The organism is Caulobacter sp. Root1472, assembly GCF_001426985.1.
GTDB classification, from domain to species: Bacteria; Pseudomonadota; Alphaproteobacteria; order Caulobacterales; family Caulobacteraceae; genus Caulobacter; species Caulobacter rhizosphaerae.
Genome location: NZ_LMFX01000009.1, coordinates 56,559 through 97,500, shown reverse-complemented (window position 1 = coordinate 97,500; position 40,942 = coordinate 56,559). Strand labels below are relative to the sequence as shown.

Here is a 40,942-nt window from a genome sequence, read left to right as displayed (position 1 = left end):
GTTACATTTTCCGCGCAGGTTCGCTTGACCAGTGAGCTGTTACGCTTTCTTTAAATGATGGCTGCTTCTAAGCCAACATCCTGGTTGTCAAAGCAAACCCACATCGTTTCCCACTTAGCCAGAACTTGGGGGCCTTAGATGATGGTTAGGGTTGTTTCCCTTTTCACGACGGACGTTAGCACCCGCCGTGTGTCTCCCAGATATCTCTCTCGGGTATTCGGAGTTTGATTAGAATTGGTAGAGATCGCTCCCCCCGCATCCATTCAGTGCTCTACCCCCCGAGGAGTCCGTCTGAGGCACTACCTAAATAGTTTTCGCGGAGAACCAGCTATGTCCAGGTTTGATTGGCCTTTCACCCCTATCCACAAGTCATCCGAGAATTTTTCAACATTCACCGGTTCGGTCCTCCAGTAAGTGTTACCTTACCTTCAACCTGCTCATGGATAGATCACCTGGTTTCGGGTCGTCATGCGACGTACTTATTCGCCCTATTCAGACTCGCTTTCGCTGCGCCTACACCTAACGGCTTAAGCTTGCACGGCACATGAAGTCGCTGACCCATTATACAAAAGGTACGCCGTCACCACGCGCGGTGGCTCCGACTGCTTGTAGGCTTCCGATTTCAGGATCTGTTTCACTCCCCTTGTCGGGGTGCTTTTCACCTTTCCCTCACGGTACTTGTTCGCTATCGGTCATTGAGGAGTACTTAGGCTTGGAGGGTGGTCCCCCCATGTTCAGACAGGATTTCACGTGTCCCGCCCTACTCGAGTCTGTCGCTATTTGACGCTTACGGGGCTATCACCCACTATGGCCGACCTTTCCAAGTCGTTCAGCTTTATGTCACGACAGCACTGGCCTGGTCCCGGTTCGCTCGCCACTACTACGGGAGTCTCGGTTGATGTCCTTTCCTCCGGGTACTGAGATGTTTCAGTTCCCCGGGTTTGCTTAATGGAGCCTATGTATTCAGCCCATTATACCTGTCACAACCACACCACTACCGCTCCAGCCGAAGCTGAAGCAAAGTGGAATGGTCATTAAGGTGGGTTTCCCCATTCGGAGATAGCCGGATCAAAGGGTGCTCGCGCCTCCCCGGCTCTTATCGCAGCGTGCCACGTCCTTCATCGCCTCTCAATGCCAAGGCATCCGTCAGAAGCCCTTATGCGCTTGATCGTTCTCAGCAAAACCCATGCGCTACAGCTCTAGGGAGCTGCGGCATGCGCTTTACAGTCAGACATTTGATGTCTTCTTCAAAGTCCGCCCTAAAACCTCAAGCATCCCAAGGGTGAGATGCTGTCGGCGGGTGAACCCTACCTTCACGATGTCATTATCACAGATCGCGCATGCCTCATGGAGGCAACAGTCGCGACTGCAAACTTGATCAATCCTCGATCGCGTTACCACCCTCTCCGGATGAGAAGATGGTGGAGCCAGACGGATTCGAACCGACGACATCCTGCTTGCAAAGCAGGCGCTCTACCAACTGAGCTATGGCCCCTCACACTCGGTGTGAGTTGCTTAAGCCCAGGAGAGCTGGGTCGGTGATCCTGGTGCTGTTGGAGAGAGTGGTAGGCCCGATAAGACTTGAACTTATGACCTCACGCTTATCAAGCGTGCGCTCTAACCAACTGAGCTACGGGCCCATAGGCCACACAGATCAGCCTGACCAAAGAGGTCAGAACCGCTCCTGGGCTCGCGATCGCCTCGACGGCCTTGAGCGGCTGACGAGGAGTGGAAAGAGAAACGAAGACGGCGGCGATCCGCTCACTGTATATAATCGGTGTTCCAATAGCCGAAGCTGGAGGAACATCCTTAGAAAGGAGGTGATCCAGCCGCAGGTTCCCCTACGGCTACCTTGTTACGACTTCACCCCAGTCGCTGACCCTACCGTGGTCGCCTGCCTCTCTTGCGAGTTAGCGCAGCGCCTTCGGGTAAAGCCAACTCCCATGGTGTGACGGGCGGTGTGTACAAGGCCCGGGAACGTATTCACCGCGGCATGCTGATCCGCGATTACTAGCGATTCCAACTTCATGCACTCGAGTTGCAGAGTGCAATCCGAACTGAGACGACTTTTAGGGATTGGCTCCCCCTCGCGGGATTGCAGCCCTCTGTAGTCGCCATTGTAGCACGTGTGTAGCCCACCTTGTAAGGGCCATGAGGACTTGACGTCATCCCCACCTTCCTCCGAATTAACTTCGGCAGTACTATTAGAGTGCCCAGCCAAACCTGATGGCAACTAATAGCGAGGGTTGCGCTCGTTGCGGGACTTAACCCAACATCTCACGACACGAGCTGACGACAGCCATGCAGCACCTGTGTCCCAGTCCCCGAAGGGAAAGCCGCATCTCTGCGGCGGTCCGGGCATGTCAAAAGGTGGTAAGGTTCTGCGCGTTGCTTCGAATTAAACCACATGCTCCACCGCTTGTGCGGGCCCCCGTCAATTCCTTTGAGTTTTAATCTTGCGACCGTACTCCCCAGGCGGAGTGCTTAATGCGTTAGCTGCGTCACCGACAGGCATGCCTGCCGACAACTAGCACTCATCGTTTACAGCGTGGACTACCAGGGTATCTAATCCTGTTTGCTCCCCACGCTTTCGAGCCTCAGCGTCAGTAACGGACCAGTATGTCGCCTTCGCCACTGGTGTTCTTCCGAATATCTACGAATTTCACCTCTACACTCGGAGTTCCACATACCTCTTCCGTACTCAAGATAGCCAGTATCAAAGGCAATTCCAAGGTTGAGCCCTGGGCTTTCACCTCTGACTAAACTATCCGCCTACGCTCCCTTTACGCCCAGTAATTCCGAGCAACGCTAGCCCCCTTCGTATTACCGCGGCTGCTGGCACGAAGTTAGCCGGGGCTTCTTCTCCGGGTACCGTCATTATCGTCCCCGGTGAAAGAATTTTACAATCCTAAGACCTTCATCATTCACGCGGCATGGCTGCGTCAGGCTTTCGCCCATTGCGCAAGATTCCCCACTGCTGCCTCCCGTAGGAGTTTGGGCCGTGTCTCAGTCCCAATGTGGCTGATCATCCTCTCAGACCAGCTAAGGATCGTAGCCTTGGTGGGCCTTTACCCCACCAACTAGCTAATCCTACGCGGGCCGCTCCAATGGCGATAAATCTTTCCCCCGAAGGGCACATCCGGTATTAGCTCAAGTTTCCCTGAGTTGTTCCGAACCAAAGGGCACGTTCCCACGTGTTACTCACCCGTCCGCCACTAATCCCGAAGGATCCGTTCGACTTGCATGTGTTAGGCCTGCCGCCAGCGTTCGCTCTGAGCCAGGATCAAACTCTCAGGTTGAGTTGACCGCTAACACAGACTTCAGACCATGGGGGAAAACCCACGATCCGGTTCTGGTTTGCATAGTTTCTTGACGAGTTCCCAATCACATCGATAGATCGAAAGCCGAAGCTTCCGGTCCATGATATTCATGGTGTCTTCAAGAGACCGCAATTGTCAGCGCATCGAGATGACCCGTGAGGTCATCGCCAGAGCGCCGCCGCCTGCGTTTCTCTTTCCAAATCAACAATGTCAAAGACCCGAACCCCTCTCCCGAGGAGCCCATCGTTTAGCGCCCGATGTCGGCGGAGGCGGCTATCTATCCAACCTCGAATTCCGTGTCAAACCGTTTTTTTCAAAACCGTCCGAACCAATCCACCAGAAACAACCAAAGCCATTCCCAGTAAACCGTGGCAGCTCTCTAAAGAAAACCACCAATCCAGTCAAGCAAAGATTTCCAAGAAACCTCAGATGACTNCCAATCCACCAGAAACAACCAAAGCCATTCCCAGTAAACCGTGGCAGCTCTCTAAAGAAAACCACCAATCCAGTCAAGCAAAGATTTCCAAGAAACCTCAGATGACTGGAGAAGAAACTTCCGAAGTTCTTGCGAACTTGCTTCCGTTACTTCCGGGAGGGCGGTTTCTATTGAAGCCACCCGTCCCTGTCAACCGGCTTTTTCACTTTCGTCGATGAGCTGGCCGAAGCCGCTTCGAAGGACAAAAGCGCGGCGACGAAGCCCTTGAAGACGGGGTCTTCGCAAATTCGTCACCGAGTCGATTGAAGCTGCGGAACCTAACGATCCGCCTGTCCGAATGCAAGGCCCGAAGGCCTGAATTCGTCCGGCGGGCCTTGGCCCCGAAGCGAGGGCGGTGTGTAGCCACCGCCCCGGGGAGTCGCAACCGCAAAAGCGACGCGATCAACCGCACGCCTCGCTTTGGCTGTGTGTGGATCTGTGAATGGTTTTGGACGGCGTCCGGCAACGCCGCGCAATCTGTCGCGGCGACGGTGCTTGCGCCATCCCCTCCCCTGGCTTCATAGACCTCTGCAAGAGGAGGCCCCGCGTCCATGTTGTCCCAGAAAGCGCGCTACGCCCTGCGCGCCATGATCGAACTGGCCCGAGAGAACGGACAGGTCACCGCCGGCGAGCTGGCGGTCCGCGCCGACGCGCCGCGCAAATTCCTGGAGGCCATACTTCTTACACTGTCACGCCAGGGCCTGGTCACCAGCCGGCGCGGCAAGTTCGGGGGCTATCTGCTGGGACGCGATCCCGCCGCGATCAGCTTCGCCGAGATCATCCGCCTGGTCGACGGGCCGTTGGCCCTGACCCCTTGCGTCAGCCGCACGGCCTTTCGCCGCTGCGAGGACTGCCGCGACCTGGCGACCTGCGCCCTGCGCGAGGCCCTGCTGCGGGCTCGCGACGCCACGGCGACGGTTCTGGAGGGCTACAGCCTGGCCAACGCCGTGGCCGGCTCGGGCGCCGAACTGCTGGGCGAACCGGCCGCCTGATCCGCACGCTATAGAGAGGCGCCATATATAGAGTGGGCGGGCGACCGCCAGGGCCGCCCGAAACGCCGCCTCAGCCGGCCGCGATATAGGCCTTCAGTCCTTCGGCCTCGGCCTGGGCTTCACTGATCTTGTACTTCACCAGGTCGCCGATCGAGATGATGCCGGCCAGCCGCTTGCCCTTGCAGACGGGGAGGTGGCGGATCCGGCGGTCGGTCATCCGGGCGAGCAGGGCGTCGACCGTCTCTTCCGGCTGGGCGAAGACCACGTCGCGGGTCATGCAGGTGGAGATCGGCTTGGACAGGGCGGCCGCGCCGCCCTCGGCGATCACCCGTACGATGTCGCGTTCGGACAGGATACCGGCGATCGTCTCGTCCTCCTCGAGCACGACCATGGCCCCCACGCGCCGGGTGTGCAGAAGGGCCGCGGCCGCGCCGACCGTCTCGTGGGGCGAGGCGGTGAAGACCAGGTCGCCCTTGTCCTTCAGGATCTGAGAAACCAGCAACGCTTAATCCTCCCTGACACTTATTTCTAAGCAGGGTCTCGCAAAGCGACCTGCTTATCAATGGGCTGGATCGCCCAGAGCGCGAACGGGCCGCATTTATTCTCCGCGCGTCAAAGTGGCCCTCGCGCCGGAGAACTTAACCAAATCGCGAGACCTTCGGAGTTAAACCCAGCGCTGTCCGATATTGGCACGGGGGTTGCTAGCTGTCGGACGCGTCGGCGTTCACGAGGTTTCTGATGGCTGCGAACGAGAAGAATCTGCCGGGCGCCGGGCGCCCGCTGGCGATCGGCGCGGCCGTTCTGGCCCTGGCCGCCGCCGCGACCGGCCTGGTGCTGTCCAGCCCGGCCGGGGCCCAGAGCCTGGACACCAACTCCGCCGCGTTCAACGCCGGCTATGGCCGCGTGGCGGGTTCGGAGAACCACGTCGTCGAGTATTCGACCCGCGACGCCAACGGCAACCGGGTCATCGTCGACGGGGTCATGCTGACCGGCGCCGACCAGAGCGTCTATTCGTCCAGCCGGTCGTCGGGATCGCTGGACAGCTATTCGGGCGTCGGCGCCATGGGGGGCTGGGGGAGCTCCACGGCGATCGGCAACAATCTGACGGTCGTCACCCAGGGCAACAACAACACGGTGATCGTCAACTCCAACCAGATCAACAACGGCAATATCAGCGCCGGAACGAACGTCGGGAAATCGGGAAATGGCCAGTAAGCGCCTCAACCTTCTGCTGGCCGGCGCCTGCGCCGTGCTCAGCGCCTGCGGCGGCGTCCCCAAGCCGATGATGGATGGCAACTACGCCACTCCGATCGGCGGGGCGCCGGTGACCGCCAACCCCACGCCCTACACGGCGGGCCTGGTTTGCCTGGCGCAGTACGCCCGCGCCAACCACGTGGTGGCGCCACGCGTCGCCATCGGCCGCATCGCCGACTACACCGGCAAGGAGGAGTCCGACGGGTCGGGCCGCAAGGTCACCCAGGGCGCCTCGCTGCTGGCCATGACCGCCTTCGCCAAGGCCGGCATGCCGATGGTCGAGCGCTTCGACACCTCGGTGTCGGAGTACGAGCTGAAGTACGCCAACAACAAGCTGATCTCCGACAATCCCAAGCCGGGCGCCGACGTGCCGGCCGAGTACCGTCGCATCCTGGCGGGCCAGGTGCCGGGTTCGGACTTCTACGTGGCCGGCGGCATCACCGAGCTGAACTACAACATCCGCTCGGCGGGCGTGGACGCCTATGTGGGCGACAAGGACACCGACGGGCTGAAGGGCAATTTCCGCCGCCGGGTGTTCGTGATGAACATCGCCCTGGACCTGCGGCTGATCAACACCCGCACGCTGGAGGTGGTCGACGTGATCTCCTACCAGAAGCAGGTGGTCGGCCGCGAGATCAGCGCCGGGGTCTTCGACTTCCTGAACGGCAACATCTTCGACATCTCGGCGGGCCGCGGCGCGCTGGAGCCGATGCAACTGGCGGTGCGCTCGCTGATCGAGCGGGCCACCATCGAGATGAGCGCCAACCTCTACGGCATGCCGGGTCCGCAAAGCTGCATGCAGTTCGACCCCTACGCCGCCAACACCGTCGGCGCGACCGGGGCCTTCGTGCCCGCCTACAACAACCTGGGAACCAACAATGCGCAGACCCGCGAAGACCCGTCTCGCTGGAACGATCGCAGCGATCCCGATGTGGGCGATGCTGGCCGTCGGGGCCGCTACTAGCCAGACCGTTCCCGTCCAGGGCTCGAACGACCAGTTGAACCTGGGCGCCCTGTTCGCCGACCAGACGCTGGACGTCGTCACCGCCGACGAGGGCGTCACCGCCACCACCACCGCCGGGGCCAACACCTTCGGCGCGACGGTGGTCGGCGCGGACGCCGCCCTGACCTCCAACCAGGTCAACCAAGGCGCGGTCACGGCCCACGGCGTGGTCAACGCCTCAGGCTCCATGGGCGCGTCCAGCAACATCGCCACCACGGCGGTCGGCAACAGCGGCACGGCCACGGCGGCCTATGGCACGCTGAGCGGCTTCATGGTCCAGACCAACACCGGCGCGGTCACCGCCCGCAGCCAGATCGAGGGCGAGACCGCCCAGGCCGGCGACGTCATCGAGACCAGCCAGGCGGCCGGCAACAGCCAGGGCCTGCTGATGGTCAACGGGTCGATGGGCGCGCGGGTCAGCCAGAACAACCAGGCCGACGTCGCCGCCGACGGCGGGGCGATCCTGCACTACGTGGCCGGGACCGCGGTCGTGGCCGGCACCGCCGCGGGCAACAACATCGACCTGACCGGCGCCGACCAGTCGGCCGCCCGGGTGATCACCGACCAGAACAACGGCGCGGCCAATGTCACGGCCACCAAGTTCACGGCCTATGGCAACAGCAACCTGACGACGACGGCCGCGACCGCCTCGGGCAACAACCTGAACGCCGCCAACGAAGGCACGCTGCTGGACGTGGCCAGCCACCAGTACAACACCGCCTATGTGCGGGCCCAGGCCGAGGCGACCTCCTACGAGTTCGGGGGCGCCCAGGCCACGGCCTACGGCGTCGGCAACTCGGCCATGGCCAGCAACGCCAACGGCCCGGGCCTGGTGCTCGACAATGTCCAGGTCAACGACGGCGGCGGGGTCGAGGTGATCGCCAGCTTCGAGGGCAATACCGGCTATGACGCCGGGGCCAGCGCCACGGCGATCGGCAACGCGGTCAGCGGCTACGCCTGCAACCTGTGCAGCGGCACGATGAGCGCCACCAACAGCCAGTCCAACAATGTCGACGTCAGCGCCCGCTCGACCGTGACGGTCCGCAATTCCGGCCGCGCCGTCGTGGGCGTCTCGACCGCCACCGGCAACAACGCCACGTTCTCGGTGACCAACTAGGGCCTCACGGCTCACGCCCCTGCCCCCTACGGACCGCTTCGCGGTCGTCTTCCCCCAGAGGGGGAAGAGCGCTCCGGTGCGAAGGCTCCGCCCCCTCGCCGCGACAGACCGCGAAGCGGTCAGGTGGGGGCAAGTGGTCGCCGCCTCACGCGGTCTCTCGCTGAGCTGATGGAAAGGGACGCGGAGCGCCGGACATCGTCCGGAGTTTGAAAATGAATACCGTTTCGACGAAGCCCGATCGCTCCGCGCGGTCGTTNATGGAAAGGGACGCGGAGCGCCGGACATCGTCCGGAGTTTGAAAATGAATACCGTTTCGACGAAGCCCGATCGCTCCGCGCGGTCGTTATCCGGAAGCGCAGCGGCGCTGAACCCTGTTAGGGCCTCGCCGCCTTGAAGCCTCCGACGGGCGGGCCAGGTCAACGAACCCCGGTCCCGGACCGCGAGCGCGTCACCGCCCGCCTGTTGCTCCGCCAGCCCTCGCGCCACGTCGTTTTTGTGTTCCAGGCCCGACCGGCTCCAGAGACGCGAGGTTTGGTCCCAAAAGGACCGCCGACAAAGCTTCCCGCTCGATCGCCCCCCGCCGCCGCATCGGTCGCTGGCCATGCGCCCTTTCCATGCGACGAGGTGAGGTCAGGATAAGGGCGGTCTGGAGGGGTGAGGATAAGTTAGGTCGAGAAAGTTCAGGGCGTTGAAATCGCTCGTGTCTGTCGCCGATAGGCCAAGGATAAGCGCACGACCGGGGACGCGCCCTTGCGGCGTGTCCCCAACCGCCTGCCCCCCCTGCTAGACCCGGGGACACGCCGCAAGGGCGTGTCCCCGATGGATCCCCCGTCCGCCGACCGGTCTCCACCGGCGCTCAGCGGCGGACGCGGTAGCGGATGTGCGTGGCCTCGGGCGTGTCGATCACCCGAACGATCTCCAACTCGACGCGCGACGGCAAGACGTCGAACAGTCGGCGGCCAGATCCGAACAGGACTGGAACCTGGTGGATTTGCAGTTCGTCGAGCACGCCGGCTTCCAGCGCCCGTTGCGCCGTATACGCGCCAAGCATCAACACGTCCCGGTTCCCGGCGGCGGCCTTCGCCTGCGCCATGGCGCTCACGATCCCGTCGCTCACATATTTGACCAACGGATAGTTGGCGACGGATGGCCCGGGCGGCCGGTGACTGGGTACGAAGATCGGGACACCTCGATTGTCACCGCCCCAGTGATCGACCTGCTCCACGGTTCGCCGACCCGCCAGGATCGCACCGGGCGCGTTCCATTCGTCCCAAAGCTGTCCGACCGGTCCGGCGGGGCGGGAAAAATCCCCGTACCACGCGTGCAACCGCATGAAGTCGTCGCCGCCGGGATTGCCCACTTCATCGTTGGGCCCCGCGATATACCCGTCCAGCGACATGGACATGAAGAGCACTGATGCAGGCACTTTTATCTCCCTTGCTCGGCGGCTGGTCTTTGATGTTCCCCAGGACGCTCGAGCGACGCTGACGCCGACATCCCGAATACGGATTTTGGACACCGCCCTGTCTCAGAAGGGCCGAACCCTGCTTGAGCCGACGGGTTTGGTCCGGCCGTCCAAGGCGTTTAAACGGCGGCAGAAAGCTTGTGTCGGCTCGGGAAGCCCCCTCCGCAAGGCGCCCCGATGTTCCGACCGGCGCCGGGGAGGTGTTCCTGGCGCCGATGCGGGGACCGCGGTTCCCGCCAGACCCATCAGCTGGCTCCACGACCGGCGGCGACGGTGGAACGGCGCCTCATCTGAGGTCATATGGCGAGATGACCCACGATGCGCCTTCGATCTTTGAGGCCGACCTACCGGCGCCCGAGCACTTCGATAGCTTCCACCCCTTCATCAAAGGCGTGTTCAGTCAGTGGCATCCGACGTCGTTCCAGATCGACGGACTGACCGTCGTCACTGCTGAGCAATGGATGATGTTTTCGAAGGCGCGACTATTCGGCGACGACGGCGCCGCGAACGCGATCTTGGCGACGGATAATCCGGACGAGCAGAAGCGCTTTGGCCAGAACGTCCAAGGTTTCCATCAGGATATTTGGGATCGCTGGAAAGTCAGCTTCGTCTATCAGGGCAACCTCGCAAAATTCAGCCAGAACGCGGGCGCGGCCCGCCAACTCAAGTCGACAGGCGCCGCCATGCTCGTTGAGGCAAATCCGCGAGACTGGATCTGGGGCGTAGGCTTGGCGATCGACGATCCTTCCGTACATTCACCGGCCGAATGGAAGGGCGGCAATCTGCTGGGACGCATCCTGACGAAGGTGCGATCCGCGCTCGGCTAGCAGGCTGGTCCAAGTCCGCTTAGGCTCTCAGGCGGCGGCCATCCAGCAACTCACGAACGCCTCCGCGACGGACCACGCCAGGCCGCCTCTCTATCGCGAGCCCGACATCGAAGCGTGACCGTTCCGCCCCACCGACGCCTTGCTTGCGCCACGCGGTTTGGCCAAGGTGCGCGACCTTCAACGCTCTACTTCAAGGTCGCACATGATCCGCGTTTCGCGCCTGGCGCTCGTTCTCTCGGCCGGGCTCAGCCTCTCCGCCTGCGCGACCCTGTCCCACCCGAAGTCCGGCGGAAACGACCAGGCCGCCGCGCCGTCGACCAAGGCTCCCGCCACGCCGGCAAGAACGTCGGGCGTGCCGACCATCGACCTGGTCAAGCCTGGCCAGTGGCCGCAGGCGGTGTCGGACGTCGCGCCCGATCCGCGGGTGCGGTTCGGCGTGCTGCCCAACGGCCTGCGCTACGCGATCCAGAAGAACGCCACCCCGCCCGGCCAGGCCGCCCTGCGCCTGTGGTTCGACGCCGGCTCGCTGGACGAGACCGACGAGCAGCAGGGCCTGGCCCACTTCCTCGAGCACATGGCGTTCAACGGGTCGAAGAACGTGCCCGAAGGCGACATGATCAAGATTCTCGAGCGCCACGGCCTGTCGTTCGGCGCCGACACCAACGCCTCGACCAATTTCAGCGAGACCACCTACCAGCTGGACCTGCCCAAGACCGACGACGACACGGTCGACACCTCGCTGATGCTGCTGCGCGAAGCGGCCGGCGAGCTGACCATCGCCCCCGACGCGGTCGACCGCGAGCGCGGCGTGGTGCTGTCTGAGGAGCGCACCCGCGACAGCCCCGGCTATCGGGTGTTCGTCAACACCTTCGGCTTCCAGCTGCAGGGCCAGCGGCCGCCGCAGCGCCTGCCGATCGGCAAGACCGAGATCCTCAGGACCGCCCCGGCCCAGCGCATCCGCGACTTCTACCAGGCCTGGTATCGGCCCGAGAACGCCGTGGTCGTGGCCGTGGGCGACTTCGACGTCGACGCCATGGAGGCCAAGATCAAGGCCAAGTTCGGCGACTGGAAGACCGTCGGCCCGGCCGGCGTCAGGCCCGACCTGGGTCCCGTGGCCAAGCGCGGCCTGACCGCCAAGGTGCTGGTCGAGCCCGGCGCCCAGACCTCGGTCCAGATGGCCTGGGTCCTGCCGCCCGACCTGGAGCTGGAGACCCGCGCCAAGGACCAGGAGGAGCTGGTCAAGGCGCTGGGCTTCGCGGTGTTGAACCGCCGACTGCAGGTGCTGACCCGCTCGGACGCCCCGCCGTTCATCGTCGCCGTGGCCATGCAGAACGACCAGGAGCACGCCGCGCAGATCACCACCCTGGCGGCCACCGCCCAGCCGGGCCACTGGAACGAGGCCCTGACGGCGCTCGAGCAGGAACAGCGCCGCATCGTCCAGTACGGCGTGCGCCAGGACGAACTGGATCGCGAGATCGCCGCCATGCGGGCCGGCTTCGTGGCCGCCGCGGCCGGCGAGGCCACCCAGCGCACCACGGCCCTGGCCGGCGCCATCGTCGGCACGCTGGACGACCGCGAGGTGGTCACCAGTCCGTCGCAGAACCTGGCGGTGTTCGACGAGGCCACGAAAGGCCTGACCGCCGACAAGGTCTCGGCCCTGCTCAAGACCCAGTTCGCCGGCTCCGGTCCGCTGATCGTCATCCCGACTCCGACGGCGATCGACGGTGCGGAAAAGGCCGTCACCGACGCCTACGCCGCCTCGGCCAAGGTTCCGGTCGCCGCCCCGGCCGCGCCGGGCGTCACCGCCTGGCCCTATGCGACCTTCGGGCCGAAGGGCGCGGTGGCCTCGCAGACGGAGGTCGCCGACCTGGACACCGTGTTCGTGCGCTTCGCCAACGGCGTGCGCCTGACGGTCAAGCCGACCAAGTTCCGCGACGACCAGATCCTGGTGAAGGCCCGGGTCGGCCACGGCCTGTTGGACCTGCCGCCGGCTAGCCAGAGCCCGCTGTGGGCCGGTTCGGCCTATATCGAGGGCGGGCTCAAGCAGATCAGCACCCAGGACATGGAGCGGGTGCTGAACGGCAAGGTGTGGAACGCCGGCCTGGGGGTCGAGGACGACGCCTTCAGCCTGTCGGGCCGCACCCGCCCCGAGGACCTGGACACCGAGCTGCAGGTGCTGGCGGCCTACGCCACGGAGGGCGGCTGGCGGCCCGAGGCCTTCAACCGCATCAAGACCTATTACGGCACGATCCACGACCAGCTGGAGAGCACGCCGGGCGGGGTGATGAGCCGCGACCTGGGCGGGCTGCTGCACGGCGGCGACGGCCGCTGGACCTTCCCCAGCCGCCAGCAGATCGCCGGCGCGTCGCTGGAGCAGTTGAAGAGCGCGGTGTCCGGCCCCCTCGCCGCCGACTCCATCGAGGTGGTGATCGTCGGCGACATCACGGTCGACAAGGCCGTGGCGGCGGTGGCCCAGACCTTCGGCGCCCTGCCGGCTAGGGCCGACGTCCCGGCCCCGGCCGGGGCCGAGAAGGCGCCCTTCCCCGCCCCCTCGCGGACCCCGGTCGTGCGCACTCACAAGGGCCGGGCCGACCAGGGCCAGCTGTTCATCGCCTGGAAGACCGATGACCTGTTCAGCGACCTGCAGCGAGCCCGCAACACCCAGGTCCTGGCCCAGGTGATGCAGCTTCGGCTGACCGACGAGCTGCGCGAGAAGCAGGGGGCGACCTATTCGCCCTCGGCCTCGGCCTCGGCCAGCGTGGCCTTCACCGGCTGGGGCTACCTGGCGGTCAGCGTCGAGACCCCGCCCGACAAGATCGACGGGGTGATCGCCACCATCCGCCAGATCGCCGCCGACCTGCGCGACAAGCCGGTCACCGCCGACGAGCTGGAACGGGCCAAGAAGCCGCGCATCGACCAGATCGAAAAGGCCCGCGAGACCAACGAGTACTGGCTGGGCGCGTTGTCCGGCGCCCAGACCGACCCGCGCCTGCTCACCGCCACCCGCTCGGTGCTGGCCGGCCTGCAGCGCGTGACGGTCGCCGACGTCCAGAACGCCGCCAAGGCCTTCCTGGGCGATGACAAGTCGTGGACGATGATCGTCAAGCCGGAGGGGAAGTAGGGCCTGACCGCGGCGCGTCAGTCGACGCTCGGGGACAGCACGATCGCCACCTCGCCGTCGGGCCGCGCCTTGCGGGCGAAGGGTTGCCCGCCGGTCTCGATCACCCGCGTCAGGTCACGCACCAGGACCTCGTCCGTGGGAATCTTGCTGTACAGCCGGACGGCGGTCGCTGCGCGCGCGTCCACCGCGACCAGCGCGTAGGTCCGCCCAGACACCGGCCGCGCCCCGCCGAACCCGGGGCCGAACGCCCCGGTCATGTTCTGCACCGGAACCAGGACGAGCACGGGCTTGTCCGGCGAGACAGGGATCGCACGGCGCAGAAGGCTCTGGCCGTTCTCACCGCCCAGCGTGTACGCCTCTCCGCCGACCTGGAACTGCGCCCGCGTGCAGCCGATCTCCTCTCTGGCGGACGCCAGGGCGGGTTCGGTGAGAACGCGGTCAAGCGCGAAGGCCCAGACCGTATAGCCCGTGGGATCCGCCTTGTAGTCGAGTTTGACCGGGCGGCTGGACTTATCGCCTTGGGTCTCGCACGGCCCGGCGGCGGCCGCTGTCGCGAACAGGCACGCCCCCGCGGCGATCGTCACGCCCAGCTTGATCATGATCCCGCCCCCACGCGGCCCGCGCGCGGTCCGCCTACGTCGAGGTCAGACTTCCATCTCGTTCCTCGACTGTCCAGCTTCCCTTCCCTTCCGAAGGGGTCAGCGACAGGCGGCCAGGCGGATCGGCGCGGGAGCCGCCGGCGTCGGCGGCGCGCAGGCCCCGTACGCCGCAAGCCCCCAGATCGCCAACACGGCCAGCCATTGGGCGAGGGTGACAGCGGCGGGCGGCGCGGGCTTCATGCTGGCGGTTATCTCCGGCTTGCTCGCGCCACGATAACGACTTATCAGCGGACATCTGTGAGGTTTCGTCACATGGCCGCCCGCTCGCTTCCGCCGCTCAACGCCCTGCGCGCTTTCGAGGCGTTCGGCCGGCGCGGGCGGATGACCCTGGCCGCCGACGAGCTGTGCGTCACCCACGGGGCGATCAGCCGCCAGATCCGGCAGCTGGAAGACCATCTCGGCGTCGCCCTGACCGAGGGGCCGCGCAACCGCCTGGCCCTGACCGAGACCGGCCTGACCCTCGCCCGCGCCCTGACCCAGGCGCTGGACCAGATCGAAGCCGCCCTGCCCCAGCCGGCCGGCGACGGGACGCTGGTGGTCTCGTGCCTGCCGACCTTCGCCATCAAGTGGCTGATCCCGCGCCTGCCCGGCTTCGTGGCCGCCCATCCCGAGATCCCGGTGCGGATCGTCGAGTCCAACGGACCGTTCGACTTCCGCGCCGACGGCGTCGACCTGGTCATCCGCATGCGCCTGCCGGGCGCCCCGCCCTCCCCCGACGCCGACGTCGCCCCCTTCCTCAAGCACGCCGTCGGCCCCGTGGCCTCGCCCGGCCTGGCCGCCCAGGTGCACGACCTGGAGAGCCTCGCCGGCCTGCCCCGGCTGCACACCCGCACCTTCCTGGAAAGCTGGGCCGAGTGGGAGGCCGCGGCCGGCCTGGTCCTGCCGCCGGCGGCGGTGAACCGCGAGTTCGACCACTATTTCTACATGCTGGAGGCCGCCGCCGCCGGCCTGGGCGTGGCCCTCAGCCCCTTCGCCTTCGTGGAAAACGACCTGGCCGCCGGTCGCCTCGTCGCGCCGCTGGGCCTGGTCCCAGGCCAGGCCGAGGTCTGCGCCCTGACGCCCCGGGGCCGGGCCAGCCGGGCGGCCCGGCGGTTCCGCGACTGGCTGGTCGCCCAGGGCGCGGCGACCCCGGCCCCGCCCGGTTCTCAACAGATGGTCGAGCCCGGCGCCGCAAAACCCCTTACACTTTCGCGTCCAGCCCTCTAGTTTCCGCCGATCCCCCGCGCCCCGCGCGCCCCACCGATATCAGGAGCCGTCATGGACGCCGCCACCATCGCCAAGCTCGAAGGCCATCTGAAGCGCACCTTCGGCAACCCGCACATCGCCCTCAAGGCCCGCCCCAAGCAGAAGGACTCCGCCGAGGTCGAGGTGAAGGGCGAGTTCATCGGCGTCGTCTTCCAGGACGAGGACGAGGACGGCTCGTTCATGTTCGAGATGGCGATCCTGGCCGAAGACCTGGAAGGCTAGGACAGCCTCCCTGCCGCTTGCATCCCTGCCGCTTGGCAAAAATGACCACTTTGACTATCTTTCGGTCGAAGTGGTCATGGGAGGGCGTCATGCCCGACGGAACCTGGAGCCTGGCCGATGCGAAGGCCAAGCTGAGCGAAGTGGTCGAGCGGGCCAAGACCCAGGGCCCGCAGCACCTGACCAAGAACGGCAAGGACGCCGCCGTCGTGCTGTCCGCCGAGGAATACCGTCGCCTGGTCGAAGCCGGCGACGGCGTCCCCAAGCGGCCGCCGGCCTGGCTTGATCCCCGCTTCCGGCTTCTGACCGACGACGAGCATGCCGAACTGTTCACCCGCGACCCGGATCAGGGGCGGGTGATCGAGTTCTGATGTTCCTGCTCGACACCAACGTCCTGTCGGACTCCACCAAGCTCGTCCCGCACCCAGCCGTCACCCGATGGCTGGAAGCCCAGCCCCTCTCGACGCTGTTCGTGAGCGTGATGAGCCTCGCCGAGGCCAGCTACGGTATCGAAAGGCGCCCGGACGGTCGAAAGGCCGATGGCCTGCGCCAGTGGCTCGGCGCCGTGATCGTCGATTTTGACGGCCGGCTGCTGCCGGTCGACGCCGAGGTCGCCATGGCCCAGGCGCGCATTCGGCGAGCGGCCGAGAACGCCCGGCGCACGATGCCCGCGGTCGACGCCTTCATCGCGGCGACGGCCGAGGTCCATGGCCTGACCTTGGTGACGCGCAACGTCCGCGATTTCGAGACCTGGGGCGGGACGGTGTTCAACCCCTGGGACAAAGCGCTCTAGGCCGCACCCACCACCAACGACCGCCGCACCATCAGCGACGCCCCCGCCGCCAGCAGGCCGGCCAGGCCGGCGATGACGAACGCCTGCAGGTACTGACCCTGCTGGGCGCGGATCACGCCCGCGCCGATCGCCGCCGTCGCCGCGCCCAGCTGGTGGCCCGCTCCGATCCAGCCGAACACGATGGGCCCGTCACGGTCGCCGAACGCCTCGGTCGCCAGGCGCACGGTCGGCGGCACGGTGGCGATCCAGTCCAGCCCGTAGAACACCGCGAACACCGATAGGCTCATGATCGAGAAATCCGAGAACGGCAGGTAGATCAGCGAGAGCCCGCGCAGGGCGTAGTACATGAACAGCAGCTTGCGCGGGTCGTAGCGGTCGGTCAGCCAGCCCGACGCCGTGGTGCCGAACAGGTCGAACAGGCCCATCAACGCCAGCAGGCCGGCGGCCTTGACCTCGGGCAGGCCGCGGTCGCCGCAGAAGGCGATCATGTGCACGCCGATCAGGCCGTTGGTGGTCAGGCCGCAGATGAAGAAGCCGCCGAACAGCAGCCAGAAGGTGCGGGTCTTGCTGGCCCGGTGCAGGGCGCCGAACGCCGCGGCCAGGGCGTTGGAGGCCGAGCCCTTGGGCGGCGGGGTCCAGTCCTCGGGCGCGCCGAACGGGCGCTGGCCGATGGCGTCGGGGCTCTCGGGGATCAGTAGCCAGCAGATCGGGGCCATGATCGCGGCGACGGCGGCCACGGTCAGCACCACCGGCCGCCAGCCGCCGTGATCGGCGATCCAGGCCATGGCCGGCAGGAAGACCAGCGAGCCGGTCGCCGTCGCCGCCGTCAGCAGGCCCAGCATCAGGCCTCGCCGCTGGACGAACCAGCGATTGACGATGGTCGCGCCCAGCACCATGGCCACCGCCCCGCTGCCGACGCCGGCCATCACGCCCCAGGTGGCCACGTACTGCCAGCTCTGGGTCATGAAGGCCGACAGCCCCGTCGACACCGCCATCAGCAGCAGGGCCAGGCTGATCGTGCGGCGCACGCCGAACGATTGCATCAGCGCCGCCGCGAACGGCCCGGTCAGGCCGTAGAGGAAGATGCCGATCCCGGCGGCCAGCGAGATCGTGCCCCGGTCCCAGTGGAAGGCCTTTTCCAGCGGAAGGATCAGGACGCCCGGCGCCGCCCTGAGGCCTGCGGCAGATAAAAGAGCAAGAAACGTGGCCGCCGCGACGACGAAGGCGTAGCGGTTTCCGAGGGTGCGGCGAAGCGTGAGGATCATGCGATGTAACCGATCGGTACGGGGCTTGTCGCCCTGCATACGTACCGGTAAGTAACATCGTCAAGCGCCATGACGAAGTTCGACGAAAAAACCCCCGAGCACCACCTGCCCTACGGCCCCGGACCGCGCGCGGCCGAGCGGATCTTCGAGACCGCGCGCGACCTGTTCTATCGCGAAGGCATCCGGGCGGTCGGGGTGGACGAGATCGTCACCAAGGCGGGCGTGACCAAGCCCAGCCTCTATCGCAGCTTCAAGTCCAAGGACGACCTGGTGGCCGCCGTGCTGCGCGAGGTCGAGGCCGGGTTCTGGGAGCGGTTCGAGTCGGCCGAGACGGCGTTCCCCGACGATCCCAAGGCCCAGATGGTCGCCTATTTCGAAGGCCTGGCGGCGCGGTCCGGCGGGGCGGACTATCGCGGCTGTGCGCTCAGCAACGCCGTGGTCGAATACCCCGACCGCGACCATGCCGGCCGCGCCGTGGCCCAGGGCCACAAGCAGGACCTGCGCGCGCGGCTGCGAGCCAAGGCGGCGCAGATGGGCGCGTCCGACCCCGGCGCCCTGGGCGACGCGATGATGCTGCTGGTCGAAGGGGTGTTCACCTCCAGCCAGATGTTCGACGACGACGACAAGCCGGCCCTGGCCGTGGTCGGGGCGGTGAAGGCGCTGATCGAGGTCTATTGCCGATGAGTTGTGGGGAGGGCGAGCATGAGCATAGATCGCAAGGTTGTTCGCCAGCGCATCGAGCGCATTCGGCAGGTGCTATTCGCCGATTGGGATCCGCTGCAGGTCGGCAGCAATCCTAACCTATCGGACGAGTACGATTCCTATCTCCCCAAGGTTATGGCGGCTATCGACACCGGCGGCGCCGAGGGGACCGTCGATACGCTCGTCCAGATCGAGGATGATCTGGGTGTGGATCCCGTTGATGATCGCACGGCGCTGCTGTCGATAGCGCGACGGCTCTTGGAGTTGCGCTTCCCATGACCGACCACCCGCTCGACCGCGTGATCTGGAACGCCTTCACCACCCGCCAGGCGCATGTGGCCCGGGTCGACGGCGGCGCGTTTCGCGTCCATCCCGACTTCGGCATCTTCGCCGCGACGGCCGACCACGCGCCCGAAAGCCTGGCCGCCCTGGGCCGGCTGGTCCAGGCCCATCCCGGCGAGGTCGGGATCGTGGAGCGGTTCGACCTTCCGCCGGTCCCGGGGACGCAGGTCACCAAGCGCGCGGTGCTCAACCAGATGGTCGCCCAGACCCTGGCCCGGCCCAAGCCCGTGGACTTCGAGATCCAGCCCCTGGGCGACGCCGACTCGCCGCAGATGGTGGCCCTGGCCGCCCTGACCGCGCCGGGTCCGTTCTTCTCGCGCACCCACGAACTGGGCGATTTCGTCGGGGTGAAGGTCGACGGCCAACTCGTGGCCATGGCCGGCGAGCGCCTCCAGCCCGAAGGCTTCACCGAGGTCAGCGGCGTCTGCGCCCATCCCGACCATCGCGGCAAGGGCTATGCGGCGACGCTGATGCTGCACGTGGCCGGCAGAATCGTCGACCGCGGCGAAACGCCGTTCCTGCACAGCTTCGCCGACAACGCCGGTGCCATCGCGCTGTACGAGGCGCTGGGGTTCCGGTTTCGCTGCGAGCAGGTGCTGACGATGCTGGCGCCCCAATAGGCCGCTCATCCCGGCGAATGCCGGGACCCAGATGGAATGGCGGTGTGGCTGACGCCATGAGCGCTGCGCCTTTTCCAATCCACCACACCGCTTTGGGATCTGGGTCCCGGCATTCGCCGGGATGAGCGGTTCAGATTGTTGCTGGCCGAACAAAAAAGACCCGGAAAGCTCGCGCCCTCCGGGTCCCTTGTCCGATCAGATCAAGCCCGATCAGGCCTGGATCTTGTTCGCCGACCGTCGCGCCCAGCCGTACAGCACGGCCACCACGACCGCCGCGGCGATCAGGGCGAAGATCATGCCCACGTGCTCGGACGGCGCGAAGGGGACCTCCAGCGGGCCGGGCTTCTGGGTGGCGACGATCAGGCCGGCCAGGGCGACGTTGAACAGGCTCTCGCCGACGATGAAGCCGGACGCGATCAGCACGCCCAGGCGCTTGGCCGCCTCGCCCATCCGGTCCTTGTCGACCGTCTTGTCGTAGATCCAGCCGATCACGGCCCCGACCACGACCGGGGCGGTCACGGCGCTGGGCAGGTAGATGGCCAGGCCCACGCCCAGCGGCGGCAGGCTGAGGCGGCCGTTGCTGCTCTTGCGCAGGACGATGTCGACGATCACCAGGCCCAGGCCGATCAGGGCGCCGTAGCCCAGCAGGCTCCAGTTCAGGTCGCCGCCAATCACGCCCTTGGCCAGGGTCGAGATCAGGGTCGCCTGGGGCGCGTTCAGCGGCGTGGAGCCGGCCACGGTGCTGAGATTGGCCGCGCCGGCGAAGCCGTTGGACTGGTTCAGCAGCTCCAGCACGAACGGAATGACGACGGCGCCGGCGATGACGCCGATGATCAGGGCCACCTGCTGCTTCCACGGCGTGGCGTCGACCAGTTGGCCGGTCTTCAGGTCCTGCAGGTTGTCGTTGGCCACGACGGCCACGGCCAGGACCATGGTGGTGACATAGAGGGCGTAGGCGACCAGGGCCTTGGCGATGTCGGGGCCGATCACGCCGCGGCCGACCACGCCGACCATCAGCGAGGCGCCCAGCACGGTCAGGATGGCGATGCCCGACACCGGGCTGTTGGACGAGCCGATCAGACCGGCCATGTAGCCGCAGACCGCCGCGGCCAGCAGGCCGGCGATCAGCACGTAGCCGACGCCGATGGCGACCAGCGGCGCGGCCAGGCTGGTGATCGGGCCGCCGGTCAGGAAATGGGCCAGGAACCAGCCGGCCGGGGCCAGCAGCAGCAGCGACACCAGGCCGACGATGCCGATCGGGATGTCCTGCTCGGTGCGGGCGATCACCGCGCCGCCGACCTTGCGGGCCTTGCTGGCCTCGAAGGCCGACATCAGGCCCGACCAGATCGGCAGGGCCAGCTTGCCCAGGGTCCAGATGGCGGCGGCGCCGATGACGCCCGCGCCCATGAACCGCACCTCGGTGCGCCAGATGGTGAGGGCGTGTTCGGCCACCGTGGCGCCGGGCATCGGGTGCAGGCTGGTCATGACCGGCACCAGCACGCCCCAGGCGATGGCCAGGCCCGCGAACATGGCCACGCCGACCGTGATGCCCATCAGGTGGCCCGCCCCCATCAGGGCCAGCGAGCTGGAGGCGCCCAGGCCGGTCGCGCCGGCCCCGGCCTTGAAATAGCCCGCCACCTCGGCGGCGAAGATCTTGGCGGCGGCCAGGGCGGCGAACAGGGCCGAGGCGAGCGTGCCCAGCACCACGGCGATCAGGCCGGCCTGGCCCTCGGCGGCGCCGGCCCGCGAGCCGGTGCCGACCTTCAGCACCTCGGCGGCGGCCACGCCCTCGGGATAGGGCAGGTCGGAATTGGTCACCAGCGCGCGGCGCAGGGGGATGGTGTACATCACGCCCAGGATCCCGCCGACCAGGCAGGCGCCGAAGGTGGTCAGGAACGGCACGTGGCTCCACCAACCAATCATCAGCAGGCCCGGCAGCACGAAGATCACCGACGACAGCGTCCCCGCCGCCGAGGCGATGGTCTGGACGATGTTGTTTTCCTGGATCGTCGCGGTCTTGAACGCGCGCAGCAGGGCCATCGAGATCACGGCCGCGGGGATCGAGGTGGCGAAGGTCAGGCCCACCTTCAGGCCCAGATAGACCTGGGCGGCGGTGAAGACGAGGGTGATGAGGATGCCCAGGAGCACCCCTCGGATCGTGAACTCCGAACGGGGAGTCGCGGCGGCGTCGGACGACATGCAGGGTCCCAAAACAGTTAAGGCGGTCGGACCTTGCACGTCCGACCGCCCCCAACTCAAGTCTTGTTCCGCATTTCGGCGATTTCCGGGTCGCGACGGCCCTTGAAATCGCCTCTCAGGGGGCTAGAGCACGCCCAGCATCTCCGCGACCAGCGGGTGACGGACGATGTCGCGGTCGGCCAGGCGGACCACCGCGATGTTCTCGACCGGCTCGAACTTGGCCGACACCTCGGCCAAGCCCGAGATGCCGGGCAGCAGGTCCGACTGGTTGGGGTCGCCGGTCACCACCATGGTCGAGTTCCAGCCCAGGCGGGTCAGCAGCATCTTCAGCTGCATGTAGGTGCAGTTCTGGGCTTCGTCGATCACCACGAAGGCGTTGTTCAGGGTGCGGCCGCGCATGAAGCCGACCGGGGCGATCTCGATGGCGCCCTCGGCCATCAGGGCCCGCATGCGCTTGACCGACAGGCGGTCGCTGAGCGCGTCGTAGAGCGGGCGCAGGTAGGGGGCCAGCTTGTCCTCCATGTCGCCGGGCAGGTAGCCGATCGACTCGCCGGCCTCGACGGCGGGACGCGACAGCACGATGCGGCCGACCTTACCGGCCTCCAGGGCCTCCACGGCCTTGGCGATGGCGATGTAGGTCTTGCCGGTGCCGGCCGGGCCCAGCGCCATGATCAGGTTCTTGTCGTCGATCGCCTCCATCAGGGTCGCCTGGCCCGGCGATTTGGGTTTGATCGTTTTGAGGTAACTCTGGTCCCGATCCTCATGCCCCGGATTGCCCAACGGCGACCAAGCTTGGCGATGCTCCACCGGCAGGCGGCGCACCTTGGCGTCGTCGTCGTAACGGCCGGCGTCGTTCGCGCCTTCGCGCACCATCCGCTTGAGAGCTCGCTTGGTCATGAAAGCCTCCATTCAGGCATGAAAAAAGGACGTGGCCGAATGGCGACGTCCTTGGAGCAGGTGGAGAAGTGAAAAGCGGAGGCGCGTGCGCGGCCTGGCGGTTCGGAGCTTGCCCCCGAAGGCGGTGATGAACGCCCAAACCCCAAAACCGACACCCAAGGTCTCCGTTTACCGGGAGGCCGCGTTCGGCGATCGAGCGCGGCTCGGATACGAGAAGAATGACTCCCGATGTGGGAGTGTTCCCCCTCGAATCGCACAAATACAATGGGGCTCACATGGTTTATGAGCCGTTAAGGCCCTGCCCGCCTTTAGAACACGAGGTGTACGGATGACTGTCTATTCCTTGGGCGCCGCAAGTCCTTCCCTGCCCTCGGACGGCGAATATTGGATCGCGCCCAGCGCCTCGGTGATGGGAAATGTCCTGCTGCGGAAGAATTCCAGCGTCTGGTGGGGCGCAATAGTTCGCGGCGACAATGATCCGATCGAGATCGGCGAGAACAGCAATGTCCAGGACGGCTCTGTACTTCACACCGACGTCGGCAGCCCGCTGACCATCGGGGCCAATGTGACGATCGGCCACATGGTGATGCTTCACGGCTGCACGATCGGCGACGGCTCGCTGATCGGCATCGGTTCGATCATCCTGAACGGGGCCAGGATCGGGAAGAACTGCCTGATCGGGGCCGGCGCCCTGATCACCGAGGGCAAGGAGATCCCCGACAATTCGATGGTGATGGGCGCGCCCGGCAAGGTGGTCCGCGAGATCGGCGAGGGCCACGCCCTGATCCTCCAGGCCTCGGCCCTGCACTATGTCGAAAACTGGAAGCGCTACCGGACCGAGCTGTCTCGCCTGGACTGAGGCGCCGGCGCGACATCAAGCTGCAGCGAAACCGGTCGAAGCTTGGCGAGGGGCCAGCGTCGCGAGCGCGTATCCGCTTGGCCATTCCGTCTTTCGAAGGACCTGTCCCATGACCCTGCGCGCCCTGCTCGTCACCGCCCTGGCCGCTTCCACCCTGGTCGCGGGTCAGGCCAGCGCCCACGCCAAGCTCGTGGCCTCCGATCCGGCGGCGAACGCCACGGTGGCGGCGCCGAAGACGGTGTCCCTAACCTTCAACGAAAAGCTCGCGCCGGCCTTCTCGACCTTCGAGATCGCCAGGGCCGACGGCGTGAAGATCCCGGTCAGGACCACGGTCTCCAAGGACCGCAAGACCGTCTCGGGCGCGCCGCGCGACAGGCTGGCGGCCGGCGCCTACAAGGTGACCTGGCGCGTGGCGGCGGCCGACGACGGCCACCGCATGGACGGGATCGTCACGTTCACGGTGAAGTAGCCGTGGAAGCGGCGGTCGTCGGTCTGCGCTGGGTCCAGTACGCGGCGAGCTTCGTCCTGACCGGCGGCGCCCTGTTCGCGCTCTACGCCCTGCCGGCGCGCGGACCGTCGAGCGCGGCGGCGCTGGCCTGGCCGCGCCAGGTGCTCGCCGGCTCGGCCGCCATCCTCGTCCTGGCGACGGCGCTGGGCCTGCTGGCCCAGACCGCGGTCGTCGCCGGGTCGCTGTCCGCCGCGCTCGACCCGACGACCCTGGCCTCGGTGCTGACCGACATGGCCATGGGCCCCTCTTCCGTGGCGCGCGGCGTCTGCGCCGCCTTGGCCCTGGGCCTGCTCCTGGGCGTGCGCCCCGGCGTCCCGGCCTGGGTGGCGAGCTCAAGCCTCGGCGCCGTCGCGACCGCCAGCCTTGCCTGGATGGGGCATGGCGCGGCGACCGAGGGCGCAGGCGCGCTGGTCCACCTGGCGGCCGACCTCGCGCACCTGGCCGCGGCGGCCGTCTGGACCGGCGCGATCGTCTTCTTCCTGATCCTGGCCCGGTTCGCCGACAGCACGGATGCGGACGGCCTCGAAGCGTTCCACGGCGCGCTGGCGGGGTTTTCCGGCGTCGGCTCGGCGCTGGTCGCCGTGCTCCTGGCCACGGGACTGATCAACAGCGGGTTCCTGGTCGGGGTGGCGGGCCTGCCCAGCCTCTCTGCGACCCTCTATGGCCGGCTTCTGCTGCTCAAGCTCCTGGTCTTCGCCGCCATGCTGGTTCTGGCGGCGGCCAACCGGTTCCGGCTCACCCCGGCGTTGCGCGGCGGGCTGGAGGATCCCGACCGCTCCGCCGCAGCCATCGCCGCGCTCAGGAAGAGCCTCGCCCTGGAGGCGGGCGCCGCCCTGGCCGTCCTGGCCCTGGTGGCCTGGCTCGGACGCCTGGCGCCCATCTCCTCGCTCTAGTCGCTCCAGGCGCCTCCTCCCCTCATCCGCCGCGGGGACCATCGCCGAGCCATTCGGTCAGCCGCTTGCGGGCGCGATAGACGCGCGTCTCGACGGTCTTGACGCTGACGCCCAGCAGGTCGGCGGCGGCCTGCTGGGAATAGTCCTCCAGACAGGTCAGGATCAGCGGCTCCTTCAGCTGGGCCGGCAGGCGGGCGATCGCCGCTTCCAGACGAGCCAGCCGCTGGGCGCGTTCGGCCTGCGCCTCGGGATCAGGGCCCCTGTCGGCGTAGTCGGGCGCCCCCGGCGCGTCGATCGAGCGTTCGCCGAGCACAAGCCGCCGGACCAGCAGGCGCCGGCCGCGATCGCGGCATTTGTTGAGCGCGATGGCGCGCAGCCAGGTGGGAAACGGACGGGCTGGATCGTAACGGCCCAGCGCCTTCCAGGCCGACACGAAGCTTTCCTGGACGATGTCGCGGGCCGCCTCGGGGTCGCCGACGTGGCGGCGGGCGAAGGCGAACAGCGCGCCCTTGTGCCGGCGCATCAGCTGGCTGAACGCCGGCTCGTCCCCGGCGGCCGCCCGCCGCGCCAGCTCGGCGTCGTCCTGCTCGCCCGGGGCGGCGGTCACGGCGTGTCGTTCGTCAGGGCCTCGCTGACGCGGCGGTCGAACTTGGCCGCCTGCTCGGGGGTCAGCACCTTGCGCATGGCCAGGACGTGCTGGACGGTCTCCAGCTGCAGCGCCCCCATGGCCGCATGGAAACGCTCCACGGCCGCCTCGACCTGCGGCGTGTATTCGTGACGCGCCTGGATCGCCGCCGCCAGCTGGGCGTTGGCCGCGCGGAGCTCGGTCTCGCGGGCCTTGCGGCGTATGGCGAAATCCCGTTCCAGGGCCTCGAGGCGCCGGTCCTGTTCGGGGGTCAGCTCCAGGTCATGGTGGACCATCGCGTGCAGCGAGGCCGAATGACGGCTCGGCAGCAGGCCGGACGCGCCGATCCACGCCCCGGCGGCGCCCGCCAGCAGGGCCAGGACCACGGTCAGGACGAGGCCGGCGCTGATCCGGGGCATCAGCGGCTCGTCAGGAGGGTCGAAGGCGCCAGATGCGCGTCGACCGAGAACACGGAGATTTCGGCGGGCCGGCGCGCCGCGGCCATGGCGGCGTAGCTGCCGCCGGCCAGACCGATCCCTAGCGCGACGACGACGCAGGCCGCGCGCAGGGGCAGCAAGGCGCCGGACGAACGCCGGCCGTCGCGAAGGCTGTCGATACGCGACCACACCTCGCCCTCAAGGCCCTGCAAGGCCGCCGTCGGCGCCCGCCGCAGCTCCTCCAACATTCCGTCGAGCGCGTCGCTCATGGCCGATTCCCCTGACCTTCAAGCCGACTACGCACGCGCCGCCCTGATCCCTCAAGCGCTGGAGGGCCGGGGGGCGATCGGCCGCTCAGCGCGCGCCCTTGGCCAGCATGGCGTCCATCTGGTCGATTTCGGCCTGCTGCCCCTTGATGATCGCCGCGCACAGCGCCCGGATCTGCGGATCGCGCACGGGAGCCTTGCCGCACATCAGGATCGCGCCCGAATGGTGCGGGATCATCGAGCGCAGGAATTCCCGGTCGCCGATCAGCCATTGCTGACGAATGGCGACGAAACAGACAAGTCCCAGCACCAGGCCGGCGCCGACGAGGGCGTGGTTCAGCCGGGTCTTCGGATACATCATGCTCATCAGGAGCAGTTCGAGGACGACCATCGGCGCCGTCATCAAGCCCGCCATATAGGCCTGGTTGAGGTTGGGCCGGATGCTCGAGGCCTTGTCGACCATGGCGTACATCAGGCCGTACATGGCGGCGAACGACAGGATCATCATCACCGCCAGCCTCAGATAGGGCCGGTGACGCCCCTGGGCGTGATGCTTCTGGGAATGGCCTTTCTCCATCGTCGCCTCCGCTATTGCTGCAGCCGTTCAAGGTCTCCATACGGCCCGCATCGCCGACGCCCTCGTTTGCCGACCACTCTGTTGGCGCAGACGCCAGCCAACCGCGCATGTACGTTTTGGACGGCCTCGACGGGCCGCTCCACGAACGCGACTATTTGCGCTATTCCGATCAAACCCAGTCCTTGCAGGCGCGTTCGGACACGTGCGCCAATCATGTCAGCGATCCAAACAATCCAGACAGTGACTCCAGATGCGCATCCTAGGTCCCCGGTTTGCTGGCTCACCGGTCTTGGCGATCGGTCTGATGTGCGCCGCCCTGGCCTCCCCTAGCTTGGCCCAAGCGCCGCGATTGCCGCTCCCGGTCGGCGAAACTCAATCGCCGACCTGGGAGCAAGTGAAAAACCTCTACCGATGCGAAGATCGCGAGGTCGGCCTTGAGCTTCTCGGTCAGGACGGCAAGGTCGAGCTTAGCCGATACACGATAGACGGGCGCGCCATCAGCGAGGATCAGCGCGTTCGGATCAACCTGCGCCTGGCGGCTTTAGGGCGCCTCGGCGATGTGTCGCTATCCTGCGGGAAGGGGTTCGAGCTCATTTCGATCGGAGGCGACAGTCCCCGTGGCCCGCACTCGCCCGCCCGGGTGAACCTGCGGGTCGTTGGCGGCCATCTGGCGGAGTAGGACCTTAGGACACCTCGTAGGGGGTCGAGGGCCGCGTACCGCCAAGGACGAGGTCGCTTGATGCGGACCAAAGGGATTCAACCGGCTCGAGCGGCCCATCACCCCTGAAAGGATCGTTCAGGCGGCCAGCTAGTCGGTCGGGCTCGCTGACAGCGCGCTGAGCGACCCGCAGGTCCACACCAAGCCCTCCAGCTTCCCAGGTGAAAAGAATTTCCGCGTCGAGCTGGCGCGCCAGACTTCTCATCAGCCGCGAGCCGAACCCAGTGCGCGCGGGGGCCGCGACCGGCGGACCGCCATGTTCCTGCCAGCTCAGCGACCAGCCGGCCGGCGTTCCGCTCCAGCGCACGTCCACGACGCCGTCGGTCACCGATAGAGCGCCGTACTTGGCCGCGTTGGTCGCCAGTTCGTGCAGGATCATGCTGAGGGGCTGCATTTGTTCGGCGCTGAGCGGAACCTCGTCGCCCGAAAGATGAAGGCGCGAGGCGGCGACGACCGAGGACAGCAGCTCGTCGCGCACGACCTGACCGATCGAGCCGCCCCGCCACTGGCTCTTGGCCAAGGCGGTCTGGGCGCGGGCCATGGCTTCGACCCGCCCCTGCAAGGCGGATCGGAAGGTCTCGACATCGGGCGCATCGGTCAAGCGAACGACCGACTGGATCACGGCTAGGGAGTTTCTCGCCCGATGGTCGACCTCGCGCATCAGGAGGTCGCGGGCTTCCTCGACAGCCTTGCGCGCGGTGATGTCCACCGCCGTGCCCGTCACGCGCATGCAGCGCCCCTCGGCGTCGAACAGCCCCCGCCCCTTGGCCGCCACCCAGCGGACGGCCCCGTCGCTGGCGCCGATCGTGCGATATTCCACGTCGTAGAGGGCGCGAAGAGCGGGATCCGAGGCGGCTGCATAGGCGAGCGTCGTGGCCTCCAGGTCCTCGGGATGAAGACCCGCGTAGAAGTCGGCCATGGAGACCGGCTGGTCCAGCGGAACCCCGAACAGGCCGCGCACCCGATCGTCCCAGTAGAGCGCGCCCCCGCCGCCTTCCACGTCCCACAGGCCGACCTCGGCGAATTCAGTGGCCAGGCGCAGGCGGGTCTCGCTCTCGGCCAGGGCCCGCTCGGCCGTCAGGCGCTTGGTGATATCGCTGATGATCGCGTAGACGCCCACGACCTCGCCGGCCGCCGCGCGGCGCGGCACATAGTCGACATGAACGTCGCGCTGGCCGCCATCGGGATAGGCCATCTGGCTTTCGAAGCTCATCGGCTCTCCGGCCAAGGCCGCGCGCAGACGGGTCGCCACGCCGGCATAGGCGCTGGGACCCAGCACCTCCTCGACCGATCGGCCAAGGAGAGCCTCCGGGGACCGCCCGAACCAGGTTTGGTAGGTCTGGTTCACGAACCGGTAGCGCTGATCGCGGTCGATGTAGGAGATCAGCAGGGGCGCGGCGTCGGTGATCCGCCGGAGTTCCTCTTCGCTGTTGCGCAGGTCGGCTTCGGCCCCCACTCGCTCGACGAAGGCCCAGGAACGCTCGGTGACCTCGCGCACCAGGGCCAGTTCGCGGTCGGTCCAGACGTGCGGGCCGGCGTGGTGGACGGCCATCAGGGCCCGCAGGCGCCCGTCACGCACCAGCGGCATGCAGATGGTCGAGCCGATGCCGATCGCCTGAAAGGTCGCCGCTTCCGCCGGCGCGATCTCGACGCGATTGTCGTTGATGACCAGCGGCGCGCCCTTGCGAAGGTTCTCCACCGCCAGCTTGCCGAAATCGGCCAGTCGGTAGCGGCCCACGATCGACGGCGAGCCCGGCGCCGACCAATCACCCCGTATGGTGAAGCCGTCCTGGTCGTCGTCCATGTCCGCATAGGCGCAGATCGCCACCGCCATCTGTTCGCCCAGCATCCGGGTGGTCATGTCCATCACCGCGTCGGCGCTGGCCAGGCTGGTCGTGGCCCGGGTCAGGCGGTCGAGGAACAGCAGGGTCCGCTCGCTCTCGTATCGCCCTGCCCGCTCGATCGCCGCCGAGGTGGTTTCCACGCACACGCACAGCACGCCGGGGATCGCCTCGCCCATCGGGATGGGGCTGTAGGAGAAGGTGAACCAGGCCGGTCCGGAGGCTTCGGCCCGGTGCAGGGCGACTTCGAGATCCTCGAAGAAGCTGGCCTCGCCGGCGAAGGCCTTGTCGATCACCGGCTCGATCTGGCCGCGGACTTCCGGCCAGACCGCCCAGAACGAACGCCCCAGGGCGTCGGAGTGCTTAGGGCCAAGCACCGCGCGATAGGCGTCGTTGTAGATCATCGCCCGCGAGGGTCCCCACAGGAGGAACATCGGAAAGGCCGCGTTCAGGAGGACCTCGACCTGTTGGCGCAGCGGTGCGGGCCAGGCTTCCACCGGCCCAAGATGGTCCTTGAACCAGGCATCGGTCGCCAGGCGGTCGGCGACGTCACCGCGCGCCGCGAGTGGAGGATGGCGAGAGCTGGTCAATGGCTAATCACCCAGGACGAGGTCATGCGACACGGGTCCCCGCGAGGCCCCGACCGGTGACAACGCCAAAGCCAAGCTGGAGTTGCCGCCGGGGGCCGAGTCGCCGCAGCGGGCGCCCCAGACCTGCACACCGCGCGGGTTAGTGGCCGCCCTCGACCCAACCGACGCCAGCGGCGCGGAAGCCTTCCGCCAGCGCCGCTTCGAGATCCAGGGACTCCCACCGCCGCATGGGATTGAGATGCCCGACCATGTCGGGCAACAGCCGGACGCCAAAGCGACGGGCGGCGCTGCTGGATTTGTATCCGGCCTTGTGCTGGTCGAAGCGCAGATCCGGATCGCGCGCGGTCTGGCCGACATAGAGGCCCCAAGGCTCGGCCCGCCGTGGATCGTGCAGCAGGACGACGTACACCGAATGCTTGGCGCCGGGGGCGCGGCGCGTCGTGGCCTTGAACGCGCGGGCGACGCCCAGCGCCCGGTCTATCCAGTGGGGGCCAGGATCGCGCAGCATCGCGTCAGGCTATGAGCGGGAGCGTTTGGGCGCCAGTCGCAGAAGGCTTGAGCGCGCGCGACGGGCGGGCAAACGTCCGGCAAGTCATGACAATGGCGCGAAGGCCCCTCCCCGAGGGTCAGGAAAGCCGAGGACTTCCCGCTTCCGGCTCGAGACAGGCGGCGAGCACTTCATCCATCGCCGACAGCAGCCGGGCCGCCTCGATGGGCTTGCCCAGATGACGGTCGGCCCCGGCTTCGAAGCTCGCGCGCAGGTGTTCGGGCAGGACATTGGCGGTCAGCATGATCAGCGGGCAGGCCCGTTGATTCAAGCGCTGCTCAAGGGCGCGGATTTCCCGCGTCGCGCTCAGCCCGTCCATGACCGGCATCTGCATGTCCATCAACACCAGGTCGAACGGCTCGGCGGCAAAGGCCTCAAGGGCTTGACGACCGTCGCACACCGACACCAGGTCCACGCCGATCTCCCCGAGGATCAGTTCGATGACCTTGCGGTTGACCGGGTGGTCCTCGGCCAGGAGGACCCGGATGGCGCCATGGCGCTGAGCCGGCGTTTCAGGCGCCTGGAGGGCTGTGGCCGTGGCGAGGGGCAGCTCAAAGGCGAACGAAGAACCCTCGCCGACCACCGAAGCTGCCGCCAGTTCACCGCCCATGGCCCGGACCAGTTCGACACAGATCGACAGGCCAAGGCCCGAGCCGCCATAGCGGCGGGTTATGGAGTCGTCGGCCTGGGCGAAGCGGTCGAAGATCCGTGTCCTGGCCGCGGCGTCGAAGCCAATGCCGGTGTCGCGAACCGCGAACGCCCAACCGCCCTCGCTTGGCGTACAATCGAGCCGCACCGTCCCCGCATGCGTGAACTTGACCGCGTTGCTGAGCAGATTGCCGACCACCTGGCGCAGCCGCACGGGATCACCCACGACCCAGTGCTCACCCAAGGGAGCGGCGACCTCGTAAGCAAGGCGCTTGGCCTCGGCCGCCGGACGGTGCAGGTCCGCGACCTCGCGCACCAGGCCGGCGAGCTCGAACGGATCGTGCGAGATCCGCATCGCCCCCTCTTCCGAGCGCGCCAGGTCCAGGACGTCGCTCAGCAGCGCTTCGAGCGTTCGAGCCGCGCCGGTCATCGCCCTGAGAATGTCGGCCTGGTCCTCGGCCAGGCGGGTGCGGGACAGCACGTCTCCCAGGCCCAGGATGCCGTTCAGCGGCGTGCGGATCTCGTGGCTCATATTGGCCAGGAAGCGCGTCTTGGCTTCGCTGGCCACCCGCGCCTGATGCAGGGCCTCGCGGTCCGAGATATCGCGAACGATGGCGCCGACCATGATCCGGTCGTTGTCGCGCCACGTCGACAGCGACAGGCTGGCCGGAAATTCCTGGCCGTCACGGCGTAGGGCCGGGACCTCGACGGCGCCGCTAAGGGTCGGACGCCCGCCATTGCACAGGCGTGCGAACCCTCGATCATGGCCCGCCCGCATCTGTGGCGGGATGATCATCCGCAAGGGCTGGCCCAGGGCCTCGCGCGGGCTGTAACCAAATATGGCTTCGGCCGCGGCGTTCCAATGCATGATGACCTGGTTCTCGTCGACGATCAGAACCGCGTCTGAGGTGCCGTCAAACAGCTGCGACAGGAAGAGCTTCTCACGACGCGTTTCCAGGCGCTCGCCGACGATCCGAGCCAGGAGCTCCAGCTGAGCGAGCTGGGCTCCGGTGAAGGCGCGCGGAGCGAGGCTGGTGACGCAGACCGCGCCCACCACATGGTCTTGGACAATGATCGGCGCACCGGCATAGGCGCCGACATAGTCGATGTGGGCGAAATCGGCGTGCTGGCGAACGTCCTCCAGGACGAACGCGCGTCCGGTTCGAACCACATGGTCGCAAAAGGCGTCGGACCTGGGCAGACGCCGGGCCGGAACGCCGTCGGCGGCCTTGAACCACACCTGGTCGGCGTCGACGAAGGACACGAACCCGGCGTCGGCGGCCGCCGCCGCCCGTGCGGCTTCGGCGATCAAGTCGAACGCCCGCTGCCGCGCCGAACTCGCGAGCCCGAGCGACTGCAGGATGGCGATGCGTTGGTTCTCGTCGGAAAATTCGGTCTGATCCAACCCGGCCCCTCCATGGCCGAGTATTGTGCGCGGCGAAGGTTTGAGCAAACCCTTGTGGTCTTGTGAGGTTGATTGTCGCAGCGGCCGCGAGGGGCGAATTCGCTTGCGCGTCCACTTTTGTGATCGGCTCTCGACGCGATCGCCATATGAGGCGTTGATCGTCCATGAGAACACCAGACGCCACCTCCCATTACGACGTCATCATCGTGGGCGCGGGCCCGGCGGGTCTGACGGCGGCGACGTATCTTGGCCGGTTTCGTCGCAAGGTGCTGATCCTCGACGGCGGCTCGCCGCGCGCCAGCTGGATTCCCGAGAGCCACAATACCCCGGGCTTCCCCCGCGGCGTCGGCGGGCCGGCCCTGCTGACCGAGATGGGCCGGCAGGCTCGCCTTTACGGGGCCGAACGCCGGATGGGCCGCGCGCGGACCCTCGAACGCGCCGGCGCGGGATTTGAACTCACGCTCGACGCAGACGCACCAGAGTCCCCGCCCCTCATCGCCCGCTTCGTGCTGCTGGCGACCGGTGTCGTCGACCGCCTGCCCGATCTGCCAGGCGTCGAGGCGGCCATCCGCGCCGCCAAGGTCCGCATGTGCCCGATCTGCGACGCCTACGAGGCCATCGACCAGAAGATCGCCGTGCTTGGCGAGGGAGACCTCGGCGCGCGGGAGGCCGCGTTCCTGACCACCTACTCCAAGACCGTGACCCTGCTTCATCTGGGTCCGTTGTCGACCCTCGGCCAACCTGGCGCGCTGAAAGCCAAGGGCGTCGAGATCCTGCCTATAGCGCTTTCGAATCTCTCGCTGGCGCCGGACCGGATCGAAGCCAACCCGGCGGGCGGGGCGAGCCGCACCTTCGATTGTCTCTATCTGGCGCTGGGCTGCGAGATGCAAAGCCGCTTGGCGGTGCAGTGGGGCGCGGCGCACGACGCCGAGGGCAACCTGATCGTAAACGCCCACCAGGAGACCTCAATCGAACGGCTCTACGCGGCGGGCGACGTCGTGCGCGGCCTCAACCAGATCGCCGTCGCCACAGGCGAAGCGGCCATCGCCGCCACTGACATCCATAAGCGGCTGCGAGAACTGGATGGCTGACGGCATTTCACGGAACGAGGAAACCTTGGCTTTGGCTTGGGGGTTATCACCCGGCGGGTGGTCGAAAGGCGACCGTCAGCGCCCGGCGACCCACCACCAGGAGCGTTCATGCCAATCGACGTCGCGCCGCCAAGGACAGAACCCCGGATCGCCACCGGCGTGCCGGGCCTGGACGAAATCCTGGGCGGGGGCCTGACGCGCGATCGGATCTATCTCGTCGAGGGCACGCCCGGTTCGGGCAAGACGACCCTGGCCCTGCAGTTCCTGCTCAAGGGGCGGGAACTTGGCGAAAGCGGCCTTTACATCACCCTGTCCGAAACCGAGCACGAGCTGCGCGCCGCCGCCGCCAGCCACGGCTGGTCGCTCGACGGGATCGATCTTTTCGAGTTGGTCAGCGAAGAGGGCCTGGACCCCGACAGCGAGCAATCCGTGCTCCACCCTTCCGATGTGGAACTGGGCGAGACAACGCGCGGCGTCATGCGCCAGGTCGAAGCGACCAAACCGATGCGGGTGGTGTTCGACAGCCTGTCGGAGATGCGCCTGCTGGCCCAGAACCCGCTGCGCCACCGCCGACAGATCCTGGCGCTCAAGCACTTCTTCTCGACCCGCAACTGCACGGTGCTGCTGCTCGACGACCAGACCGCAGAGCATGGCGACCTTCAGCTTCACAGCATCGCCCACGGCGTGATCAGCCTGCAGCGCACGCCCCAGGAATACGGCTCCCAGCGGCGTCGGCTGGAAGTGATCAAGATGCGCGGCATCAAGTATCGCGGCGGCTTTCACGATTTCGAACTGGACACAGGCGGCATCAGGGTCTTCGAGCGCCTGGTCGCCGCCCATCACCATGCCACGTTCACGTACGAAACGGTGTCGACCGGCGCGCCGGGCCTGGACACCCTGATCGGCGGCGGCCTCTCGCGCGGCACCAACACCCTGATCAGCGGCCCGTCCGGCGTGGGCAAGACCACGACGGCCGTGCGCTGCGCGCTCACGGCGCTGGAGCGCGGCGAGAAGGTCGCCTACTACCTGTTCGACGAAGGACTGCCGACGCTGCTCGCCCGCTCCAAGGCGCTGGGCATGGACTTGCAGCCATTTCTCGACAGTGGGCATTTGCTGATCCGGGCCATCGATCCAGCCGAACTCTCGCCAGGCGAGTTCGCCTGCAACGTCCGCGAGGCCGTCGAAAACGTCGGCGTGGGGCTGATCGTGATCGACAGCCTCAACGCCTATCTTCAGGCCATGCCGGGACAAAAGTTCCTGCTGCTGCAGATGCACGAGCTGCTGACCTACCTCAACCAGCAGGGCATGGTGACCCTGCTGATCCTCGGCCAGCACGGCTTCATCGGGGAAGTGCGGACCGACATCGATCTCAGCTACCTTAGCGACAGCATCCTGCTGTTCCGGTTCTTCGAAGCGGCGGGGTCGGTGCGCACGGCGATTTCGGCCGTCAAGAGCCGAACGAGCGAACATGAGAAGACCATCCGCGAGATTCGTCTGACCGAGGATGGGATCGAGGTGGGGCAGGCGCTGATCGACTTCCAGGGCGTGATGTCGGGGCTTCCCGCCTACGAGGGAAAGATCGCGATGCTTGGCGATCAGGATCCGTCCACGGATGGATGAGCGCATACTGGTCCTGGCGCCGCGGGGGCGAGACGCACCGGTCATCGCCGAAACGCTCGCCGGCCTGGGACATCACACCGTCATCTGCGCGGACCTGCCGGTCTTGACCCGAGCCTTGCAGGAGGGCGCGGGGGCGGCGATCCTCACCGAGGAAGCCCTGGCGCAAGACGCGACCGAGACCTTGAACGCCTGGCTGTCCGCCCAGCCGCCATGGTCGGACTTCCCGTTTATCGTGCTGGTCACCAAGCAGGCCGGCAAGCGCGCCCGGGCCGACGCGGACCGCTTGCAGGCCATGGGCAACATCGTCCTGCTCGAGCGCCCGATCAACGCCGAGACCCTGGTCAGCGCGGCCGCCTCCGCGCTTCGAGCGCGCCGTCGCCAATACCGCGCCCGCGACCAGTTGACCGACCAGGCCAAGGCCGAAGCCCAACTTCGCTTCGCCCTCGACGCCGGCCATCTGGGGGCCTGGGATCTCGACCTCGACAGCCGCGGGCTGACGACCTCGCAACAGACCAAGGCCCATTTCGGCCGCGCGGCCGACGAGCCGCTCACGCTCGACGACATCGAAGCGGCGGTGCATCCGCAGGACGCCGCCCGGCGCCTGGCGGCCTTGGAGACCTCGATCGCCGAGGGCGGCGACTACGACGTCGAGTACCGGGTGACATGGCCCGATGGCAGCCTGCACTGGCTGCAGGTTCGCGGTCGCCTCAACCTTCACACGCCGGGCCAGGCGCGACGCATGTCCGGTGTGATCCTTGACGTCACCGACGCCAAGACGGCGGAGGCGGCCTTAAGGGCGATGAACGAGACGCTGGAGCGTCGCGTCACTGAAAGCGTACGCGAACTCCAGCATTCCAACGCCCGGCTCCTCGAGGAGATCGGCGAACGCGAACAGGCTCAGGCCGCCCTGGTGCAGGCCCAGAAGATGGATGCGATCGGCCAACTGACGGGCGGCATCGCGCACGACTTCAACAACCTGCTGACCGCCATCGTCGGCAACATCGACATGATCGAGCGGCGCAGCGATGATCCGCGCGTCCAGCGGATGGCGGCCAACGCCCGCGAGGGGGTGGAGCGCGCCACCAAGCTCACCGCGCAATTGCTCGCCTTCTCCCGCAGCCAGCAGCTCGACCTGCAGCCGGTGGAGGTCGACGCCCTGATCACGGGCATGGGCGACCTCCTGGCGCGAACCTTGGGACACACCGTCGAGATCCGCACCGACCTGCGCGCGGGCGCGGCGCGCGCCAACGCCGATCCCAACCAACTGGAGCTGGCGATCCTCAATCTCGCGATCAATGCGCGGGACGCGATGAGCGACGGCGGGACCGTCACGATCGCGAGCCGCACGGCCGACGGTTGGCGCGAAGGCCTCAAGCCCGGATACTACGTGGTCATCACGGTCGCCGACACCGGCCACGGCATCCCCGCCGATCTGCTGCAGAAGGTGTTCGATCCGTTCTTCACCACCAAGAGCGTGGGCAAGGGCACCGGCCTGGGCCTTAGTCAGGTGTACGGCATAGCAACCCAGTCCGGCGGCACGGTGCGGGTCGAAAGCACGGTCAATGTCGGCACGACGATCCAGGTCTGGCTGCCGGTTAGCGACGCCGCCGAGCGTCTGCGCCCGAGCGATGCGCCCTCCAGCGAAACCCCGCTCAGCCAGGGCGAGCGGGTGCTGGTGGTCGATGACGACCCGGGCGTGCGCCAGTTCATCGTCCAGTGCCTGAGGTCCCTGGGCTACACCGTCACGGAAGCTGCTGGCGGCCAGGCCGGACTCGACCGCATCGCAACCGATCGGCCGGATCTGATGGTGGTGGATTTCGCCATGCCGGGCGTCAACGGCGCCCAGGTGGCGGCCGACGCGCGCAAGGCCTTCCCGACCTTGGCTGTGCTTCTCGTGACCGGGTACGCGGACGCGCAGGCCATCAAGGACCTCGTCAAGTCCGAGGCTGTGCTACGCAAACCTTTCAAGGTCAGCGACCTGGCCGTCTCCGTCCGACGCGCCCTGGAGGAGGCCGCAAGGGTTCTTGACTACTCCCCTTAGCCGACGGTCAGGCAGGTACGCGCCAGGAGCGGACTTTGGCGTGGCGCGGGAAAGACGATCGTCAGGCGGTGCGCCCTCGGCAACAATCGTCGCCAACGAACACCGCCGAATCAACGGTGTTCATGGACTTTTCCGTTGCCTGCTCGCACCACCAGCGTTTGATGAGGATCGCCATGCGCCAGCCTGCAAGTCGTCGCGCCTTTCTTCTCGGCGGCGTGGCCGCGGCGGCCACCAGCGCCGCGGCTGGACCGCTCGCCGCCGCGAGCCGGGTCAGCGAACCCGATTTCAGCGTCGTGCTGCCTGGGGGCGTCCTCCAGATCTTCGCCGTCACCGACCGCGCGTTCCGGGTCCGCTTCGTCCCGGAGTCCAACGCCCGCTCGGCGCCGCCGAGCGATATTCTCCTGCCCACGCGCGCCCCGCGGCCCACGCGCCGCCGACAGGGCGACATCACGCGCCTGATCCTGCCTCACATCACCTGCGAGATCGATGCGGCCTCGACGGTGCGCTTCTTTGATGCGCGAGGCCGCCTGCTGCTGGCCGAGACCGCGGGAGGCCGCCGGCTGGAACCGGGCCGGCTCGGCGAGGAGACCATCCACATCGCCGAGCAGAGGTTCGAGTCACCCGCCGATGAGCGGCTGTTCGGCACGGGCTGCTTCCAGGACGGAGCGCTCGACCTGCGGGCGCTTCCGCGGCGGCTCACCCAGGTCAACACCCAGATCAGCCTGCCGTTCATGCTCTCCAACAAGGGCTATGGCCTGCTGTGGCACAATCGCGGCATGGCCGAGCTGAACCCGCCGCCGCATCGCGCCGTGCTCACCAAGGGCGCGGCGGGCGAAGCCCGGACGGCCGACGTCACCACCACCGCCGGCAACGCCCGCGTCGAGCGCAGGCTGACGGCCTTCGAGGGCGAGATCCGGGTCGAGCAGGCCGGCCGCCAGGCCTTCCTGCTCGACATCGGCCAGAAGATGGCCTCGATCCACCATGTCGAGATCAGCGACCAGGTCATGGTCGACTTCGCCAATCTCTGGCTGCCGCCGACCACCAGCTTCCTGGCCGACCTCCCGGCGGGAACCCACAAGGTCAAGGTGCTCGCCAACGACAGCGACGCCCCTGTGCTTCACCATGGCCCGGCCGTTGCGGCCACGACCTGGCGCGCGCCGGTGGCGACCGCGATCGACTATGTGGTGATCGCCGGTCCCAGCGCCGCCGAGGTGATGACCGGTTACCGTCAGCTGCTGGGCGCGACCTCCATGCTGCCGCGATGGGCCTATGGCTACATTCATTGCCGCGAACGCTTCCACTCGTCCGACGAGATCCTCGAGACCCTCGACGAGTTTCGCCGTCGCAAGCTGCCGGTGGATGTCATCGTGCAGGACTGGCAGTACTGGGGAAAGTACGGCTGGAACGCCATGCGCTTCGACGAAGACCACTATCCCGATCCCGCGGGGCTGATGCGCGCCCTGCACGCGCGCAACGCCCGCTTCATGCTGTCGGTCTGGTCCAAGGTCGGCAAGGACACCGACCTGGGCAGGCAGGTCGCCGCCAAGGGCTACTACATCCCGGGCACCGAATGGATCGACTTCTTCAATCCCGAGGCCGTCGCCTTCTACCGGGCCCAGCACGACCAGCACCTGGGCAAGCTCGGCATCGACGCCTGGTGGCAGGACGCCACCGAGCCCGAGAACGACGACCTCGTCGGCCGGATGACCGCCGCCGGTCGCGGCGAACATGTCCGCCTGGCCTACCCTCTCGAAGTGACCCGCGCCGTCCACGACGAGCGGCGCCGCGCCGAGCCGAACGTGCGACCGATGATCCTGACGCGCAGCGCCTTTCTCGGGCAGCAGCGCTATGCGGCCGCCACATGGTCGGGAGACATCGGCAACGGTTGGGACACGCTGGCGCGCCAGATCCCGGCGGGGCTCAACATGGCCGCGGCCGGCCATGCCTATTGGACGGTCGACGCGGGCGGCTTCTTCCGACCCGGCGAAGGGCAATACACCGACCGGGGCTACCACGAACGGTTTCTGCGCTGGTTCCAGTACGCCACCTTCCTGCCGCTGCAGCGCGTACACGGCTACCAGACCAACACCGAGTTCTGGCGCTATGGCGAGGCGGTCGAAACGGTCGCCCGGCAGTATCTCGAGCTGCGCTACCGCCTGCATCCGTACCTCTACAGCCTGGCGGGCGAGGCGTCGCAAAGCGGCGTGCCGATCATGCGCCCGTTCGTCTTCGACTTTCCTCAGGACGCCGACGCGTTGGCCGAGAAGCACAGCTACATGTTCGGCCCTGCCCTTCACGTCGCGCCGGTGGTGGCGGGCGGTGCGGACCAATGGCCGGTCTACCTGCCGCGAACTCCGGGCGGCTGGATCGATCTTTGGACCGGCCAGCACCGCGAGGGCGGTCGCCGGCACGAGGTGACCACGCCCATCGAACAGTTGCCTCTGCACGGTCGGGCCGGCGCCATCCTGCCGATGGGCCCGGTCATGCAGTCGACGGCGCAGACCACGGGCGCGGCGATCGACCTTTTCGTGTTTCCCGGCGCCGATGGCGCGTTCCAGCTCTACGAGGACGACGGGCTCAGCAACGCCTACGAGCGGGGCGCGTTCTCGACCATCGCGATGCGCTGGAACGACGCGAAGCGCGAACTCGTCATCGAGGCTGCGCAAGGGCGGTTCGGCGGCGCGCCGTCACAGCGCCGCTTCGATCTGCACCTGGTCGGACCCGACGATACGCCGCTGCGGCCGAGCCGCGGCGTAGCGGTAAACTATCATGGCGCGGCCGTGCGTCAGCGGTTGGGGTGACCACCACGCTGGTGACGGGAGCATAATCCATGCGCCCGGTTCGGGTGAACGCTAACCTTGGCTGCAACGAAGTTCGCCGATGACTCCAATGGGCGCTCCGGACCCTTCATCAGGCCGAACGCCCAGCGATCGAGGGCGCATGAAACACCGTTTCGAACAAGGGCGGGCTTTGGCAGCGTCAGTGGGCGCTGCTACAGCACTATCGAGTAGAGTGAACTGAGAGGACGACGACATGGCTTTGCTCGACGAGCTCAAAGCTGACCAACTCGCGGCGCGCAAGCTGAACGACCGTCTGAAGGCCAGCGTGCTCACCACATTGATCGGCGAAGCCACGCAGATCACGACCGAAGAATTCAAGCGCGGCGTGACGGAAGTCACTGACGAAAAGGTCGCCGCAACCGTCGCGAAGTTCCTGAAGAACACGAAGCTGACGCTGGATAACCTCGCGACCGAACGCGCGCGCCTGATCGAAGCCGGTGGCGATGCGTCGAAGGTGGACGAGCGGACTAGGGCGGCTGAAGCCGAACTGGCGATCCTGTCCTCGTATGGCCCGAAGCAGATGACGGAATCGGAACTGCGCGAGGCCATCAACGACTTCCGGGCCAAGAACCCCGGCGCCAACGTCGGGATGATCATGGCCCACCTGAAGACGAGCTTCGGCGGTCAGTATGACGGCAAGGCGGCCAGCGCGTTGGCCAAGGCTTGATTGAGGGCGACTGCGCGGTCTTGCGGCGGGATTGGACGCGACGCTCTCCGAGCAGTCCGCGCACGCGCTGCACCCTATCGCGGCCGTTTGCAGGACTAGGCCTATGAGGCGGCGACCGACTTGCATGCCTGCCCTCAACCAACCTTGTGTGACTCTCAGAAGGTCGCCTTTCGGCGCGGAGACCGAACGTCCGGTTCCGGAGCCCGCCCAATTTCTGTTCCCCATCGTCGCCGACGCCATCCTCGATCGAGTGG

The 40,942-nt window shown here is 67.0% G+C and carries 35 protein-coding genes, 2 tRNA genes, 2 rRNA genes and 1 pseudogene (1 of these 40 running past the window's edge); 23 read left to right on the top strand and 17 right to left on the bottom strand.

Annotated elements, in window-relative coordinates:
• From ASD47_RS08115 to ASD47_RS08100, 4 genes are all read right to left on the bottom strand, one after another.
• A 23S ribosomal RNA gene (locus ASD47_RS08115) occupies positions 1–1,170 on the bottom strand; it reaches 1,619 nt to the left of the window's first position.
• Positions 1,171–1,419: 249 nt separating this feature from the next.
• Positions 1,420–1,495, bottom strand: a tRNA-Ala gene (locus ASD47_RS08110).
• A 68-nt stretch (positions 1,496–1,563) separates the two neighbouring features.
• A tRNA-Ile gene (locus ASD47_RS08105) sits at positions 1,564–1,640 on the bottom strand.
• Positions 1,641–1,813: 173 nt separating this feature from the next.
• Positions 1,814–3,299, bottom strand: a 16S ribosomal RNA gene (locus tag ASD47_RS08100).
• The 16S and 23S rRNA genes sit together here with 2 tRNA genes alongside, the layout of an rRNA operon.
• A gap of 1,047 nt (positions 3,300–4,346) precedes the next feature.
• Here ASD47_RS08100 and ASD47_RS08090 point away from each other — a divergent pair.
• Positions 4,347–4,787 carry an Rrf2 family transcriptional regulator gene (locus tag ASD47_RS08090; RefSeq protein WP_056754187.1) on the top strand — a complete coding sequence of 147 codons (441 nt, stop codon included), beginning with the start codon at positions 4,347–4,349 and terminating at the stop codon, positions 4,785–4,787.
• A gap of 70 nt (positions 4,788–4,857) precedes the next feature.
• Here ASD47_RS08090 and ASD47_RS08085 read toward each other — a convergent pair whose 3' ends face one another.
• Positions 4,858–5,289, bottom strand: a complete 432-nt coding sequence (locus ASD47_RS08085) for a CBS domain-containing protein (protein WP_056754185.1) — start codon at positions 5,287–5,289, stop codon at positions 4,858–4,860.
• Positions 5,290–5,525: 236 nt separating this feature from the next.
• On the opposite strand from ASD47_RS08085, the gene hfaA reads away from it, so the two are divergent.
• The 4 genes and pseudogenes from hfaA to ASD47_RS28165 form a co-directional block, all read left to right on the top strand.
• Positions 5,526–6,002: a holdfast anchoring protein HfaA gene (hfaA, locus tag ASD47_RS08080; RefSeq protein WP_156402168.1), complete on the top strand. Its 477-nt coding sequence runs from the start codon at positions 5,526–5,528 to the stop codon at positions 6,000–6,002.
• Complete coding sequence (hfaB, locus tag ASD47_RS08075) at positions 5,992–7,005, top strand: holdfast anchoring protein HfaB (protein ID WP_056754182.1); 1,014 nt, start codon at positions 5,992–5,994, stop codon at positions 7,003–7,005. Before hfaA ends, hfaB begins: the two co-directional genes overlap by 11 nt.
• Complete coding sequence (gene hfaD / locus ASD47_RS08070) at positions 6,971–8,161, top strand: holdfast anchor protein HfaD (protein WP_056754179.1); 1,191 nt, start codon at positions 6,971–6,973, stop codon at positions 8,159–8,161. Before hfaB ends, hfaD begins: the two co-directional genes overlap by 35 nt.
• A gap of 168 nt (positions 8,162–8,329) precedes the next feature.
• Positions 8,330–8,417: pseudogene (locus ASD47_RS28165) on the top strand (hypothetical protein); the annotation flags it as partial.
• Positions 8,418–9,017: 600 nt separating this feature from the next.
• Here ASD47_RS28165 and ASD47_RS08065 read toward each other — a convergent pair.
• Positions 9,018–9,566: a dihydrofolate reductase family protein gene (locus ASD47_RS08065; RefSeq protein WP_235525825.1), complete on the bottom strand. Its 549-nt coding sequence runs from the start codon at positions 9,564–9,566 to the stop codon at positions 9,018–9,020.
• A gap of 368 nt (positions 9,567–9,934) precedes the next feature.
• Here ASD47_RS08065 and ASD47_RS08060 point away from each other — a divergent pair, with 368 nt between their 5' ends.
• Together ASD47_RS08060 and ASD47_RS08055 are read left to right on the top strand one after the other, a co-directional pair.
• Entirely contained in the window at positions 9,935–10,453 is a 519-nt protein-coding gene (locus tag ASD47_RS08060; protein ID WP_056754172.1) for an NADAR family protein, read from the top strand.
• Positions 10,454–10,655: 202 nt separating this feature from the next.
• Complete coding sequence (locus ASD47_RS08055) at positions 10,656–13,574, top strand: pitrilysin family protein (RefSeq protein ID WP_056754165.1); 2,919 nt, start codon at positions 10,656–10,658, stop codon at positions 13,572–13,574.
• Positions 13,575–13,591: 17 nt separating this feature from the next.
• On the opposite strand, the gene ASD47_RS08050 is transcribed toward ASD47_RS08055, so the two are convergent.
• Positions 13,592–14,173: a hypothetical protein gene (locus tag ASD47_RS08050; RefSeq protein WP_056754162.1), complete on the bottom strand. Its 582-nt coding sequence runs from the start codon at positions 14,171–14,173 to the stop codon at positions 13,592–13,594.
• Positions 14,174–14,485: 312 nt separating this feature from the next.
• On the opposite strand from ASD47_RS08050, the gene ASD47_RS08045 reads away from it, so the two are divergent.
• From ASD47_RS08045 to ASD47_RS08030, 4 genes are all read left to right on the top strand, one after another.
• Positions 14,486–15,439 (top strand): LysR substrate-binding domain-containing protein, encoded by a 954-nt coding sequence (locus ASD47_RS08045; protein WP_056754151.1) that lies wholly within the window; start codon positions 14,486–14,488, stop codon positions 15,437–15,439.
• A gap of 51 nt (positions 15,440–15,490) precedes the next feature.
• Positions 15,491–15,700, top strand: coding sequence for a DUF3126 family protein (locus tag ASD47_RS08040; protein ID WP_028041048.1), 210 nt, complete (start codon positions 15,491–15,493; stop codon positions 15,698–15,700).
• A gap of 89 nt (positions 15,701–15,789) precedes the next feature.
• Positions 15,790–16,068 (top strand): type II toxin-antitoxin system Phd/YefM family antitoxin, encoded by a 279-nt coding sequence (locus ASD47_RS08035; RefSeq protein WP_056754148.1) that lies wholly within the window; start codon positions 15,790–15,792, stop codon positions 16,066–16,068.
• Positions 16,068–16,490 (top strand): type II toxin-antitoxin system VapC family toxin, encoded by a 423-nt coding sequence (locus ASD47_RS08030; RefSeq protein ID WP_056754144.1) that lies wholly within the window; start codon positions 16,068–16,070, stop codon positions 16,488–16,490. The genes ASD47_RS08035 and ASD47_RS08030 overlap by 1 nt, the downstream gene beginning before the upstream one ends.
• Here the strand turns inward: ASD47_RS08030 and ASD47_RS08025 are convergent.
• Positions 16,487–17,755, bottom strand: a complete 1,269-nt coding sequence (locus ASD47_RS08025) for an MFS transporter (RefSeq protein WP_056754141.1) — start codon at positions 17,753–17,755, stop codon at positions 16,487–16,489. The two genes, ASD47_RS08030 and ASD47_RS08025, sit on opposite strands and share 4 nt — an antisense overlap.
• Before the next feature lie 69 nt (positions 17,756–17,824).
• On the opposite strand from ASD47_RS08025, the gene ASD47_RS08020 reads away from it, so the two are divergent.
• The 3 genes from ASD47_RS08020 to ASD47_RS08010 are packed head-to-tail and all read left to right on the top strand — an operon-like array spanning position 17,825 to position 19,419.
• The gene (locus ASD47_RS08020) at positions 17,825–18,439 is read left to right on the top strand and encodes a TetR/AcrR family transcriptional regulator (protein WP_056754138.1); all 615 of its coding nucleotides are present in this window, start codon (positions 17,825–17,827) and stop codon (positions 18,437–18,439) included.
• Positions 18,440–18,457: 18 nt separating this feature from the next.
• Positions 18,458–18,736 (top strand): hypothetical protein, encoded by a 279-nt coding sequence (locus ASD47_RS08015; protein WP_056754137.1) that lies wholly within the window; start codon positions 18,458–18,460, stop codon positions 18,734–18,736.
• Positions 18,733–19,419 carry a GNAT family N-acetyltransferase gene (locus ASD47_RS08010; protein ID WP_056754133.1) on the top strand — a complete coding sequence of 229 codons (687 nt, stop codon included), beginning with the start codon at positions 18,733–18,735 and terminating at the stop codon, positions 19,417–19,419. The genes ASD47_RS08015 and ASD47_RS08010 overlap by 4 nt, the downstream gene beginning before the upstream one ends.
• Positions 19,420–19,629: 210 nt before the next feature.
• On the opposite strand, the gene ASD47_RS08005 is transcribed toward ASD47_RS08010, so the two are convergent.
• Positions 19,630–21,618, bottom strand: coding sequence for an OPT family oligopeptide transporter (locus ASD47_RS08005; RefSeq protein ID WP_056754131.1), 1,989 nt, complete (start codon positions 21,616–21,618; stop codon positions 19,630–19,632).
• Between the two features lie 123 nt (positions 21,619–21,741).
• The gene (locus ASD47_RS08000; RefSeq protein WP_156402167.1) at positions 21,742–22,527 is read right to left on the bottom strand and encodes a PhoH family protein; all 786 of its coding nucleotides are present in this window, start codon (positions 22,525–22,527) and stop codon (positions 21,742–21,744) included.
• A gap of 316 nt (positions 22,528–22,843) precedes the next feature.
• Between ASD47_RS08000 and ASD47_RS07995 the strand changes: the two genes are divergently transcribed.
• The 3 genes from ASD47_RS07995 to copD all read left to right on the top strand — a co-directional run bounded on the left by ASD47_RS07995 (position 22,844) and on the right by copD (position 24,775).
• Entirely contained in the window at positions 22,844–23,374 is a 531-nt protein-coding gene (locus ASD47_RS07995; RefSeq protein WP_056754125.1) for a gamma carbonic anhydrase family protein, read from the top strand.
• 109 nt (positions 23,375–23,483) lie between these two features.
• Positions 23,484–23,843 carry a copper homeostasis periplasmic binding protein CopC gene (copC, locus tag ASD47_RS07990; RefSeq protein WP_056754120.1) on the top strand — a complete coding sequence of 120 codons (360 nt, stop codon included), beginning with the start codon at positions 23,484–23,486 and terminating at the stop codon, positions 23,841–23,843.
• Between the two features lie 2 nt (positions 23,844–23,845).
• Positions 23,846–24,775 (top strand): copper homeostasis membrane protein CopD, encoded by a 930-nt coding sequence (copD, locus tag ASD47_RS07985; protein ID WP_056754117.1) that lies wholly within the window; start codon positions 23,846–23,848, stop codon positions 24,773–24,775.
• A 22-nt stretch (positions 24,776–24,797) separates the two neighbouring features.
• On the opposite strand, the gene ASD47_RS07980 is transcribed toward copD, so the two are convergent.
• The 4 genes from ASD47_RS07980 to ASD47_RS07965 form a co-directional block, all read right to left on the bottom strand.
• The gene (locus ASD47_RS07980) at positions 24,798–25,382 is read right to left on the bottom strand and encodes an RNA polymerase sigma factor (RefSeq protein ID WP_056754114.1); all 585 of its coding nucleotides are present in this window, start codon (positions 25,380–25,382) and stop codon (positions 24,798–24,800) included.
• On the bottom strand, positions 25,379–25,819 hold the full coding sequence (locus tag ASD47_RS07975) for a periplasmic heavy metal sensor (protein WP_056754112.1): 441 nt from the start codon (positions 25,817–25,819) through the stop codon (positions 25,379–25,381). The genes ASD47_RS07980 and ASD47_RS07975 overlap by 4 nt, the downstream gene beginning before the upstream one ends.
• A complete protein-coding gene (locus ASD47_RS07970) occupies positions 25,819–26,106 on the bottom strand; it encodes a hypothetical protein (RefSeq protein ID WP_056754108.1) in 288 nt (95 codons plus the stop codon). Before ASD47_RS07970 ends, ASD47_RS07975 begins: the two co-directional genes overlap by 1 nt.
• Before the next feature lie 85 nt (positions 26,107–26,191).
• Positions 26,192–26,680 (bottom strand): DUF305 domain-containing protein, encoded by a 489-nt coding sequence (locus ASD47_RS07965; protein ID WP_200945241.1) that lies wholly within the window; start codon positions 26,678–26,680, stop codon positions 26,192–26,194.
• Positions 26,681–26,969: 289 nt separating this feature from the next.
• Between ASD47_RS07965 and ASD47_RS07960 the strand changes: the two genes are divergently transcribed.
• Positions 26,970–27,359 (top strand): hypothetical protein, encoded by a 390-nt coding sequence (locus ASD47_RS07960; protein WP_156402166.1) that lies wholly within the window; start codon positions 26,970–26,972, stop codon positions 27,357–27,359.
• 4 nt (positions 27,360–27,363) lie between these two features.
• Here ASD47_RS07960 and ASD47_RS07955 read toward each other — a convergent pair whose 3' ends face one another.
• From ASD47_RS07955 to ASD47_RS07945, 3 genes are all read right to left on the bottom strand, one after another.
• Complete coding sequence (locus tag ASD47_RS07955) at positions 27,364–29,829, bottom strand: PAS domain-containing protein (RefSeq protein WP_056754104.1); 2,466 nt, start codon at positions 29,827–29,829, stop codon at positions 27,364–27,366.
• Positions 29,830–29,968: 139 nt separating this feature from the next.
• Positions 29,969–30,337, bottom strand: coding sequence for a hypothetical protein (locus ASD47_RS07950; RefSeq protein WP_056754101.1), 369 nt, complete (start codon positions 30,335–30,337; stop codon positions 29,969–29,971).
• Positions 30,338–30,455: 118 nt separating this feature from the next.
• Positions 30,456–32,429 carry an ATP-binding protein gene (locus ASD47_RS07945; RefSeq protein WP_056754098.1) on the bottom strand — a complete coding sequence of 658 codons (1,974 nt, stop codon included), beginning with the start codon at positions 32,427–32,429 and terminating at the stop codon, positions 30,456–30,458.
• A 164-nt stretch (positions 32,430–32,593) separates the two neighbouring features.
• Between ASD47_RS07945 and ASD47_RS07940 the strand changes: the two genes are divergently transcribed.
• The 5 genes from ASD47_RS07940 to ASD47_RS07920 all read left to right on the top strand — a co-directional run bounded on the left by ASD47_RS07940 (position 32,594) and on the right by ASD47_RS07920 (position 40,688).
• Positions 32,594–33,520, top strand: a complete 927-nt coding sequence (locus ASD47_RS07940) for an NAD(P)/FAD-dependent oxidoreductase (protein WP_056754095.1) — start codon at positions 32,594–32,596, stop codon at positions 33,518–33,520.
• Positions 33,521–33,628: 108 nt separating this feature from the next.
• Positions 33,629–35,140 carry an ATPase domain-containing protein gene (locus ASD47_RS07935; protein WP_056754090.1) on the top strand — a complete coding sequence of 504 codons (1,512 nt, stop codon included), beginning with the start codon at positions 33,629–33,631 and terminating at the stop codon, positions 35,138–35,140.
• Positions 35,133–37,181: a PAS domain-containing hybrid sensor histidine kinase/response regulator gene (locus tag ASD47_RS07930; RefSeq protein WP_056754087.1), complete on the top strand. Its 2,049-nt coding sequence runs from the start codon at positions 35,133–35,135 to the stop codon at positions 37,179–37,181. The genes ASD47_RS07935 and ASD47_RS07930 overlap by 8 nt, the downstream gene beginning before the upstream one ends.
• Before the next feature lie 173 nt (positions 37,182–37,354).
• On the top strand, positions 37,355–39,982 hold the full coding sequence (locus ASD47_RS07925; protein ID WP_156402165.1) for a TIM-barrel domain-containing protein: 2,628 nt from the start codon (positions 37,355–37,357) through the stop codon (positions 39,980–39,982).
• A 232-nt stretch (positions 39,983–40,214) separates the two neighbouring features.
• Complete coding sequence (locus tag ASD47_RS07920) at positions 40,215–40,688, top strand: GatB/YqeY domain-containing protein (protein WP_056754082.1); 474 nt, start codon at positions 40,215–40,217, stop codon at positions 40,686–40,688.
• Positions 40,689–40,942: the final 254 nt, after the last annotated feature.

Coding starts and splice junctions, on each gene's coding strand:
- ASD47_RS08090 (WP_056754187.1), top strand. CDS start 4,347: ATGTTGTCCCAGAAAGCGCGCTACGCCCTGCGCGCCATGATCGAACTG.
- hfaA (WP_156402168.1), top strand. CDS start 5,526: ATGGCTGCGAACGAGAAGAATCTGCCGGGCGCCGGGCGCCCGCTGGCG.
- hfaB (WP_056754182.1), top strand. CDS start 5,992: ATGGCCAGTAAGCGCCTCAACCTTCTGCTGGCCGGCGCCTGCGCCGTG.
- hfaD (WP_056754179.1), top strand. CDS start 6,971: ATGTGGGCGATGCTGGCCGTCGGGGCCGCTACTAGCCAGACCGTTCCC.
- ASD47_RS08065 (WP_235525825.1), bottom strand. CDS start 9,566: ATGTCCATGTCGCTGGACGGGTATATCGCGGGGCCCAACGATGAAGTG.
- ASD47_RS08060 (WP_056754172.1), top strand. CDS start 9,935: ATGACCCACGATGCGCCTTCGATCTTTGAGGCCGACCTACCGGCGCCC.
- ASD47_RS08055 (WP_056754165.1), top strand. CDS start 10,656: ATGATCCGCGTTTCGCGCCTGGCGCTCGTTCTCTCGGCCGGGCTCAGC.
- ASD47_RS08050 (WP_056754162.1), bottom strand. CDS start 14,173: ATGATCAAGCTGGGCGTGACGATCGCCGCGGGGGCGTGCCTGTTCGCG.
- ASD47_RS08045 (WP_056754151.1), top strand. CDS start 14,486: ATGGCCGCCCGCTCGCTTCCGCCGCTCAACGCCCTGCGCGCTTTCGAG.
- ASD47_RS08040 (WP_028041048.1), top strand. CDS start 15,491: ATGGACGCCGCCACCATCGCCAAGCTCGAAGGCCATCTGAAGCGCACC.
- ASD47_RS08035 (WP_056754148.1), top strand. CDS start 15,790: ATGCCCGACGGAACCTGGAGCCTGGCCGATGCGAAGGCCAAGCTGAGC.
- ASD47_RS08030 (WP_056754144.1), top strand. CDS start 16,068: ATGTTCCTGCTCGACACCAACGTCCTGTCGGACTCCACCAAGCTCGTC.
- ASD47_RS08025 (WP_056754141.1), bottom strand. CDS start 17,755: ATGATCCTCACGCTTCGCCGCACCCTCGGAAACCGCTACGCCTTCGTC.
- ASD47_RS08020 (WP_056754138.1), top strand. CDS start 17,825: ATGACGAAGTTCGACGAAAAAACCCCCGAGCACCACCTGCCCTACGGC.
- ASD47_RS08015 (WP_056754137.1), top strand. CDS start 18,458: ATGAGCATAGATCGCAAGGTTGTTCGCCAGCGCATCGAGCGCATTCGG.
- ASD47_RS08010 (WP_056754133.1), top strand. CDS start 18,733: ATGACCGACCACCCGCTCGACCGCGTGATCTGGAACGCCTTCACCACC.
- ASD47_RS08005 (WP_056754131.1), bottom strand. CDS start 21,618: ATGTCGTCCGACGCCGCCGCGACTCCCCGTTCGGAGTTCACGATCCGA.
- ASD47_RS08000 (WP_156402167.1), bottom strand. CDS start 22,527: ATGGAGGCTTTCATGACCAAGCGAGCTCTCAAGCGGATGGTGCGCGAA.
- ASD47_RS07995 (WP_056754125.1), top strand. CDS start 22,844: ATGACTGTCTATTCCTTGGGCGCCGCAAGTCCTTCCCTGCCCTCGGAC.
- copC (WP_056754120.1), top strand. CDS start 23,484: ATGACCCTGCGCGCCCTGCTCGTCACCGCCCTGGCCGCTTCCACCCTG.
- ASD47_RS07975 (WP_056754112.1), bottom strand. CDS start 25,819: ATGCCCCGGATCAGCGCCGGCCTCGTCCTGACCGTGGTCCTGGCCCTG.
- ASD47_RS07970 (WP_056754108.1), bottom strand. CDS start 26,106: ATGAGCGACGCGCTCGACGGAATGTTGGAGGAGCTGCGGCGGGCGCCG.
- ASD47_RS07965 (WP_200945241.1), bottom strand. CDS start 26,680: ATGGAGAAAGGCCATTCCCAGAAGCATCACGCCCAGGGGCGTCACCGG.
- ASD47_RS07950 (WP_056754101.1), bottom strand. CDS start 30,337: ATGCTGCGCGATCCTGGCCCCCACTGGATAGACCGGGCGCTGGGCGTC.
- ASD47_RS07940 (WP_056754095.1), top strand. CDS start 32,594: ATGAGAACACCAGACGCCACCTCCCATTACGACGTCATCATCGTGGGC.
- ASD47_RS07935 (WP_056754090.1), top strand. CDS start 33,629: ATGCCAATCGACGTCGCGCCGCCAAGGACAGAACCCCGGATCGCCACC.
- ASD47_RS07930 (WP_056754087.1), top strand. CDS start 35,133: ATGGATGAGCGCATACTGGTCCTGGCGCCGCGGGGGCGAGACGCACCG.
- ASD47_RS07925 (WP_156402165.1), top strand. CDS start 37,355: ATGCGCCAGCCTGCAAGTCGTCGCGCCTTTCTTCTCGGCGGCGTGGCC.
- ASD47_RS07920 (WP_056754082.1), top strand. CDS start 40,215: ATGGCTTTGCTCGACGAGCTCAAAGCTGACCAACTCGCGGCGCGCAAG.